Here is a 55,261-nt window from a genome sequence, read left to right as displayed (position 1 = left end):
CGCGTCCGGAATGGTGGACAGGAGCTGCGCCACCTTCATCAGCGGGCCCTTGAGGCCGCCGAGGGCGCGGGCAATGTCGGCGGCATTCTCGTCGTGATCGAGCGAACCGCCGAAGAGGCGCGCCCCCACCATCTTCGCCGCGATGCCCGACATGTTGCCGCCGACGCGGGCGTAGCGGCTCGCGCGGCCGGAGAATCTGTTGCGCTCTCGATCCATCCTCGTCTCCCGTCGATCCTCGATATAGAGCATCGGCGCGCGCTCCACATGCGGCGAATGGGGCGAGGCTCTGGAAAACGAGGATCGTCGGCGCTTCGTTCGTGCAGCGGCGCCCCGCGCCTGATAGGCCAGGAAAAAAGGGGTGGACTGATGGCGGACGGCATTCTGCCGCGGCAGGCGATCGATGGGCTGGTGGCGCGGGGGGCGATCCGCGCCGAGGCGGGGATTCTCGCCGATCAACTCCAGCCGGCGAGCCTCGACCTGCGCCTCGGCACCAAGGCGCATCGCATTCGGGCGAGCTTCCTGCCCGCCGAGGGCGAGGCCATCGCCGACAAGGTGGAGCGGGTGACGCTGCACACCATCGACCTCAGCGAGGGGGCGGTGCTCGAGACGGGGTGCGTCTATCTCGTCCCGCTGATGGAGCGGCTCGACCTGCCGGCGGGCCTCTCCGCCTCGACCAACCCCAAGAGCTCCACCGGCCGGCTCGACGTCTTCACCCGCGTCATCGCCGACGGGGCAGGGGGGTTCGACTTCGCGCCGGCGGGATATCACGGGGCGCTCGCGGTGGAGATCAGCCCGCGCACCTTCCCGGTGCTGGTGCGGGCGGGCTCCCGTCTCAGCCAGATCCGCTTCCGCTCCGGCGATGCGCGGCTCGACGACAAGACCCTCGCCGCGCTCCACGCTGCAACGCCGCTCGCCACCCCGGCGGCCCGGATCCAGGACGGCCTCAACGTCACCATCGATCTCAAGCCCCGCGGCGGTCCCGTCGGCTATCGCGCCAAGCGGCACACCGGGCTGATCGACGTCGACAAGCGCGACGCCCTCGCGATGGCCGACTTCTGGGAGCCGCTCCAGTCCACCGACGGCACCCTCATCCTCGATCCCGACGAGTTCTATATCCTGATGAGCCGTGAGGCGGTGGCGATCCCGCCGGCCTATGCGGCCGAGATGGTGCCGTTCGACCCCCTCGTCGGCGAGTTCCGCGTCCACTATGCGGGCTTCTTCGACCCCGGCTTCGGCCACGGCGAGGGGCAGGCCGCCCGGGCCGTGCTGGAGGTGCGCTCGCGCGAGGTGCCGTTCATTCTCGAACACGGTCAAGTTGTGGCGAAGCTGGCGTATGAACGTATGGCTGAAATTCCGGATGTGCTATATGGTCAAGACATCAAGTCCAATTACCAGGCGCAGACCTTGAAGCTCTCCAAGCACTTCATGGCGGCCCCGTGACCGACTGGTTCGACCCGGAGGACCCCGGTCCGACGCTCGATCTCACGCCCGCCTCCACGCCGGTCGGCGGCGACGGTCGCGGCGCGGAGGAGATCCTGCGCGAGGTGTTCGGCTTCGCCGCCTTTCGGCCGGGTCAGGCGGAGATCGTGGAGGCGGTGACGGGCGGCGAGGAGGTGCTCGCCGTGATGCCGACGGGCGGCGGCAAGTCGCTCTGCTACCAGCTCCCAGCTCTGATGCGGGCGGGCGTCACCATCGTGGTCTCGCCGCTCATCGCGCTGATGCGGGACCAGGTGTCGGCGCTGAAGGCGCTCGGCGTCGCCGCCGAAAGCCTCAACTCCGGCAACGACTACGAGGACAACCGCCGGACCCTGGAGCGGGCGCGCAACGGCCAGCTGAAGCTCCTCTACATCTCGCCGGAGCGGCTCGCGTCGGTGGAGACCATCGAGGCGCTGCGCGACGCGCCGATCTCGTTGCTCGCCGTCGACGAGGCGCACTGCGTGTCCCAATGGGGCCACGACTTCCGCCCCGAATATCGGATGATCGGCCAGGTCCGTGCCGATCTCGCCATCCGCCAGACGGTCGCCTTCACCGCGACCGCCGACGAGATCACCCGCAAGGACATCGCCGAGCGCTTGTTCGAGCGGCCGCCGCAGGTGTTCCTGCGCTCGTTCGACCGCCCTAACATCTCGCTCGCGATGACCGCGCGGCAGGACGGGCGCGCCCAGCTCCTCGCCTTCCTCAAGGCGCACCAGGGCGAGAGCGGCATCGTCTACTGCCAGTCGCGCCGACGGGTGGACGAGACGGCCGCCTTCCTCGCCGCCAAGGGCTACAACGCCGTGCCCTACCATGCCGGGCTGGAGCGGCAGGAGCGCGACCACAACCAGGACGTTTTCCTGCGCGAGGACGGGGTGATCGTGGTCGCGACCATCGCTTTCGGCATGGGGGTGGACAAGCCCGACGTGCGCTTCGTCTTCCACATGGACCTCTCGAAGAACATCGAGAGCTACTATCAGGAGATCGGTCGCGCCGGGCGCGACGGGCTCGCCGCCACCGCCCACGCCCTCTACGGCTTCAACGAGATCCGCCAGTTCCGCCAGTGGATCGAAGCCTCGGAGGCCTCCGAGGAGCAGAAGGAGGTGGAGCGGCAGAAGGTGAACGCGCTCGTCGCGCTCTGCGAGGCGCCCACCTGCCGGCGCCAAGTGCTTCTCGCCTATTTCGGCGAACAGTCCGAGCCCTGCGGCAACTGCGACCTCTGCAACGGCAAGGTCGAGATGTTCGACGCCACCGTCCTCGCCCAGAAGGCGCTGTCGGCGGTGGCGCGCACCCGCGAGCGCTTCGGCGTGGAGCATCTGATCTCGATCCTGCGCGGCGAGGCGAACGACAAGGTCACCTCCCGCGGCCACGACACGCTGCCCACCTTCGGCGTCGGCAAGGATCAGTCGCGCCCCTCCTGGCGCTCCATCTACCGCCAGCTCGGCGCGATCGGCTACGCCTTCCCCGATGCCGACCGCTTCAACGCCTGGCGCCTGACCGAGGCGGGCTGGCGCGTCCTCAAGGGCGAGGAGAAGGTGACGCTGCGCAAGGACGCGCTCTCCCTCAAGGAGAAGGCGTCGAAATCGGCGTCCGCCGAGCTGCCGAGCGATGCCGACCCCGCGCTCCTCGACGCGCTGAAGGCGCTGCGCCGCACCCTCGCCTCTGAGCGGGACGTGCCGGCCTACGTGATCTTCTCCGACCGCACCCTCATCGAGATGACCTCCAAGAAGCCGGAGACGCTCGGCGAGATGCGCGGCATCCACGGGGTGGGCGAGCGCAAGCTCAACGACTTCGCCCCGGCCTTCATCGAGGTGATCCGCGAGGGCGTGGCGCCCTCCTGACCACCAACGCAAAACGCGCCGGACCCGGGGCCCGGCGCGTCGAACGGGCGAGGCTCGAGGGCCTCAGAGGCCGTAGCAGTTGGCGTAGTAGGTGACGGTCGCCGGCCAGTCGGAGAACACGCCGACGACGCCCACGTCCTGGGCGAGGACGTTCAGCACGTTGTAGTAGTCGGCGTCGGTGTCGATGGCGGGGGTGATCGACTGGTAGTACCAGCCGCCGCCCGTGGCGAGCGGGCCGGAGCGCTCCAGCGACCAGGCGATCAGCTTCAGCCCGGCGGCCTTCGCCTCTTCGGCATACTTCGAGGGCACGATGTCGCCGTTCTCGTCGAGCGTCAGCATCATGAAGATCGCGGGGGCGAGGTAGTTGATGCCCATCCCGGCGATCTCGGCGGGGCTGTTCGCCCAGGTCGAGGGGTCCTGCTCGTCCCAATTGTCGTCCTGCGGCTCGACCAGGAACACGGCCTGCTTGCCGAACTCCGGCTCGTTCTCGACCCAGTAGCGCACCACGTCGAGGTTGAAGGACTGGGCGAACACGTCGCTCGCGGGGATGCCGGCGGCCTTGTACTCGTCGATCATCTTCTGGGCGTAGTCGTCCATCGTGAAGCCGTCGAAGGGCATCGTGACGGCCGGGTCCTTCAGCTCAGGCGTGAACTTCGCGCCGAGCTCCTTGAAGAGCGCGATCGACTGGGCGTGCGTCATCAGGTGCGCGCCATCGGCGTAGGACGTGGTGCGGAAGGCCGGCACGCCGCCGAGATAGGCTTCGGCGGTGGTGGCGGTCTTGTCCGCCGCGTCCATCTTCGGCTGCAGCGTCATGAACTCGGCGAGGGTGATGTCGGAGGTGCGGCACTCCGCGCTCGCCGGCTTGCCGTCGGCGGCCGGGCTGAACGGGGTGGTGCACTTCGCGGCGAGATCGCTCGCCACCATGTTGGTGGTGGTGTGGAGGTCGTTCTGCGCGTGGCGGCAGACGAGCTCCTTGTCGGCGGTGAAGGCGACGTCGCACTCGAGGATGCCGGCGCCCTGGCGCGCGGCGGCGAGGTTCGATTCCACCGTGTGCTCGGGGAACTGCAGCGGCGCGCCCCGGTGGCCGATGGAGAAGGTCGTCGTCTTGGGGGTCTGCCCGATGCAGGCCGTCAGCTTCTCCTTGAGCGGACCGTCTTCCATCTTGTCGATGAGGAAGAAGGGGCGATTGCCGTAGGTGAGGGCGATCGGGCCGTGGTCGGCGGCCTGGGCGAGGCTGATGCCGAGGGGGAGCGCGGCCAGAAGGCCGGCAAGGGCGAGGTGTTTCATCGGAGCTCTCCGGTCGAAGGTGCGCACCTTCTCCCTCGGCTCGATGACAGCACGGCGTCGGATGGATGACGCTTTTGCAAAGCCCCGACGAAAGAAGCCGCCCGTCGGGGGCGGCTTCGGGTATCGGGCGGATCGGCGGCGGGTCAGCCGGCGGAGCGCATCCGCGGCATGCCGGCGGCCGCGTCGAGGGCTTGGGTGAGGTCGGCGATGATGTCCGCCGTCTCCTCGAGGCCCACCGAGAGGCGCAGCAGGCCCGGGCCGATGCCCTGCTCGGCGCGCTGCTCGTCGGTGAGGCGCTGATGGGTGGTGGTCGCCGGGTGGGTGATGAGGCTCTTGGCGTCGCCGAGATTGTTGGAGATCTTCACGAGCCGCAGGGCGTTCTCCACCTCGAAGGCGGCCTCGCGCCCGCCGTCCACCTCGAAGGCGACGAGGGTGCTGCCCTTCAGCATCTGCCGGCGGGCGAGCTCCACCTGGGGGTGATCGTCGCGCGTCGGATACAACACGCGCTTCACCGCCTTGTGCCCGGCGACGGCCTCGGCGATCTCCTCGGCGGACGCGGTCTGGGTGCGCAGGCGCAGCGGCAGCGTCTCGAGCGACTTCAGCATCACCCAGGCGTTGAACGGCGACATCGCCGGCCCCGTCTGGCGCAGGATCACGTCGAGCTTCTCGGTGACCCACTCCTTCGACGACAGGATGACGCCGCCGAGACATCGGCCCTGACCGTCGATGTGCTTGGTCGCCGAATAGACCACCACGTTGGCGCCGAGCTCAAGCGGATGCTGCCACATCGCGGTGGCGAACACGTTGTCGACGACGATCACCGCCTCCGGCGCCAGCGCGTCGCGGATCTGGGCGACGCCGGCGATGTCGACGAGGCTCAGCGTGGGGTTGGTGGGCGTCTCCATGAAGAAGGCGCGCGTGTTGGGCCGGACCGCGGCCTTCCAGGCGTCGAGGTCGGTGCCGTCGACGATGGTCGCCTCCACGCCGAAGCGGGGGAGGTAGGTTTCCACCACGTAGCGGCAGCCGCCGAAGAGAGCGCCGGCGGCGACGATGTGGTCGCCCGCCTTCAGCGCCGCGACGAGGGCGGCGGTGACGGCGGCCATGCCGCTCGCCGTGCCGCGGGCGGCTTCGGCGCCCTCGAGCGCGGCCATGCGCTCCTCGAACATCGACACGGTGGGGTTGCCGTAGCGCGAATAGACGTAGCCCTCCGCCTCGCCGGCGAAGCGGGCTTCCGCCTCCTCCGCGCTGTCGTAGACGAAGCCCTGGGTGAGGAACAGCGCCTCCGACGTCTCGCCGAACTGCGAGCGCATCGTGCCGTCGTGGACCATGCGCGTGGCGAGGCCCCAGTCGGACGTGTCCATCAATCCCTCCAAAACACCGGTGTGAACAGGATCAGCACCGTCATGATCTCGAGCCGGCCGAGGATCATGACGAATGACAGAAGCCAGAGCTCGAACTCACCGAGCGGTGCGAAGTTGCCCGCCGGTCCGATCGTCTCTCCGAGCCCCGGTCCCACGTTTGTGAGCGCTGTTTGGGCCCCGGTCAACGCCGTGATGAAATCTTGGCCGGCGAGGGACAAGGCGAGGATGGTCAATCCGTACACCAGAAAGAAGGCGATGAAGAAGATGACGACGCTGTCGTAGACGTCCTGATCGATCACCCGCTCGCCGAACCGCAATGGCTGCACGGCGGATGGATAGACGAGCCGCGTGAACGCCCGACGCAGCGCCTGAAACACGATGATGAAGCGGTAAACCTTGATGCCGCCGGCCGTCGATCCCGACGAGCCGCCGATGAAGGTCAGGATGTAGAAGACGCCGTAGGCGAAGGGGCCCCAGTAGGCGTAGTCGTCGGAGGCGTAGCCGGTGGTGGTCACCACCGAGACGACGTTGAAGGCCGACTGGGTGAAGGCGCTCAGGATGCTGATGTTGCGCGTCGCCTCCAGCCACAGCGCGAGCACGGTGATGACGACGGCGAGGCCGGCGAGGAAGGTGCGCACCTGCCAGTCGCGCCACATCGTGAAGCGGCCGCGCACCAGGATCTCGACGTAGAGCACGAAGGGCATCGCCCCGAGTGCCATGAAGAACACCGCCGCCCACAGGATGCGGGGGTCCTCGAAGAAGCCGAAGGAGCGGTCGTGGTTGGCGAAGCCGCCCGTGGAGAGGGTCGTCATCGCGTGGCAGATCGCGTCGAAGAGGCTCATCCCGAGCGCGGCGTAGACGATGGCGCACAGGAGGGTGAGGAGCACGTAGATCAGGCAGAGGGCGCGGGTGATGGAGACGAGACGGGGCAGCGCCTTCTCCGACCGGTCGGACGACTCGGTGCGGAACACCTGCATGCCGCCGATGCGCAGGAACGGAAACAGGAAGAGCCCGATGGCGATGATGCCGATGCCGCCGAACCACTGCAGCATGGACCGCCACAGGAGGTAGGAGCGGGCCATCGAGTCGAGCTCGGACAGGACCGTCGCCCCGGTGGTGGTGAGCCCGCTGACGGCCTCGAAGAAGGCGGCGGCGCGCGTCATGTCGAGGTCGGACAGCCAGAAGGGCAGGGCGCCGATGACGCCCGACACGAGCCACAGCACGGTGGTGAGGAGGAAGCCGAAGCGCGGGGTGAAGGCCGGCATCGGCTGGCGCAGCGACACCACGCCCAGCACCGAGACGCAGAACACGCCGCCGGACGAGACCGCGAACACGGCCCAGCTCTCGCGGCCGTCGGCCGCATCGAGCAGGGCCGGAACGATCATCGCCACGGCGAGGATCAGTCCGAAATAGCTCGATATGTACAGTGCCGGGCGCAACTGCTGCACGGCGCGGGGGACGTGCCGGTGACGCTCGGGCGTTCGGGTCAGCTCAACCACAAAGGTTCCGCCTTGAGACGCGATCCGAGGGACAAAGTGCGGCGCAAATAGACGAGCCGTCCATCCGGCGGAAGCTCAACCGGGGGCTCGGGGACCAAACGGTCCGCCGCCGTGGCAGGACCGCCACAGGGTGGAGAGGCCTCCCGGCGCGTTCCGTCGGAGCCTAAAATGCGGGTGTGACTAGGATTTCGCCCCTCCCGCAGGCTATGAGAAGGGGCGGATTCCGAGCGGAGTAGCCGATGGAGCATGAAGCCACGCACGCGCTGCCTCACCTCAAGGAGGCACTGATCTTCCTGGTGTCGGCCGGTGTGCTGGTGCCGATCCTGCAGCGCTTCGGCCTCAACCCCATACTCGGCTATCTCGTCGCGGGCGTTCTCGTCGGACCGTTCGGGCTCGGCTCGGTGCGGCTCGAGATCGCCGGCCTGCCGCTTTCCGAGCTCGGCATCCCCGACATCGAGGGGGTGCGACAGATTGCCGAGCTCGGCGTGGTCTTCCTCCTCTTCCTGATCGGGCTCGAGCTTTCCGGGCCGCGGCTCTGGGCCATGCGGCGGCTGGTGTTCGGTCTCGGCGGGCTGCAGGTGTTCGCGACGGCCGCCGCGCTCGCCGCGGCGGGCGTGCTCGCCGGCCTCACCGCCGGCGCGGCGATCGCGATCGGAGCCTCGCTGGCGCTCTCCTCGACGGCCATCGTGGTGCAGCTCCTCATCTCCGGCGGCCGCCTCGCCTCGCCGCCGGGGCAGGTGATGTTCTCCGTGCTCCTGATGCAGGACATCGCGGTGGTGCCCGTCCTCCTCGTCATCGGCTCGATGGCGGGGGGCAGCGAGGAGGCGCTCATCAAGAGCCTCGTCGTGAGCCTTGCGGCGGCGGCGGTGCTGGTGCCGGCGATCCTCTTCCTCGGCCGGCGCGTGGTGGGGCCGGTGTTCCACTTCGTCGGCGCCCGGCGCGACCGAGACATGTTCACCGCCGCGGCGCTCCTCGTCATCATCGGCACGGCGACGGCGACGTCGATGGCCGGGCTCTCCATGGCGCTCGGGGCCTTCCTCGCCGGCCTCGTCTTCGCCGACACCGAGTTCTCCCACCAGCTCGAAGCGGAGATCGCGCCGTTCAAGGGCCTGCTCCTCGGCCTCTTCTTCCTCTCCGTCGGAATGACCATCGACCCGCGCGTGGTGATCGACGCGCCGCTGACGCTGCTCGCCACCATCGGCGGGGTCATCGCGATCAAGGCGGCGGTGCTGCTCGTTCTCTGCCTCGCGATGCGCCAGCCTTTGGCGGTGGCGGTCGAGAGCGCGCTGATGCTCGCGCAGATCGGCGAATTCTCGCTGGTGGGTCTCGCGCTCGCCTCCTCCACCCACGTGGTGCCGCTGGAGGTCGCCCGCATTCTGGTGGTCGCCTCCGGCATCACCATGGCGCTGACCACCGCGCTCGCCGGGCCGATCCACGCCCTCGCCCTGCGCATCGCGGCCCGCAGCTCGGTGGCACCGGTGTCGGCGAGCCTTGCCGGGCAGCACCTGTCGGGTCACGTGGTCATCGCCGGCTTCGGCCGCATCGGCCGGGCGATCGGCGAGCTGCTCGACAAGCGCCGCATCCCCTATATCGCGCTCGACCAGAACGCGACGTCGGTGGCGCGGGCCCGCAAGGCCTCGAAGCCCGTGTTCTTTGGCGACGTGCGGCGCGCCGACGTCCTCACCAACGTTCACGCCGCCGATGCGGTGGCGATCATCCTGACGATGGACGATCCGTCGGCCAACGTGGCGGTGCTGCGCAACCTGCGGCATCTGGAGATCTCCACGCCGGTGGTGGCGCGGGCGCGCGACAAGGTGCACGCCACCGAACTCTATGGGCTCGGCGCCGACGAGGTGGTGCTCGAAGCCTTCGAAGCCTCGCTGCAGATGGGCGAGGAGACGCTGGTCGCCCTCGGCTTCCCCCGCGAGGCGGCTCACGCGATGATCGGCGAGGAGCGGGAGGCCGGCAAGCGCGAGCTCGCGACCGCCCTGCCGCGGCGGAGGGCGTAGGCGATGCGCTGCCTCGTCATCGGCCGGTCCGGCCAGGTCGCGACGGCGCTCGTCGAGCGCGCCGCCGCCCATACCGGTCCGAGCGCGGCGGACGTCGTGGCGCTCGGCCGTCCCGACCTCGATCTCTGCCGGCCGGAGAGCATCGCCGCCGCGATCTCCCGCGTCGAGCCCGACGTGGTGGTGAACGCCGCCGCCTACACCGCCGTCGATCAGGCCGAGAGCGAGCCGGAGGCCGCCGCCGCGCTCAATGCGGCGGGGCCGGCCGCGCTCGCCGGCCTCTGCGCCGCGGCCGATATTCCGCTCGTCCACCTTTCCACCGACTACGTGTTCGACGGCACGCTCGACCGGCCCTATCGCGAGGACGATCCCATCGCCCCGGCGAGCGTCTATGGCCGCACCAAGGCGGAGGGGGAGGCGGCCGTCATGGCGGCCGGCGGCCGCGCCCTCGTGCTGCGGACGGCCTGGGTCTATTCCCCCTTCGGCAAGAATTTCGTGAAGACGATGCTGCGCCTTGGGGCCGAGCGCGATCGTCTGCGCGTGGTGTCCGATCAGGTCGGCAACCCGACGAGCGCCCTCGACATCGCCGACGCCGTCCTGAGGCTTGCCGCCATGCGGGACGGGTGGGGGAGCGGCGGCGAGATCCTGCACCTTGCCGGCACGGGGGAGACGAGCTGGCACGGTCTCGCCGAAGCGATCTTCGCCGGCACCGCCGCGCCGCCCGTCGTGGAGCCCATTCCGACTTCGGCCTATCCGACGCCCGCCCGGCGGCCGGCCAATTCGCGTCTCGACACCACCCGCCTCGCCGAGCGCTACGGCATCGTGCTGCCGCCCTGGCGCGAAAGCCTCGCCGTCACGCTCGACCGTCTTGCCGGCGCCGCCCCGCGCTGAGGACCGCCGCCCAGCCGGGGCCGCTCGGGACAAAAAAAATGGGGCCGCGGGATGCGGCCCCAAAGAGCAGGCTGTCGAAGGTGGATGCGCGGACCGGAAGGGGTGGGTGCGGTCCGTGCCGACGAACAACGGCGGCGCGCCCGATTGGTTCCCGGACGGTGACTATTTTCCTCGGAGCCCGTTCGCCGTTGGCGGCGGCGGGCGTGAGGCGGGCTCGGCGCGGGCCATGCGCGCGGCTGTCGACGGAAGCGGAAGGGAGGGGGTGGAGCGGGCGATGGGGATCGAACCCACGACATCAAGCTTGGGAAGCTTGCGTTCTACCACTGAACTACACCCGCGCGGCGGTGGCAGCCGGTCACTCTGAGTACAGGAGGGCGGGCGCCTTGTCCATCACTTGTCCATCGTCCTCGCGTGCCGGCGACGGCTTGACGGCGCGGGGCGGGGGTCGCACATCTCGCGCCGTGGTGCGGTGCATCACGACTGTGCGTGCGCGAGAGGCGGCGCGGCCGGGAGCGCCGCCCGTGCCCGGGAGGTGTGTGTGCTCGAGCCTGTCCGCCGGCTGGTGGAGTCCCGCGAGTGGGAATATTTCATCGTCGGCATCATCCTCGTGAACGCCGTCATCCTCGGCATGATGACCTCGGGCACCTTGATGGCGAGCGTCGGCCCGCTCCTCAGCGTGATCGACACCGTGATCGTCGGGGTGTTCGTCGCCGAGATCCTGATGCGCATCGCCGTCTACCGGCTGCGCTTCTTCACCGACCCCTGGAGCATCTTCGACTTCCTCGTGGTCGCCATCGCGCTGGTGCCGGCGAGCCGTGAGTTCTCGGTGCTGCGGGCACTGCGCATTTTGCGAGTGCTGCGCCTCATCTCGGTGGTGCCGACGCTGCGCCGCGTCGTCAACGGCCTCATCGCCGCGCTGCCGGGGATGGCCTCCGTGGTGTTCCTGATGGCCATCATCTTCTACGTCTTCGCGGTGATGGCGACGTCGCTCTATGGCGCCTCCTTCCCCGACTGGTTCGGCTCCATCGGCGCGTCGGCCTACTCGCTGTTCCAGATCATGACGCTGGAATCCTGGTCGATGGGCATCGTGCGGCCGGTGATGGAGGTCTATCCCTCCGCCTGGCTCTTCTTCGTGCCGTTCATCATCGTGACGGCCTTCGCGGTGCTGAACCTCTTCATCGGTATCATCGTGTCGGGCATGCAGCTCGAGGTGGAGGAGGAGGCCGCGGCGAGCCGCGACCAGCTCCACGACGACCAGGTGGCGATGGCCGACGAGGTGAGGGCGCTGCGGGCCGACATCGCGCGCCTCACCGAAGAGCTGCGCGGCGCGCTGCCGCCGCGGTCCGGCGCGGGCTGACCCTTTCTCCGAAGCCGTCTTCCCCCAAGCCTTCCCCCGAGGAGCCTTCCCCGAGGAATCATTCCTAGGAGCGCCCATCCGCCGTGACCCCCGACGCCTCATCCGCCGACACGCACCGCATCGTCTGTCTCCACGCCGTCACCCGCGATCGGCACGACTTCGCGGGTCTCGCCGCCGCCCTCGCGCCGCATGAGGTCACGCCGCGCGATCTCAGCGGTCACGGCGACGCGCCGCGGGCGGACGACTACACGGTTGCGGGCCTTGCGGACGCCGTCGACCTCGGCGCGGGGGCACCGCCGATCCTCTACGGCCACTCGCTCGGCGGGGTGGTGGCCCTCGCCCTCGCCGCGCGCCGTCCGGGCAGCGTGGCGGCGCTGGTGCTCGAGGATCCGCCGCTCTTCGAATCCGACATGCCGCGCCTCGGCGAGACGCCTTTCTATCGCGGCTTCGTCAAGCTGAAGGCGTTCATCGACGGCGAGGCGCACGCCTATAGCCTCGCCGACTGGGAAGTGGTGGTCGCGAGCTGGGGGTCGGGTCACGGCCGCCGCACGATGCTCGACGTTTTCGGGCCCGAGGGGGTCGCCCTGCGCGCCCGCCAGCTCGCCGCCTTCGACCCCCATGTCCTCGACGCGCTCATCGAGGGCACCCTCCACGGCGCGTTCGACGTGCTCGCGGCGATCCGCGCCGCGGGGGTGCCGATCCGCATCATCGCCGGCGATCGCGGGAAGGGCAGCGCGCTGTCGGCCGAGGATCTCCGGCTTCTGGCTCGCGAACTCGACGTGTCGATTGATCGGGTCGCCGAGGAAGGGCACTTCATCCACGAAGTTCTTCCCGAACGCTGCGCCGCGGCCGTCCGCGAGGTCAGCGCCACGTTGTGAGCGGCCGCCGCGCGGGCGGATCCGCGCGAGGTCCGTCATGTCTCTTCCACTCCGTATGGATGGCCCGGCGTGGGCCATGCTCGTCGCCTTGTCGGTTCTCTGGGGGGCGTCCTTCATCTTCTCGGAGGTGATGCTCGCGGCGCTGCCGGTGCTCACCCTCGTGACGCTGCGGGTCGCGATCGCCGCCGTCATCTTGTGGGGGCTCGTGCTCGCGAGCGGCACGCCCGTGCCCCGCCGGCCCGGCACGATAGCGGCGCTCGCCGCCATGGGGCTCCTCAACAACGCGCTCCCCTTCTCGCTCATCGTCTGGGGGCAGACGTCGATCACGGCGGGTCTCGCGGCGATCCTCAACGCCACCACGCCGCTCTTCACCGCCGGTCTCGCCGGCATCTTCCTCGCCGACGAGCGGCTGACGCGGCGGCGCGTCGGGGGGCTCCTCCTCGGCCTCGCCGGGGTCGCCGTGATGGTGGGTCCCGACGCCCTCTCGCGCCTCGGCAGCGACCTTCTGGCCCAGGGCGCGGTTCTCGCGGCCGCCTTCTCCTACGGCTGCGCGGTGGTGTTCGGGCGACGCTTCAAGCGGCTCGGCATCGCCCCGATGATGGTGGCGACCGGGCAGACGAGCGCCGCGGCGCTGATCCTCGCCCCGTTCGCGCTGATCCTCGACCGCCCGTTCTCGCTGCCGATGCCGGGGGCGGGGGTCTGGCTCGCCGTGGTCGCCAACGCCGCGTTCGCGACGGCGTTCGCCTACATTCTCTATTTCGCGATCCTCGCCCGCTCGGGCGCGACCAACGTCGTCCTCGTGACCGTCCTCGTCCCCGTGGTCGCCGTGCTCGTCGGCGCGGTCGCGCTCGGTGAGACGGTGAGCACCGGCCAGCTCGCCGGCATGGCGCTGATCTGCGCGGGCCTCGCCGTGATCGACGGGCGCCTTCTCGGCTGGCTGCGGGTCGACCCGAGCGGGGCGAGGCGGAGCCTCTGAGCGCTCTCGCGGAGCCGCGCCGCCGGACTTCCAGCCCTGCGCAATCATCTCACGTTACGTCATCGTCGGGGCGGACGCCGTGCGCCGTCCCGCACACGAGTGGCGTCTCGTCGGACGCGGCGTCGGCCGCGGCCAGGCGGCGCGGGAGAGGCAAACGGGGGCGACGATGCGGCGAGGACGGAGCCTATTGGCGCGAATGGTGCTGGCGGCGAGCCTGTCGGTCGGCGCCGCGGAAGGCATCGAGGCGGCACCTTCGAGCCGGCTCACTGCTCAGCCCTTAAGCGAGCCGACGATCGAGCTGATCGACGCCGAGCTCGTGGAGCGCATCCGCGGGGTGCTCGAGAGCGAGATCGTCGTCCTGGCGGTGGAGAACCAGAACCGGCGGCGGGCCAATCCGCCGCAAAGCGTGATCGACGCGCTCGACGCGCAGTGGCGGGCCGAGCGCGAGCAGACCAAGCAGCCGCTGATCGCCGTGACCCTCGCCAGCCCGACATCGAACTATCTGACCCGCATCCAGGCCCACTCGCTGGGGCTCTTCACCGAGATCATCCTGATGGATGCGAGCGGCCTCAACGTCGCCCAGAGCAACATCACCTCCGACTACTGGCAAGGCGACGAGGCGAAATATCAGCGCACCTATAAAGTGGGTCCGAACGCCGTGTTCATCGACGAAGCCGAGTTCGAGGACACGACCGGCACCTGGCGCGCCCAGGTCAACCTCGCGGTCAAGGATCCGCAGTCGGGATCGGCGATCGGCGCGGCGACCTTCGAGGTCAACCTCACCGAGCTCCAGCGCAGGAAACACGCACGATGATGGCCAATCTCTCGATCTATCGGAAGGTGCTGATCGCCTTCGGCGCCATCCTGAGCGTGACCGTCGTCGCCGCGGGCCTGATCTTCTTCCAGTCGCTGCGGCTGCAGCGCGACGTCGTGACGGCCGACGCGATCACCGGGCGCGCCGCTGCGTTCGAGAAGTATCGCAGCGCCCTGCAGGATGCGCACAAGACCGTGCTGCGTCTCCTGAACTCCAGCGACATCGAGTATCTGGGCGTTCTGAGCGACCATCTCGCCGCGATCGATCGGGAGCGCGACGACGTGCTCGCCCAATCGGAGGACGGCTCGAGCGCACATGCGACGGCGCAGGAGATCGCCGCTCTCGTCGAGCGCTGGCGCCGGCAGGTCGTCGAGCGCCAGATCGCCGACACCGAGGATCCCTACACCGTCGACATCGCGCGGCTGCGCGAGGAATCGGTGCAGAACCGCTCGCTGTGGGACAAGATCGACAGCGCCTTCTCGCGCCAGCGGGCCGCGAACGTCGCGGCCCTGCACAACGCCCAGCAGCGCCAGGCCGGCAATCTCATCCTCCTCGAGGTGATCTCCCTCGGCTCCAGCCTGATGGTGGTGATCTTCTGCGTCATGATGGCGATGATGGTGCGCGGCTCGGTGGTGCTGCCCCTGCGGCGCTTGACCGACGTCACCGAGAAGCTGCGCGACCACGAGTGGTCGGTGGAGATCACCGGCGTGTCGCGCCAGGACGAGATCGGCGACATGTCGCGCGCGCTGGAGGTGTTCCGCGAGGCCGGCATCGAGAACGAGCAGATCTCGGCCCGGCAGGTCGCCGAAGCCGAGGAGAAGGCCCGCCAGGCCCAGCGCGTTTCGGAGGCCGTGGCCGAGTTCCGCGGCCAGTCGAGCGACCTCCTGCGGGCTCTCGCGGACGCCGGCTTCAGCCTCGGCAACGCCGCCCACTCGCTCGAGGGCGTCGCCGGCGACAGCTTCGACTACACCCAGAGCGTGAGCAGCGCCGCCGAGGCGACCGGCTCCAGCGTGCAGAGCGTCGCCGCGGCGATCGAAGAGATGTCCATGTCGATCCGGGACATCTCCACCCAGCTCCAGAATGTCGCGCGTCTCACCCGTCTCGCGACCGAGGCCTCGGCTCAGGCCGACCGGAAGGTGAGCGGTCTGCAGACCCGCTCCGAGCAGATCCACGAGGTGATCGACCTGATCAACGGCATCGCCGGACAGATCAACCTGTTGGCGCTCAATGCCACAATTGAATCCGCGCGCGCGGGTGAGGCGGGCAAGGGGTTCGCGGTGGTCGCCCAGCAGGTGAAGCAGCTCGCCGACCAGACCGGCAAGGCGACCGAGGACATCAGCCGCGTGATCGGCCAGGTGAGCGGCGACGTGTCGGAGGTCGTGCAGGCGATCCGCACCATCGACAACGCGATCGGCGAGGTGAACACCAACTCCGCCGCCGTGTCCGCCTCGGTGGAGGAGCAGAGCACCGCGCTCGACGAGATCTCGCGCAACGTGTCGATCGTCTCCAACCAGACGCGCACCGTCGCCGGCAACGTCAAGGGCGTGGAATCGAAGGTGGGCGAGACGCGATCGGTGGCGGGCAACGTCTCCAGCCTCTCCGATTCCCTCAAGGAATCGAGCGAGCGGCTCGGCGCCACCATCGAGCGCTTCATCGGCACCGTCGCGAACGACAGGCGCCCCACCGTCCGCAGCGCCTGACGCGCCGCTCCTCGCCCGAAGGAGCCTCGCCCGCGCCGGCCGCGTGAGCCGTCGCCCTCCCGCCGCGATCGGCCGCGGGGGGAAGGGGCGGGCCGTCGCGGCAGGCGCATTTTCGTTCGCCCATCGCGCTCTCGTCGTGGGCTTTCGCCCGATCGGCGCCGGGCCGGCGTTGCGCCCTCCGAAACCCTATGCTATCGGCCCGCCGATGATGGCGGCTCGTGTGAGGGCCGCGCCCGACCACGAAAGAGCACGCTCCTTGGCCGATTTCGAAACCTCCGGCGTTGCCCACCGCTATGCCTCCGCGCTGTTCGACCTTGCGCGGGACGACGATGCGCTCGAAGCCGTCGAGGCGAACGTCGCCACGCTGCGCGCTTTGCTCGATGAAAGTGCCGACCTGCGACGCCTGGTCGCAAGCCCGGTCTTCGCCGCCGAAGAGCAGATCAAGGGCCTCTCCGCCGTGATGGAGAAGGCCGGCGTCACCGGCCTCGTCGCCAATTTCATCAAGCTCGTCGCCAAGAATCGCCGCCTGTTCGCCCTGCCGGGCATGCTGAAGACGTTTGATGCGCTCCTCGCCAGCCATCGCGGTGAGACGATCGCCATCGTCACCAGCGCCGAGCCGCTCACCGAGGAGCAGCAGAAGGCACTCGTGGGCGTGCTGGCCGAAAAGGCCGGCGGAACCGTTAAGCTCGAGACCCACGTCGACGCGTCGCTGATCGGCGGCCTCATCGTGCGTCTCGGCAGCCAGATGATCGACACCAGCGTGCGCACCCGCCTCGCGGCCCTGCGCAATGCCATGAAGGAAGCCGCATAAGATGGACGTCCGCGCCGCCGAGATCTCGGCCATCCTCAAGGATCAGATCAAGAATTTCGGCCAAGAGGTCGAGGTTTCCGAAGTCGGTACGGTGCTGTCCATCGGTGACGGCATCGCCCGCGTCTATGGTCTCGACAAGGTGCAGGCCGGCGAGCTGGTGGAGTTCCCGGGCGGCATCCGCGGCATGGCGCTGAACCTCGAAGTCGACAATGTCGGCGTCGTGGTGTTCGGCGACGACCGCGCGATCCGCGAGGGCGACACCGTGAAGCGCACCGGCGCCATCGTCGACGCCCCGGTCGGCATGGGCCTTCTCGGCCGCGTGGTCGACGCGCTCGGCAACCCGATCGACGGCAAGGGCCCGATCGAGTACACCGAGCGCCGCCGCGTGGACGTGAAGGCGCCCGGCATCATCCCGCGCAAGTCGGTGCACGAGCCGATGTCGACCGGCCTCAAGGCGGTGGACGCGCTGATCCCGGTGGGCCGCGGCCAGCGCGAGCTGATCATCGGCGACCGCCAGACCGGCAAGACCGCGATCATCCTCGACACCTTCCTGAACCAGAAGCCGTTGCACGACGCCGGCGCCGAGAGCGAGAAGCTCTACTGCATCTACGTCGCCGTGGGTCAGAAGCGCTCCACGGTCGCCCAGTTCGTGAAGGTGCTCGAAGAGTCGGGCGCGCTGCCGTACTCCATCGTCATCGCCGCCACCGCCTCCGATCCGGCGCCGATGCAGTTCCTGGCGCCCTTCACCGGCTGCGCCATGGGCGAGTTCTTCCGCGACAACGCCATGCACGCGGTGATCGGCTACGACGACCTGTCCAAGCAGGCCGTCGCCTACCGCCAGATGTCGCTGCTCCTGCGCCGTCCGCCGGGCCGCGAAGCTTACCCGGGCGACGTCTTCTACCTCCACTCCCGCCTGCTGGAACGCGCCGCCAAGATGAGCGACGAGCACGGTGCCGGCTCGCTCACCGCGCTGCCGGTCATCGAGACCCAGGGCAACGACGTGTCGGCGTTCATCCCGACCAACGTCATCTCGATCACCGACGGCCAGATCTTCCTCGAGACCGACCTGTTCTACCAGGGCATCCGCCCGGCGGTGAACGTCGGCCTCTCGGTGTCGCGCGTGGGCTCCTCGGCCCAGATCAAGGCGATGAAGCAGGTCGCCGGCAAGATTAAGGGCGAGCTCGCGCAGTATCGCGAGATGGCCGCCTTCGCGCAGTTCGGCTCCGACCTCGATGCGACGACCCAGCGTCTCCTCGCCCGCGGCGCCCGCCTCACCGAGCTTCTGAAGCAGCCGCAGTTCTCGCCGCTGACGACGCCCGAGCAGGTCGCCGTGATCTACGCCGGCGTGAACGGCTACCTCGACGGCATCCCCGTCGGCGACGTCGGCCGCTACGAGGAGGGCCTGCTGATCCTGATGCGCGGTCAGCACAAGGACATCCTCGACGGCATCTTCAAGGAAAAGCAGCTCACCGACGAGCTCGGCGCGAAGCTGAAGGCCGCCGTGGAGAGCTATACGAAGACGTTCGCGTCGCAGGAGACGGCGAAGGCGGCCTAAGGCCCCTTTGCCGCCGGCCAGGAAACACAGATGCCGTCTCTCAAGGATCTCAAAGTCCGCATCGCCTCGGTGAAGGCGACGCAGAAGATCACCAAGGCCATGCAGCTCGTGGCCGCGGCGAAGCTGCGCCGTGCGCAGGAGGCTGCCGAAGCCTCCCGCCCCTATGCCGAGCGCATGGCCGCCGTCCTCGCCAACCTCGCCCAGATGACGGCCGGCGACCCGGACGCTCCGGTCCTGATGACCGGCAACGGCAAGTCGGACACGCACCTGCTCGTCGTCTGCACGGCCGAGCGCGGGCTCTGCGGCGGCTTCAACTCCTCGATCGTGCGCAAGGCGGTGTTCGACGCGCGCGACCTGATGGCCGCCGGCAAGGAGGTCAAGTTCCTCTGCGTCGGCCGCAAGGGCTTCGACATTCTGCGGCGCCTGTTCCGCGAGCAGATCGTCGGCCTGATCGACTTCAAGTCGGTGCGCCGCGTCGGCTTCCAGCAGGCGCACGAGGTCGGCGACAAGCTGGTGGACATGTTCGAGGCCGGCGAGTTCGACGTCGCGACGCTCTACTACGCCGAGTTCCGCTCGGTGATCAGCCAGAAGCCCACCGGTCTCCAGCTCATTCCGGCCGCCGCCGAGGTGCACGCCTCCGAGGAGGACACCCACGCCGGCAACGCCGTCTACGAGTACGAGCCGGACGCGACGGACATCCTCGACGCGCTGGTGCCGCGCAACATCCGCGTGCAGATCTTCCGAGCGCTGCTCGAGAATGCTGCGTCGGAGCAGGGCGCACGCATGTCGGCGATGGACAATGCCACCCGCAATGCCGGCGAGATGATCGACCGGTTGACGCTGCAGTACAACCGAACCCGCCAGGCGCAGATCACCAAGGAGCTGATCGAGATCATCTCCGGCGCCGAGGCGCTCTAGGAAGCCGATCGCGCCGCTTCGGCGGTGCCGTTCGACAGGAGTTCGGATGCTTCGTCTCATCGTCACCCTCGCCGTGTTCGGCCTGCCGGCGCTGTTCCTCGGCGTCGCGCATTCGGCCGCCGACGCCAAGGTGGAGACGATGTGCGAGCGATACGTCGCCGCCGACGCGCACGCCCAGTCGGTGGTCGCGGAGTTCATCCCGCAAGGGGGCGACTATTGCGGCTGCATGGCGCGCTATCTCGCCGACGACCCGGCCCGCGCCGCCAAGGTGGCCGAGGCCTACGACATGCTCGTCTCCCTCGCCAAACAGACCGGCATGGAGATGACCGCGGTTCGCCGTGGTGTGCGGGAGGGGACGCTCGCCGTCGAGCTCTCCCCCGACGAACGTAAGGAACAAGCCGACCTCCTCGCGACCCTTGCCAACGTGGAGCGGGTTGTCGGTCAGAATTATCGCACGAACGGCCGATGTCCGGCATGATGTGCGCAAGATCTCTTGCGCGTTCCGCCGAAGCCGTTCAAAGCATTCATCACGTCAAGATCCCAAGGACCCCGCCCCATGGCTGAGACTGCAACCGGAGAAATCACCCAGGTGATCGGCGCCGTCGTGGACGTGAAGTTCACCGACCACCTGCCGGCGATCCTGAACTCGCTGCATACCGACAACAACGGTCAGCGCCTGGTTCTGGAGGTTGCGCAGCACCTCGGCGAGAACACGGTCCGCACCATCGCCATGGACGCCACCGAGGGCCTCGTGCGCGGCCAGACGGTGACCGACACCGGCACGCCGATCGAGATGCCGGTGGGCGACGGCACGCTCGGGCGCATCATGAACGTCATCGGCGAGCCGATCGACGAGGCGGGCCCGATCACCTACGACACCACCCGCCCGATCCACGCCCCGGCTCCGTCCTACGTCGAGCAGTCGACCGAGGCGGAGATCCTCGTCACCGGCATCAAGGTCGTCGACCTGCTCGCCCCCTACGCCCGCGGCGGTAAGATCGGCCTCTTCGGCGGCGCCGGCGTCGGCAAGACGGTGCTCATCCAGGAGCTCATAAACAACGTCGCCAAGGCGCACGGCGGCTTCTCGGTGTTCGCCGGCGTCGGCGAGCGCACCCGCGAGGGCAACGATCTCTATCACGAGATGATCGAGTCCGGCGTGAACAAGCTGGGCGGCGGCGAGGGCTCCAAGTGCGCCCTGGTCTACGGCCAGATGAACGAGCCGCCGGGCGCGCGTGCCCGCGTCGCCCTCTCCGGCCTCACGATCGCCGAGCACTTCCGCGACCAGGGCCAGGACGTGCTCTTCTTCGTCGACAACATCTTCCGCTTCACCCAGGCGGGCTCCGAGGTGTCGGCGCTGCTCGGCCGCATTCCCTCGGCGGTGGGCTACCAGCCGACGCTCGCGACCGACATGGGCGCGCTGCAGGAGCGGATCACCACCACCACCAAGGGCTCGATCACCTCGGTGCAGGCGATCTACGTGCCGGCCGACGACCTGACCGACCCGGCCCCGGCCACCTCCTTCGCCCACCTCGACGCGACCACCACGCTCAACCGCTCGATCGCGGAAAAGGGCATCTATCCGGCGGTGGACCCGCTCGACTCCACCTCGCGCCTCCTCTCGGCGCAGATCCTCGGCGAGGAGCACTACAAGACCGCCCGCGACGTGCAGCAGGTGCTGCAGCGCTACAAGTCGCTGCAGGACATCATCGCGATCCTGGGCATGGACGAGCTCTCCGAAGAGGACAAGATGACGGTGGCGCGCGCCCGCAAGATCGAGCGCTTCCTGTCGCAGCCCTTCCACGTCGCCGAGGTGTTCACCGGCAAGCCGGGCGTGTTCGTCGAGCTCGCCGACACCATCAAGGGCTTCCGCGGCCTGGTGGACGGCAAGTATGACGACCTTCCGGAGGCGGCCTTCTACATGGTCGGCACCATCGACGAGGCGATCGAGAAGGCTCAGGAGCTCGCCGAAGCCGCCTGATCCACGCCCCGGCGCGGCGTTCCGGCGCCGCGCTCCGCGCATTTGACCTGCCCTTCAAGGACCGACGACCATGGCCGCCACCTTTCCCTTCGAACTCGTCTCGCCGGAGAAGCTCTTGTTCTCCGGTGATGTGGAGGCCGTGCTCCTCCCGGGGGCGGAGGGCGAACTCCAGGTGATGGCCGGCCACGCGCCGCTCCTCGCCCTGCTCGAGCCCGGCATCATGGAAGTGACCGGCGGCCCCGCCGGCAAGCAGCGCGTCTTCATCGACGGCGGGTTCTGCGACATGAACGGCGAGAGCTGCACGGTGCTCGCCGAGGCCGCGACGGCGGTCGAAGACCTCTCCGCCGAGGCGATGGACGAGATCATCGCGGAGGCCGAAGAGGCCGCCGCCGCGCTGGAGGGCGGCGAGCGCGACGAGGCCAACCGCCGCATCGCCACGCTGCGCACCGTGAAGGCCGCCATCTGAGGCGTCCGCGCGGGGAGGGCGGCTCCGCCGTTCTCGACCATCGTCGAAGTTCAATTCGGTTCGGCCGCGTCGTCACGATCGCGGCCGAATTCGTTTGAGGCGATCTCCGACGGCACGGCCGGGGCTCCGACGACGTCGTCGCCATGCGCTGAATGGCCGCCGTGCGGGATGCTCGAGGATGTTGCGCCGGTTCGGGGAACGTGGAAGAGGCAAGCCATAGCCGTTTTGTTCGGCAATGGAGTTTCAAATGACGAAAGCCATGCTGGCGATCGTGGCCATCGCCGCGCTCGGCGCCACAACCGCAGCGGAGGCCGCCGGCCCCAAGCCGCTCCCCGAAAAGAACGCCGCGCATGGCGCGCCGTCGCAGCAGGCCGAAGCGCCGCAGGGCAGCGGCAACGTGCTCGGCGAGACGCTCGGCACCACGCGCCCCGAGGATGCTCGCGGCGACGAGACCAACCCCGTCGTCGAGGCGATGGAAGGCGAGAAGAACGAGCGCCTGCCCGTCGAGCGCGTCAAGCCGAAGTGACGCTGTCGCCGCGCGGCGGTCGACGTCGCGCGGCTCCGCTTCGGCCTATTCGGCCGCCAGCGCCGGCGTCGCCGGTTCGAACGGCAGGGAGGCGATCTTGGCGTCGATCGCCTTCAACACGTCCCGGGAGAACGGCCCCGTGTGGGTATAGGCGGCGAGCGATAGGAACACCGCCTCCAGCGAGCGCGTGTCGCGGCGCGCGGCATGCAGCAGCGTGCCCCAATAGAGCCGCTTGCCCTCCTTGGCGGTAATCCCCATCACCCAGGAGAGGCGCAGGACGAACAGCGCATTCTTCATGAAGCCCGAGCGCAGCACGTCGATATTGGCGTGATCGAAGCGCAGTAGATCGGCGAGGCGCCGCACCCGGCGGTGATAGGCCTTGAGGTCGTAGGTGCGGGCCACCACGGTGCGGAAGTCGCGCAGGATCTCGGCGCGCGGGCGCAGCGTGTCGAAGTTGAGGCCCTGGGTGCACTGGTCGGCGCTGCCTTCGGCGAGAGCCTCTTCCATCGAAAGCGGGGGGTGGAGCCGCCCTTCCTTCGCAAGACGGCGCGTGAGCCCGGTCTCGGGCAGGGCGTAAAGTAGGCCCACCATCGCGATGGGGATCGCCGCTTCCTCGATGAGGTCGGCGATGGCGTCGCCCACCGACCCCTTCTCCTCGTCGAAGCCCACGATGAAGCCCGCCAGCACCGCGAGCCCCGAGGCGTACACCTTGTGCACGCTCTCGGCGATGTTGCGCTTGGTGTTCTGCTTCTTCTTGGTGGCGTTGAGAACGTTGTCGTCCGGGCTTTCGATGCCGATGAACACGCCGAGGAAGCCGGCCTTCGACAGCATCGCCATCAAGTCGTCGTCGTCGGCGAGGTTCAGCGACGCCTCGGTGGAGAAGTCGAACGGGTAGTTGCGCTCTTCCTGCCAGCGGATCAGCTCGGGCAGGAACTGCTTCACCGCCTTCTTGTTGCCGATGAGATTGTCGTCGACGAAGTTGACGTGGCCGCGATAGCCGAGGGCGTGGATCGCGTCGAGCTCGGAGAGGATCTGCGCGTTGGTCTTCGTGCGCGGCTTGCGGCCGAAGAGCTCGATGATGTCGCAGAACTCGCAGGTGAACGGACAGCCGCGCGAATATTGCACGGTCATCTGAAGATATTTCTCGCGCTTCAGCAGCTCGAAGCGCGGGATGGGCGAGTGCGTCACGTCGGCCTTGAACTTCTCGGCGTCGAAGCGGCCGCGCTCGGCGCCGTTCCGCCAGGCTGCGATCACCTCGCCGATGACGCTCTCGGCTTCGCCCACCACGACGAAGTCGACATGGGCGAAGACGTCGGGGCTCGACATGATGTCGGGGCCGCCGATCATCACCTTCTTGCCGAGGCTGTGGGCCCAGTCGATCACGTGCAGCAGGTCGGCCCGCTGCGGCAGCATCCCGCCCGTCATGATGAGGTCGGCCGCCTCGATGTCGGCATCGCTCAAGGTCTCGATGTTGCGGTCGACGATGCGCACGGGCCAGTCGTCCGGTAGCATCGCGGCAACCGTGGCGAGGCCGAGCGGCGGCATCGGATACTCGGCGCCGTACATGCGCGACGTCTTCTCGAACGACCAGAAGGATCCGCCCATGAAGCGCGGGTGGATCATCAGCACACGCGTGGGACCGGGCCGCGGCGGGCCGGTCATCTCGACGAAGGAGGTGGTGGCTTCGTCGGCGTTGGTCGAGGGGAGACTCATGCGCTAATCCTTTGTCGACCGGCAATCGCCCCGCACTATGTCACACGTCCTGCAGGTGGCCCACCCCCCCTCGGTGCGTCGGCACGGTCATCGGCCAGGGGCGGCGAGCGGCCGCACCGCGTTGGAGCGGCAGGGCGAATCCGCCCCGCCGTCGGCATCGGGGCCGCAGGGTGGTCGTCTGCGCACATGAGATATCGGCATAATGATATCTTTATGTCGTTGCATGCGCGCCGGAGGCACCCTATACACCGCCCAACAGACCCAAGGGAAAGATCCATGACGCTTTCGGACGTGAACTACGTCGTCAAAGACATCGAGCTCGCCGACTACGGCCGCACCGAGATCGGAATGGCCGAGGTGGAGATGCCCGGCCTGATGGCGGTTCGCGAAGAGAACGCCGCTGCGCAGCCCCTCAAGGGCGCCCGGATCGCCGGCTCGCTGCACATGACCATTCAGACCGCGGTGCTGATCGAGACGCTCGTCGCTCTCGGCGCCGAGGTGCGCTGGGCGTCCTGCAACGTCTTCTCCACCCAGGACCACGCCGCCGCGGCCATCGCCGCCGCCGGCATCCCGGTGTTCGCCATCAAGGGCGAGACGCTGCAGGAATACTGGCAGTACGCCGACCAGATCCTCGACTGGGGCGACGGCGAGACCTGCAACATGATCCTCGACGACGGCGGCGATGCGACGCTGCTCGTCATGCTGGGCGCGCAAGCCGAGACCGACCCGTCGGTTCTCGAGAGCCCGTCCAACGAGGAGGAGACCTACCTCTTCGAGACCATCAAGGCCCGCCTCGCCACCGACCCGACCTTCTATTCGCGCTGCAAGGCCAACATCCGCGGCGTGTCGGAGGAGACCACCACGGGCGTGCTGCGCCTCTACCAGATGGAAAAGCGCGGCGAGCTCGCCTTCCCGGCGATCAACGTCAACGACTCGGTCACCAAGTCGAAGTTCGACAACAAGTATGGCTGCCGCGAGTCCCTCGTCGACGCGATCCGTCGCGGCACCGACGTGATGATGGCCGGCAAGGTCGCCATCGTCTGCGGCTACGGCGACGTGGGCAAGGGCTCGGCCGCCTCGCTCGCCGGTGCCGGCGCCCGCGTGCTCGTGACCGAGATCGACCCGATCTGCGCGCTTCAAGCTGCGATGGACGGCTTCGAGGTCGTGACCGTGGAAGACGCCGCCCCGCGTGCCGACATCGTCGTCACCGCCACGGGCAACAAGGACGTCCTCACGGTCGACCACATGCGCAAGCTGAAGGACATGGCGATCGTCTGCAACATCGGCCACTTCGACAACGAGATTCAGGTCGCCGGCCTGAAGAACATGAAGTGGAAGAACGTGAAGCCGCAGGTGGACCTCGTCGAGTTCCCCGACGGCAAGCGCATGATCCTTCTGTCCGAAGGCCGCCTCGTGAACCTCGGCAACGCCACGGGGCACCCCTCCTTCGTGATGTCGGCGTCGTTCTCCAACCAGACGCTCGCCCAGATCGAGCTCTGGAACAACGGCGGCGCCTACGAGAACAAGGTCTACGTGCTGCCCAAGCACCTCGACGAGAAGGTGGCCGAGCTGCACCTCGCCAAGCTCGGCGCCAAGCTCACCAAGCTGTCGCAGGAGCAGGCCGCCTACATCGGCGTCGAGCAGGACGGCCCGTACAAGACCGAAGCCTACAGGTACTGAATGACACCGCCGTTCACGCCCCTCGTTGCGCAGCTTCCGGCCTCGGTCCCCTTCGTGGGGCCCGAGGCGCAGGAGCGCGCCCGCGGCGCCGCCTTCACGGTGCGCGCCGGCGCCAACGAAAACGCCTTCGGCCCCTCGCCGAAGGCGATCGCCGCCATGAGCGAGGCGGCGGCCGGGGCGTGGATGTACGGCGATCCTGAGAACTTCGACCTCAAGGCCGCGCTCGCCGCCCATCACGGCGTCGCGGTCGAGCGCATCGCGGTGGGCGAGGGGATCGACGGCCTCCTTCAGAACCTCGTCCGCCTCTTCGTCCGCGAGGGGACGCCCGTCGTCACCTCGGCGGGCGCCTATCCGACCTTCAACTACCACGTGAACGGCTTCGGCGGCCGCCTCGTGACGGTGCCCTATGCCGGCGACCACGAGGACCCGGACGCGATCCTCGCGGCGGTGCGGGCCGAGGCGGCGCCGCTCGCCTATTTCGCCAACCCCGACAACCCGATGGGCTCCTCCCATCCGGCCGGGCGCATCGCGGGGCTGATCGAGGCGATGCCCGAAGGCGCCGTCCTCGCCCTCGACGAGGCCTATGCCGAGTTCGCCGACCCGTCGGCGGTGCCGCCGATCGGGCTGGAGCATCCGGGCCTCATCCGCCTCAGGACCTTCTCGAAGGCCTATGGGCTCGCCGGGATGCGCATCGGCTACGCGATCACGACGCCGGAGCTCGCCAAGGCGTTCGACAAGGTGCGCAACCACTTCGGCGTGAACCGCGTGGCGCAGGCCGGCGCCCTCGCCGCGCTCGGCGACCAGGCCCACCTCGACGCGGTGCTCCACGCCGTCGCCGCCGCCAAGGCCCGCATCGGCGACATCGCCGCCGCCCACGGCATGACGGCGCTGCCGAGCGACACCAACTTCGTCACCATCGACACCGGCTGCGACGGGGCGGTCGCCCGGGCGCTCGTCGCCGCGCTCGCCACCCGCGGGGTGTTCGTGCGCATGCCGTTCGTGGCGCCGCAGGATCGCTGCATCCGCGTGACGGCCGTCTCCGACGCGCTGCTCGACCTCTTCGAGGCCGAGCTCGGCCCGGCTCTCGCCGAGGTCGCGCCGATGGCGAGCGTCGCCGCCGGCTGAGGCGCCGCCTCAGTCCTGGTAGCTGCGCCGCCCGAGCCGGCTCGCCGCCCGGTCGGCGTCCTGATAGATCTGGTTGGAGATGCGCCCGTCGTTGCCGATGAGGTTGGGCGAATCGGTGCGCCGGTAGTCCTGATAGCTGGAGGAGCCGGCCTGCTCCTCCACCAGGAAGGGCGAGTTCATGCCCACGCCGGGCACGAGATCGTCGTCGTAGACGACGCCGTTCTTATAGGCGAGCTGGGTGTCGCCGAAGCCGTTCTGGGCCTGCGCGGCGGCCAGGGGTGCCGCGACGAAAAGTGCCACCATCGCCAGTCTCGCCGTCATCCGATCCTCCTCGATCCGCACCGAGTGTGCGGGGGTTTCGCGCGTGTCGTGCCGCTCTCGATGAACGTCTATCCCGCCGATGCTTTCCACCCGGTTAGCCGGCAAGGGGTTTCAAACGGCGTGCGGTCTGCCACATAGGGAAGCCGAAGATCCTCCCTTGCGACAGGACGACCCCCATGGAAGTCGAGCTCACCGTCTACCTTTCCGGCGAGATCCATACGCAGTGGCGCGAGCAGATCGCCGACGGGGTGGACGAGTTCGATCTGCCGGTGGACCTCACCGGTCCGGTGGAAGACCACTCCGCCTCCGACGACTGTGGTACCACCATTCTCGGGCACGAGGACAACCCGTTCTGGAAGGACCACAAGGGCGCCAAGCTCAACGCCATCCGCAATCGCACCCTGATGGGCGAGGCCGACCTCGTGGTGATCCGGTTCGGCGAGGACTATCGCCAGTGGAACGCGGCGTTCGACGCCGGCTATGCCGCCGCCCTCGGGACCCCCTACGTCGTGATGCACGCCAAGGAGCACACCCACGCCCTCAAGGAGGTGGACGCGGCGGCGCTCGCGGTGTGCGAGACGCCGGAGCAGGTGGTGGCGATCCTGCGCTACGTCACGCGCGGGGAGCTGATGCGTCCCTCGCCCTCCCTGTCGCTGGTGCGCTGAGCCGGGCGGCGCCGGAGCCGCCCCGGATCCGAGCCGCGAGGAGCCGAGCCACGAGGATCGGGGCGAAGAGGGGCCGTGCCACAAAGGGGTGGGCCGCCCGCCACGGGGCTTGCGGTGGGCGCCCGCCCGGCTAGGGTCGGGGCCATGACGAAGATCGTATCCGCCATCGTCCTCATCGCCATGGCCGCCCATCTCATCCGGCCCCTCGGCCTGCCGGGACTGCGCCGCCGCGGCGACGTGTGGAAGCTCGCGGTGGTCGCGTTTCTCGTCATCGTGGCGGTGGTGGCGGTCCGGCCGGAGGGGTGAGCCGGCGCAGTTTGTTTCGCTTTGATGGAACCTTCCTGCCCGGGCAGTGATTTTTCGGTCATCGAACCTGATGGAGCGTGACCGATGGACTTCCTTACCTGGGCGATTATTTTCGCCGTCGTCGCCGTGATTGCGGGCCTCTTCGGCTTTACCGGCATTGCCGCCGGAGCGGCGACCATCGCGCGGATCTTGTTTTTCGTCTTCCTCGTCATCGCGGCGATCTTCATCGTCCTCGTGGTGATCGGCGGGGCTGCCGTTTCCGGATGAGGCGGGCGCCGGCGCGTGGGACGAGTCGCCGCGCGCCGGCGCGATGAAATGGCCGTGAACATCGCGGACGCACGGCCTTCGCCACCGTAGATGGGGGACGGACCCTTGAGGTGGCGCCATGGGACGGCTCGACTCCTTCCTGACCTTCGACAGTTTTGCCGACGTGACCGACGGCCACGTCTATCGCAGCGTGCCGGACGACTGGGTGCTGGGGCTCACCGACGTGGTGAACTCCACCGACGCGGTGGCACGCGGCGATTATAAGGCCGTGAACATCGCCGGGGCTTCGGCGATCAGCGCGATGATCAATCGCCTCGGAACGCGGGACTTTGCCTTCAGCTTCGGCGGGGATGGCTGCGCCTTCGCCCTGCCCGGCGCCGACCGGGAGGCCGCCGCGACGGTGCTCGGCGAGACCGCCGCCTGGGTGCGCGACGATCTCGGCCTCGATCTGCGGGCGGCCCTCGTTCCGGTGGCGGCGGTGCGTGCGGCGGGGCGGGACGTGCGGGTCGCCGTGTTCCGGCCGACGCCGCATGTCGCCTACGCGATGTTCGACGGCGGCGGCCTCGCCTTCGCCGAGGCGCGGATGAAGGCGGGCGACTTCGCCGTGCCGCCGGCGGGGGAGGGGGCGCGGCCCGATCTCAGGGGCTTGTCGTGCCGGTGGAAGCCGATCGCGGCGCGCAACGGGCGGATGCTGTCGATGGTGGCGCGGCCGGGGCCGGCGGGTGACGCGGCGTTTCGTGCCGCGGTCGACGGGGTGCTGGCGCTCGTGGGCGAGGTGTCGAGCCGGCCGCTGCGGGAGGCGCCCGAGATCGCCGCCTTCTCGGCGCGGGGGGCGCGGCTCGAGGCGCTGGCGACGCGGGGCCGGGCGCCGGCGTGGCGGCGGACGCTCCGGGTGATGGCGCACCAGGCGCTCGGCTGGCTGGTGTTCCGCACCGGCATCCGCATCGGCGTGTTCGATCCGGCGGCCTACCGGGCGCTGGTGGCGCTCAACGCCGACTTCCGCAAGTTCGGCGACGGGCTGCAGCTCACCCTCGACGGCGACGCGGCGCTGGAGGCGGCGCTCGTCGACCATCTCGACGCGGCCGAGGCGGCGGGGGCGCTGGTCTACGGCCTCTTCGGCCAGGACGCGGCGCTGATGACCTGCATCGTGCCCGCCCTCGGCGACGACGGGCACTTCCACTTCATCGACGGGGCGGGCGGCGGCTACACGGCGGCGGCGCGGGCGCTGTCGGCGAAGGGGTGAGCCTGCGCGAAGAGCGCCGGCGCGGCGGCCGCGCGGCGGTGTGGTGGGGCGGGACGGGACGCATGGCGCGACCTCGTGATGATAATGGTGGGTCGCTCCATGCGTCCCGCCGTTCGGCAGCTGGCTCGGTCGGGGGCGTACTCGCCGCGCGGGACGAAGCGTCCGCGTGCCCGCTCAGCGGTTGGCATCGGCCGTGCCGCCAGAGGTGCTGCAGCCGTGGCCCGCACTTAGGGTCGGTGCGACGCGCCGCTGAGGGCCCATCCGATCCGCCGGCCTTCCGCGGTGTGCGTTGCTCCGCGAAAAGGCCGACCGCCGAAGCCCTCGATCCTCGCATCGGCCGGTCCGGACACGCCTCCCCTCGGCCGAGGGCAGGGGGAGTATGGCATCGTGGACCGGGGCGGGGATAAGACGGGCGACCCGACCCCTCCGGCATCCGCGGCTCCTCGCCGGCGGGCTTGAGCTACCGGGAGATTGGCGTGGGGAGGGATGCGGGGCGCTCTTGCCGGGCGCCGAGGATTTCGATGCCGACGACCCGGTCGCCCTCGTCATGGTCGAAGACGACGCCCGGTCGGAGCTTCTCGCTCTCGACGAGCGCGCCGTTGGCGAGCGTGAGGGAGGCGGCGTCGTACCGCGCTTCAGTGGTCACAGCGGCCCCTCGCATTTCGGTCGAGGACGCTGGGAGATGCTTCGTAGCGACGAAGCGCGATCAGCTGTCGACCTTCAAGGCGGCGATGAACGCCTCCTGCGGGATCTCCACCTTGCCGAACTGGCGCATCTTCTTCTTGCCCGCCTTCTGCTTTTCCAGAAGCTTGCGCTTGCGGGTGGCGTCGCCGCCGTAGCACTTGGCCGTCACGTCCTTGCGCAGGGCGCGGATCGTTTCGCGGGCGATGATGCGGCCGCCGATCGCCGCCTGGATCGGGATGACGAACATGTGCTGCGGAATCAGCTCCTTGAGCTTCTCGCACATCGCCCGCCCGCGCCGCTCGGCCTGGGAGCGGTGGACGAGCATCGCGAGCGCATCCACCGGCTCGGCGTTGACGAGGATGTTCATGCGCACGAGGTCGCCGGCCCGGTAGTCCGAGATCTGGTAGTCGAACGAGGCGTAGCCCTTCGACACCGACTTCAGCCGGTCGTAGAAATCGAACACCACCTCGTTGAGCGGTAATTCGTAGGTGACCATGGCGCGGCTGCCGACATAGGAAAGCTCGGTCTGGATGCCGCGCCGCTCCTGGCAGAGCTTCAGGATGCCGCCGAGATATTCGTCGGGCGTCAGGATGGTTGCCTTGATCCAGGGCTCGGCGATCTCCTCGATCTCGTTGGGCTCGGGCATGTCGACGGGGTTGTGGAGCTCCCGTTCCTCGCCGCTGGTGAGGAGGAGCTTGTAGACCACCGACGGCGCCGTCGCGATGAGGTCGAGGTTGAACTCGCGCTCGAGCCGCTCCTGGATGATCTCGAGGTGCAGGAGCCCCAGGAACCCGCAGCGGAAGCCGAAGCCGAGCGCGGCGGAGGTCTCCATCTCGAACGAGAACGAGGCGTCGTTGAGGCGCAGCTTGCCCATGGCCGCGCGCAGGTCCTCGAAGTCGTTGGCGTCGATGGGGAAGAGGCCGCAGAACACCACCGGGATCGCCGGCCGGAAGCCCGGCAGGGGGGCGGCGGCGGGGCGCTTGTCCTCGGTGATGGTGTCGCCGACGCGGGTGTCGGCGACCTCCTTGATGCCGGCGATGAGGAAGCCGATCTCGCCGGGGCCGAGGCTGTCCACCTCGAGCATCTTGGGGGTGAAGACGCCCACCTTGTCGACGCCGTACTTGGCGCCGGTGCGCATCATGCGGATGGTCTGGCCCTTTTTCAGGTGCCCGTCGATCATCCGCACCAGCGTCACGACGCCCAGATACGCGTCGTACCAGCTGTCGATCAGCATCGCCTTCAGCGGCGCGTCGGGGTTGCCGTGGGGGGCGGGCAGGCGCTTGACGATCGCTTCGAGCACCGCCGGCACGCCGAGGCCGGTCTTCGCCGAAATCTCCAGCGCGTCCGAGGCGTCGAGGCCGATGACCTCCTCGATCTGGGTGCGGATGCGCTCGGGTTCGGCGGCGGGGAGATCCACCTTGTTGAGGACGGGGATGATCTCGTGGTCGTTGTCGATCGCCTGGTAGACGTTGGCGAGCGTCTGGGCCTCGACGCCCTGGGAGGCGTCCACCACCAGGAGCGAGCCTTCGCAGGCGGCGAGCGAACGGTTCACCTCGTAGGCGAAGTCGACGTGGCCGGGGGTGTCGATCAGGTTGAGCTTATACTCTTTGCCGTCCGAGGCGTGGTAGATCAGGCGCACGGTTTGCGCCTTGATGGTGATGCCGCGCTCGCGCTCGATGTCCATGGAATCGAGGATCTGGTCCTTCATCTCCCGCTCCGTGAGGGAGCCGGTGACCTGGATCAGACGGTCGGCGAGGGTGGACTTGCCGTGGTCGATGTGCGCGACGATCGAGAAGTTGCGCACGTTTTCGATGGGGCGAGCGTCACCCGCGCTGTTGGCGCTGGCGGCGGCGTCGGCATCGGGCAAAGGGGCGAGGTCATCCATCCCCCCTAGATAGCAGCGCCGAGGGGGGATCGGAAGGCGCCGCGAAGGGGTGGGAGGCGAGTTTCGCGCCGCCCTACGCGCCCTCCTAGTGGTGGCAGTGGAAGGCGCCGCGGATGGGTCTGTCGGCGCACAGGATGCCGCCCCACTGGTAGCCTCTGCCGCCGCGCCAGGCGATCAGGAACCAGTCGTAGCCGTTGAGGTGGACGCCGGTGTTTTCCAGGATGCGGATCGGGGTGCCGTCGCCGAGGCCGGCGACGCGGTGCGAGCGGGCCGAGGGGCGGGCGCGCACGTTGCCGCCATAGGAGCGGCCGGAGACGGGCAGGACCTCGCGGCCGGGGCCGCCATAGCCCGGGCGCGGGCCGGGGCCGCCATATCCGGGGCCGCCATGTCCGGGGGTTGGGCGGGGGCCGGGGTCGGGCCGGCCGTAGCCCGGATCGGGATTGGGGCCGGGGCGGGGACCGCCGCCATAGCCGCCGCAGGTGCCGGGGATCGGGGTGAGCGTGATGTAGCCGTCGCCGCAATAGCCGGAGGAGATCGAGCCGCGCAGCTCACGGCTTCCCGGTGCGGCGAACATCGTGCCGGTGATGCCGGAGACGGACGGCGGCGAGACGCGCACCAGGCGGTAGCTGGCGTCGGGGCCGTGGCCGCTCTTCTGCCAGAAGAAGGTGCGGCCGTCGCTTTGGAAGGTGATGCCGCCGGTCGAGGTGCTGGCCTCGAAGCGGTAGGCGGCGCGACATTCGTTGCCGCGAGGCTGATGGTAGCCGCGCACGCCGCTGTACTCGCAGGCGAGCGCGGAGCCGGCGGCGACGAGGCCCGCGCACACGGCGAGGGCGAGACTGATCGGTCGCATGGGCGTCCTCCACGGATGTCGATGCCGGGGAGGATGGAAGGGCGAGACCCGGTCCGCAGGAGCCGGCGCGCCCCGAGCCCTGTCGGCAGCGTTGTTTTGCCGCAACGATAGGTGGCCGAGGCGCGGTGGAAAAGCCTAGATGCAACGCGGGCGCGGAGGGCGGCACCTCAGCCGGTGCGGGCGCGCGACAAGGCGGCGGAGAAGGCGTCGGCGAAGGAGGCGCGATCGTCGGGGTTGAGGAAGGCGCCGATGGTGATCGAGCGGCCGTGCGAGCCGAGGTCGAGCCGGGTGACGCCCTCGTCGTCCACCCGGGTGACGGAAAGGCGGGCCCACATCGTCTGAAACCGATGCTCGGTGACGCGGCCGGCGGGGGTGACCTTGCGCACCAGCACCTCCGCCGGGCTCACCGACACCTCCTCGAAGGCGCGGCCGGAGCGGTAGGAGAGGCGGAAGGCGCCGTAGAGAAGGGCGACGTCGAGAACGGCGAAGCAGGCGACCGGCCAGGCCCCGAAGGCGAGCGCGCGCAGGCCGGCGAAGCCGAGCGCGGCCGTCACGATGCCCATCGTGATCCAGAAGCCGCGACGGCTGAGCGAGCGGTGCGGGAACAACACCGCGTGAAAGGATTGCGCGGACGAATTCGGCATGAAGGAACTATAGACCGCCCCGCCTGCGAAACGAAGACCGATATCGGCATGATTCCTCGCCTCCGCCAGCCGCCGCAAGCACGTGGCAAGACGCCGTCCGCGTCCCCGGTCGCAAGGCTCGGGGCGGCGGACGGGGCGGGTGCGCCGGCCTCGTTCTCTCCGGCCTCGTTCTCTAAGGCGAGGACGTTCCCCGTCGCGCTCCCGCCGGCGTCCGCCGGCGCAAGCTTCGGCCTTGCCGGATCGTCCGACCGCCGGGCGCGACGGTGGGATGGGTCGACGGCGGGTGGGGGTTCCAGACACGCGGTCGCCGTGCGCCCGGCGCTCCTGCAACCTCGCGTCGGCGTCGGCGTCGGCGTGGGCGTGGGCCGGGGGGCGGGCGCGTCACGGCCGGGCCCTTCCGGCGGCGGCGCCGGCCTCGGCCCGCGCGCCTGCCTTCGTTCGGGGCCCCGAACGAGGAGGGGGACGAGGAAGGCGATGGCGACGGCGGCGGCGGCGTGAGCGGGCGGGGATGGCGGGTCGCCGCGGCGATGGTGGCGCTCGCGGCGATGCTGCCGGTGGCGGCGGGGCTCGTCGGCATCCTCGCGCCGGCGTTCGGCCACCTGCCGGCGCTCGGCCATCGCGGCGTGTCGCTGGCGCCGTTCGCCGCGCTCTTCGCGGCGCCGGGGATCGCGACGTCGGTGCTCCTCAGCGCCGCGACGGGACTCGCGGCGACGGCGCTCGGCGTCGGCCTCACGATGCTCCTCCTCGCCGCCTCCTATGGCGGGCGCTCGCTCGTCGTCGCCGAGCGGCTGCTCGCGCCGATCCTCTCGGTGCCGCACGCGGCGGCGGCGGCGGGCTTCGTGTTCCTGTTCGCGCCGACGGGGTTCGTGCTGCGCCTCCTCTCGCCGTGGCCGAGCGGGCTCGAGGCGCCGCCCGATATCGCCCTCGTGGGCGACCCCTACGGCATCGCCCTCGTCCTCGCGCTCGCCATGAAGGAGACGCCCTTTCTCTTCATGATGGCGCTGGTCGCCCTGTCGCAGGTGGAGGCGGCGGGGCGCGTCGGCGTGGCGCGCAGCCTCGGCTACGGGCGGATGGCGGCCTTCCTCCACGCCGCCTGGCCGCTCGTCTATCGCCAGATGCGGCTGCCGGTGCTCGCCGTCCTCGCCTTCGCCGCCTCGGTGGTGGACGTCGTGATGATCCTCGGGCCGCGCCAGCCGGCCCCGCTCGGGGGGCGCATCGTGACCTGGCTGCAGGCGGCCGACCTCGACGGATGGTTCCTCGGCAGCGCCGGGGCGGTGGCGATGATGGGGCTGGTGCTGCTCCTCGTGGGGCTGTGGCGCGCCGGCGAGGCGGTCGCCGGGCGGGCGGCGGCGCGGCTGCGCCTCGGCGGCCGCAGGTGGCGGCGCGACCGCGTGGCGCGGGTCGCCGTGCTCGGCTTCGGCGCCGTCGCGGTGGCGGCGATGGCCGTCTCCTTCGCCGGGCTGATGCTCCAGTCGGTGGCGGGCTACTGGCCGTTTCCCGACGTCCTCCCCGCGACGGTGGGCCTTGCCGTGTGGCAGCGCCGCTTGGCGATGGCGGCGGCGACGCTCGGCGACACGCTGACGATCGCCCTCGCGGCGACGGCGGCGGCGCTTCCCCTCGCCGTCGTCCTGGTGGAGGCGGCGCGGCGGGGCGGCGTCTCCACCCGCCTCGTCTACGTGCCGCTGATCGTGCCGCAGGTGGCGTTCCTCTTCGGCCTCGACGTGCTCGCGATCCGGGCCGGGCTGACGCCGGGGCTCGGGGCGGTGATCCTCGCCCACATGGTGTTCGCCTTGCCCTATCAGGTGATCGCGCTGGCGGGGCCCTGGCAGGCGCTCGACCCGCGCTTCGAGGCGGTGGCGGCGAGCCTCGGGGCGGGGCCGGTGCGCCGCTTCGTGACCGTGCGCCTCGCGATGATGACGGCGTCGCTCCTCGTGACGGCGGCGGTGTCGGTCGCGGTCTCGGTGGGGCTCTATCTGCCCACGCAGATGATCGGGGCGGGCCGCGTCGCCACGGTGACGACGGAGGCGGTGGCCGCCGCGACGGGCGGCGACCGGCGCCTCCTGGGGCTCTATGCGACGCTGCAGCTCGTCATTCCGCTCCTCGCCTTCGCCGTGGCGCGCTGGGTGCCGGCGCTCCTGTGGCGCCGCCGGCGCGGCATGCGGCCGGTGCGGTGGGCGGCCTGATGCTGCGCTTCGATGAATTCGCCGTGGCGCTCGGCGGGCGCACCCTGGTGCGGCTCGACGGGACGGTGGCGGCGGGCAAGGTGCTCGCCGTGATGGGCCCGTCGGGGGCGGGCAAGTCGTCGCTTCTGAAGGCGGTGGCGGGGCTGATCGGGCCGCCCTTCGTCGTCTCGGGGCGGGTGCTCGTCGGCGAGGAGGACATCACGCGTCTGCCCGTCGAGGCGCGCGGCGTGGGGCTGATGTTTCAGGACGCGCTGCTTTTTCCACACATGTCTGTGGTGGGGAACGTGATGTTCGCGGTGCCGCGGCGGGTGGCGCGCTCGCGGGGGGCGCGACGGGAGGTGGCGATGGGCCATCTCGGCCGCGTCGCGATGGCGCACCTTGCCGAGGCCGACCCGGCGACGCTGTCGGGCGGGGAGCGCAGCCGCGTGGCGCTTGCCCGCACGCTCGCCGGGGCGCCGCGGGTGCTGCTCCTCGACGAGCCCTTCGCCGCGCTCGACCAGGCGCTCAAGGCGCGCACCCGCGACATCGTGTTCCGCCTCGCCGCCGAAGACGGGCTGCCGGTGGTGATGGTGAGCCACGATCCGGCCGACGCGGAGGCGGCGCGAGCGCAGGTCGTCGAGATCCGGCCTTGCCAAGAGGGGGAGGGATCCTGATATTGCGGCCTGGGAGGTCGGCGGTGGACGGGCCGCTCGCCAACCGGGTCAGGTCGGGAACGAAGCAGCCCTAACGATTCCGGTCCGGGTCATTTCGCCGGCCTCCTAATTGTTCTTCTTCCCCATGCGCGCCGAGCTCGTCGCGCGCCCGCGCGAGCGAGGAGCGATTGGCGGACGATCTGGCCGACCCCTTGGCGAAGCTGGCAGACCCCTTGGCGAAGAAGGAGGGCGGCGCCGGCTACACGGTGCTGGCGCGCAAGTATCGCCCGACCCATTTTGGCGAGCTGATCGGCCAGGGGCCGATGGTGCGCACCCTGCGCAACGCCTTCGCCCACGACCGCATTCCCCAGGCCTGGATGCTGACCGGCGTGCGCGGCGTCGGCAAGACCACCACCGCCCGCATCCTGGCGCGCGCTCTCAACTACGAGCGCGAGGGTGAGGAACGGCATCCGACGGTGGACTTCACCGCCCCGGGCGTCCACTGCCAGGCGATCATGGAGGGGCGGCACGTCGACGTGATCGAGATGGACGCGGCGAGCCACACCGGCATCGCCGACATCCGCGAGATCACCGACGCGGCGCGCTACAAGCCCGTCTCCGCGCTCTACAAGGTGTACATCATCGACGAGGTGCACATGCTGTCGACGGCGGCCTTCAACGGCCTCCTGAAGACGCTCGAGGAGCCGCCGGCGCACGTGAAGTTCATCTTCGCCACCACCGAGATCCGCAAGGTGCCGGTGACGGTGCTGTCGCGCTGCCAGCGCTTCGACCTGCGCCGCATCGAGACGGAGGAGCTGACGCGCCACCTCTCCGGCATCGCCGCGAAGGAGGGGATCGACGCCGACACCGAGGCGCTGCGGATGGTGGCGCGGGCGGCGGAGGGGTCGGTGCGCGACGCGCTGTCGCTCTTCGACCAGGCGATCTCGCACGGCGGCGGGCGGGTGAGCCCGGAGGACCTGCGCGACATGCTGGGTCTCGCCGACCGGGCGCGCGTGGTCGACCTCTTCGAGCTCGTCATGAAGGGGGAGGCGGCGGGGGCGCTCGCCGAGCTCGCCGCCCAGTACGAGGTGGGGGCGGACCCGGCGGTGGTGCTGTCCGATCTCGCCGCCTTCACCCACCAGGTGACGCGGCTCAAGGTGACGAACGCGGCGCCGGAGGAGGGCGAGACGCAGGAGGTGCGCGAACGGGCGGCCGACTTCGCCGCGCGCCTCGGCATGGCCTCGCTGAGCCGCATGTGGCAGGCGCTGCTCGCCGGCATCGCCGAGGTGCAGGCCGCGCCGAAGCCGGTGATGGCGGCGGAGATGGTGCTGATCCGCCTCTGCTATCTCGCGAACCTTCCCGATCCCTCGGCGCTGCCGCTGACGGCCTCGCCCGACGCGCCGGCGCGCTCCGCCGCGGCCGGCGGCGGCGACGGGCCGCGGGGCGCGGCCGGTCAGGATGGGGTGGCGAGGGGCGAGGCGTCGCGGGATGTGGCGATGCGGGGCGAGGCGTCGCGCGTGGTGGCGGTCGCGGGCGCTCGGGAGGCCGGCGCGACGGTGCCGCGTGCCTCGACGTCCGCGCCGGTGCCGGGGAGTGCGCCGCCGGTCCGCGCGGCCGAGCGCGGGGCGCCGCCGGCCGCGAGCGAGACCGATATGGAGGTGGAGACCGGGGCTGAGGAGCCGCCGCCGATCGACGCCTATCCCGACATGATCGACGACGATGACGGCGCGCCCTACGGCGAGGCCGGCTATGGCGCCGATTCCTATGGCGCGGATCCCTACGGTGCCGACGCCTACGGCGCGTCCTACGACGATCCGTTCGCCGGGCCGTTCGACGACGACGCCGGGGCGCCGGTGGAGAAGGCGCCCAATCCGGAGACGTTCGCCGAGATGGCCGCGCTCATCGGCCGCCATTCGGTGCGGCTGAAGCACGCGGTGGAGCGCTCGATGCGGGTCAAGCGCTTCGAAAAGGGCCGCATCGAGGTGTCGCTGGAGGCCGGCACGCCGACCGACATCGCCGGCGCGCTCGGCGCCAAGCTCACCGAGGTGACGGGCGAGCGCTGGCTCGTGATGGTGTCGGAGGGCAGCACCGCCCCGACGCTGCGCGAGACCTACGAGGCCGAGCAGGCGCGCCTCATCGAGGAGGCGAAGGGGGACCCCCTCGTGCGGGCGCTGCTGGAGCGCTTCGACGACGCCGAGATCACCGCCGTGCGGACCGGTGAGGTTGGCGGCCCCGCTGCCGACGCACCGAACCGGCGGGCGCACGGCGAATCCTGATACACGCCGACAGACACACGCCGACGGGGAAGTCCGATGGACATATTCAAGATGATGGGCAAGGCGCGCGAGATCCAGTCGCGCATGGGCGAGCTTCAGGAGGAGCTGAAGCTTCTCGAAGCGAGCGGCGAATCGGGCGCCGGCGCCGTGACCGCGCGGGTCAACGGCCAGATGGCGCTCGTGGCGCTGACCATCGATCCGGACCTGATGAAGCCGGACGAGAAGGAGATCGTGGAAGATCTCGTGATCGCCGCGGTCGCCGACGCGCGCGCCAAGGTGGAGGCCCTGGTGCAGGAGAAGACGCAGGGGATGATGGGCGATCTCGGATTGCCGCCGGGGCTGAAGCTGCCGTTCGGCGGCTGACCTTGGCGGCGGCCGGGTCCGAGATCGAGCGGCTGATCGCGCTGCTCGCCAGGCTGCCGGGGCTCGGGCCGCGGTCGGCGCGGCGGGCGGCGCTGACGCTCGTCAAGAAGCGCGAGACGCTGCTTCTGCCCCTCGCCGCGGCGATGGCGGAGGTGGGCGAGCGCGTGACGGTCTGCAGCGTCTGCGGCAACGTCGACACCACCGACCCGTGCACGGTGTGCGTCGACGCCTCGCGCGATCCCTCGGTGATCATCGTGGTGGAGGACGTCGCCGACCTCTGGGCGCTGGAGCGGGCCTCGGTGATGCGGGCGCGCTACCACGTCCTCGGCGGCACCATCTCCGCGCTCGACGGGACGGGGCCGGAGGACATCGGCATCGGCCGCCTGGTGGAGCGCGCCTTGGACCCCGCCGTGCGCGAGGTGGTGCTCGCCATGAACGCCACGGTGGAGGGGCAGACGACGGCCCACTACATCACCGAGCGGCTGGAGCCCCTGGCCGTCACCGTGTCGCGCCTCGCCTCGGGCGTGCCGATCGGCGGCGAGCTCGACTATCTCGACGAGGGCACGCTCGCGGCCGCCCTCAACCAGCGCCGGCCGTTCCGCTGAACCCGCCCGCCGCGGAAGGCGAAGGGGCGGCTCACGACTTGCCGTAGAACGCCTTTTCCCACTCGCGGTGCTTCTTCACCGGCTCGGTGACGAAGGGCATGACGCGGGCAACGCGCAGGATGGCGCGGTTGAGCCGGTCGAGCGCCGCCGGCAACGGGCGGTGCACGTCGAGGAGGAGGACGACGCGGACCCCGTCGGTGTCGTTCCACACCTCGTGGCGGAAGGTGTCGTCGAACACGACGCAGGTGCCCTCCTTCCAGTAGATCATCTCGTCGCCGACGCTCATCCGCACGTCTTCCGACGGGGCGGGCACGATGAGGCCGAGATGGGCGCGCAGGAGGCCCTTGTAGACGCCGCGATGGGCGGAGATGTGCGAGCCGGGGGCGAGGATCGAGAAGAAGGCGAGCTCTAGATCGGGGATGCGCTCGAGGAGACGCGCGGTCTCGGGGCAGCGGCGGCAGTTCTCCTCGGCGCGCTGGCCGTAGGCGCGGAAGAAGTAGGTCTTCCAGCCGTCGGTCTTGATGATCTTGCGCTGGGTCTTGGAGATGTACTGCATGGTCGGCAGATCGCCGGTGGTGGGCAGCACGCCTTCGAGCTCGCCGCGGATCGTCTCCCAGTTCTCCTCCAGCATCCTCGCCCAGGGGAAGTCCTTGTTGTCGAACACCGGCTTGTCGCCGACGAGCGAACCCTTGCCCATCCACGCCTCGAGCTGGCGTGTGGCGGCCTTCCCCGGCCAGTTGACGGCTTTCTTGATCCGGCTGCGCACGGTCGGGCGCTTGGGTTTTGCCGGTCCTAAGGTCTGTTGCATGACCCGCATCCTTCGGCAGCTTCCAGCACAAAGGATGGGAAGGAGGCTGGCGACGTCAACGGACGACATGTCACGCCGACGCGAGGTTCGGGGGCGTCAGGTCCGGCGGGAGGCCAGGGCGGCGGCCTCGATTCGGGCGATCCAGGCGGCCTTGCAGTCGCCGTAGGCGTGCGAATCCTGCGGGTGGATGCGCCGGCAGCGCCGCTTCTCGCGCTCGTAGGCGCGGGCGAGGCCCGGATGGGCACGCAGATGATCGCGGAAGGCGAGGTGGCGGTCGATCTCGGGCGAGCCGCGGGCGTAGGCGTGGAGCTGCTCGAGGCGCCGGCCGCCGGTGTCCGCGAGGGTGAAGTAGCGCCGGCCGGGGAGGCCGAGCTCGCCCCAGGCGGCGTAGCCGAGGGCTTCGAGGGCGACTTGCCGGCGGTCGAGGCCGGCAAGGTCGCGCACCACCAGGAAAAGATCGAGGACGGGCTTCGCCGCGATCCCTGGAACGGCGGTCGATCCGATATGATGGACGGCGAGGAGCCTGTCGCCGAGGGCGGCGGCGAGGACGGCGCCGCGTCGCCGGGCACGGGCGGCGAAGGCCGGATCGTGGGAGCGCAGCTCGACGGGAATGGGCGGCGGCATCGGCGTGTCCGGGCGGTGGCGGTGGCGGAAGCGATAGCCCCTTTCGGGGGCGCCGTGCGAGAGGGGTGGTGCGGCCCGCGGCGGGCTATGGTGTTGACCATCGCGCCCCGCCCGTGTTGGTTCGCGCCCGTAAACAGGGGATTTTGATGACCGACGCGCGCTATGACGTTCTGGGGATCGGCAACGCGATCTTCGACATTCTGGGCCATGTCCACGACGACACGCTCGTTGAAAACGGCCTGGTGAAGGGCTCCATGCGGCTCGTCGCGGCCGACGAGATCGACGCGGTGGACAATCTTCTGACCGATTCGGTGCGCGTCTCGGGCGGATCGGCCGGCAACACCATCGCCGGCGTCGCCTCCTTCGGCGGCAAGGGGGCGTTCATCGGCAAGGTGGCCGAGGACGCCTTCGGCGAGGCCTACCGCAGCGACATGCACCACCTCGGCATCGAGTTCCGCACGCCCGCCCTGAAGGGCGGCGCGCCGACGGCCTCCTCGGTGATCCTCGTGACGCCGGACGGCGAGCGGACCATGAATACCTTCCTCGGGGCGAGCCAGCTCCTCACCATCGAGGACGTCGACGCCGAGCTCGTCGACAACGCAGCGATCACCTTTCTCGAGGGCTATCTGTTCGATCCCGCCGAGGCGAAGGAGGCGTTCCGCGTCGCCGCCGAGCGGGCGAACGCGGCCGGGCGCATCGCCGCCCTCACCCTCTCCGACGCGTTCTGCGTGGAGCGCCACCGCGACGACTTCCACGACTGGCTGAAGCGCGGCCAGATCGGCCTGCTCTTCGCCAACAAGGCCGAGGCGCTGTCGATGTTTGAGACCGACGATCTCGACGCCGCCTGCCGCGGGCTCGCCGAGATGGTGCCGCACGTGGTGGTGACGATGAGCGGGGACGGGGCGCGCATCATCGTGAACGGCGAGACGACGGACGTGCCGGCGGTGGGCACCAAGGTGGTGGACCTCACCGGTGCGGGCGACCTCTTCGCCGGTGGCTACATGTTCGGCATGGCGCGCAGCTTCGGCCCGGCCGATTGCGCCCGCCTCGGCGCGCTGGCCGCCTCGGAGGTGATCTCCCACTTCGGCGCTCGGCCCCAGACGACGCTCGCCGAGCTCGCCGTGGACGCCGGCTTCTCGCTCTAGCCTCAAGCGGCGCCGGGCCGTTTCCGATGCGCCTCGATTGACGGTGAGGGCGGGGCGGGCGCAATAGGGAGCATCCACCTCGTTCGGAGAGCGCGTCGCTCATGTCTTCTCTTCCAGGCGGTGCGATCGGCCGCCGGGCTCGACGCTGGGGGCGCGGCGCGATGCTGCTCGCGGCCCTTGCGACCGTGTCGGGAGGGAGCGCCCGGGCCGGCTGCGGGGCGATGCCGGACGATGCGACGCTGCTCGCGACGCCGCGCGCCGAGGCCGCGATCGCCGCCGGCGCCAAGATGGTGAACGCGGACGGTCGGCTCTACCGGATCGAGACGGACCCGCCGTCCTATCTGATCGGCACCTTCCATACGGCGGCCGGGGGGATCGACGAGCCCGGGCCGCTGTTGACGAGGATCGTCGCGGGGGCGCGCCGCCTCTACGTGGAGGTGGTGGAGGCCGAGCTCGCCGCGGCGCTGAAGCGGTGGGCCGCCGACCCGGAGCGGCGCGTGCGCTCCGACGGCCGGCTCCTGTCGGACGGGATGAGCCTTGAGGAGATCGCCGTGGCCGAGTCGGCGCTCGCCGAATATGGGATGCCGCTGGTGGTCGCCGACAACATGGCGCCGATCGCGCTGATGTCGCTGCTGGCGCGGCCGCCGTGCGCGCAGGACACGGTCGAGCGTCCGGGTCTCGACGTGCGCCTCGAGCGCGTCGCGCGCGGCGCCGGCGTGCCGGTGAAGGGGCTCGAGAGCGCCGAGGAGCAGTTCGCCGTGGTCGACGGCGAGCTCGCCGACGCGCTCCTCAAGGTGGGGCTGTTGACCGACCCGGGAGACGTGGAGCGCTGGTTCGTGGGGCTCGCGCTCTATCGCACCCGTCATATCGCCGCGATCTGGGCCGAGAGCTTCGCCGGCGTCGACGACATTCTGGGCGCGCGAGCGGCCGCCGAGCTCGACGCCGCGGCCTGGGCGAGCGTGATCGCGACACGGAATCGGCGCATGCGCGACCGCCTGCTGCCGGCGCTCGCCGAGGGCGGCGTGGTGGTGGCGGTGGGGGCGCTGCACCTGCCGGGCGAGGACGGACTGGTGCAGCTCTTGCGCGAGGCCGGCTTTAACGTGCGTCCGATGAGCGAATAAAGACTTGCGCACTTTGACCTTAGAACGCTTCAACGCTACTGGAGAGCGGGAATTGCAAGGGGAGATCCATGGCGAGCGCTGATCTTGATGCGAACGGCGGGCGTCGCCCGCGACCCCTGTCGCCGCATCTGGGCATCTATCGGCCCATCGTGACGATGGTGATGTCGATCATGCACCGCGTGACGGGCATGATGAACATTGGCGGGCTGCTTCTGGTGGTTGCCTATCTGCTGGCGCTGGCGGCGGGCCCGGAAAGCTTCGCCACGGCGCAGGCCTTCTTCGGCCACTGGCTCGTGCGGGTGGTTCTGGTGGCCTTCACCTGGTCGCTGATCCACCACGCGCTCGGCGGCGTGCGCCATGCGATCTGGGACCTCGGCCACGGCTTCGGCAAGGAGCGCGAAAATCTCGCCTGGATGACGCTCGCCGGCTCGATTCTCATCACCGTGGCGCTGTGGGCGCTGATCGTGGTTCTGGAGGTCATCTGATGCGCGATCCACGCGACAATTCCGACGGGTTCAGCGCACCGCACCGCACCTCGCTGAAGACCATCCGCGGCCTCGGCTCGGCGCGCTCGGGCACCGAGCATTTCATTCAGCAGCGCTTCACCGCGCTCGCCAACTTCGTGCTGGTGATCGTGCTCGCCTTCGTCGCGATCGCGATGTCGGGCCGCTCCTACACGGAGGCGGTGGCGCTCATCGGCAGCCCGTGGGTGGCGGTGCCGCTGGCGCTGGCGATCATCTCGGTCTGCCTCCACATGAAGATCGGGGTGCAGGTGGTCGTGGAAGACTATGTGCACGGGCTGGCGGGGCTGACGCTCCTCATCCTGAACGCCGTGTTCGCGGCGCTCGTCGGTGGAGCGGCCCTGTTTGCGGTGGTGAAGATCTTGCTGGCGGCCCTTTCGGTCCAGGTCGCCGAGTGAACGCGGGAGCGGTGTGATGGCAACGAATGGTTCGAACGGTCACGCGACGGGGCCCGCCTACAACGTGATCGAGCACGAGTACGACGTGGTCGTGGTGGGGGCCGGCGGCTCGGGCCTGCGCGCCGTGGTGGGCTGCGCCGAGGCGGGTCTCAGGACGGCCTGCATCACCAAGGTGTTTCCGACGCGCTCGCACACGGTGGCGGCGCAGGGCGGCATCTCCGCCTCGCTCGGCAACATGGGGCAGGACGACTGGCGCTGGCACATGTACGACACCGTGAAGGGGTCGGACTGGCTGGGCGACCAGGATTCCATCGAGTATCTCGTGCGCAACGCTCCGGCGGCTGTCTATGAGCTGGAGCACTGGGGCGTGCCCTTCTCGCGCACCGAGGAAGGCAAGATCTACCAGCGCCCCTTCGGCGGCATGACCACCCACTTCGGCAAGGGCACCGCCCAGCGCACCTGCGCCGCCGCCGACCGGACCGGCCACGCCATCCTGCACACCCTCTACGGCCAGTCGCTGCGCCACTCGGCGGAGTTCTTCATCGAGTACTTCGCCCTCGACCTCATCATGGAGGACGGCGCCTGCCACGGCGTGATGGCGATGTGCCAGGAAGACGGCACCATCCACCGCTTCCGCGCGCACAAGACGATCCTCGCCACCGGCGGCTACGGCCGCGCCTACTTCTCCTGCACCTCCGCCCACACCTGCACCGGCGACGGCAACGCCATGGTGTTGCGCGCCGGCCTGCCGCTGCAGGACATGGAGTTCGTGCAGTTCCACCCGACGGGCATCTACGGCTCGGGCTGCCTCATCACCGAGGGCTCGCGCGGCGAGGGCGGCTATCTGACGAACTCCGACGGCGAGCGCTTCATGGAGCGCTACGCTCCGTCGGCGAAGGACCTCGCCTCGCGCGACGTGGTGTCCCGCTCGATGACCATCGAGATCCGCGAGGGGCGCGGCGTCGGCAAGCAGTCCGACCACATCCACCTTCACCTCGAGCATCTCGACCCGGCGATCCTGCACGAGCGGCTGCCGGGCATCTCCGAGTCGGCGCGCATCTTCGCCGGCGTCGACGTGACGCGCGAGCCGATCCCGGTGCTGCCGACGGTGCACTACAACATGGGCGGCATCCCGACGAACTTCCACGGCGAGGTGCTGACTAAGGTCGAGGGCGACCCCGACAAGGTGGTGCCGGGGCTGATGGCCGTCGGCGAGGCGGCCTGCGTGTCGGTGCACGGCGCCAACCGTCTCGGCTCCAACTCGCTCATCGACCTCGTGGTGTTCGGCCGCGCCACGGCGCAGCGCTGCGCCGATACGCTGAAGCCCGGCGAGAGCCTGCCGCCGCTCTCCAAGGAGGCGAGCGAGCCCGCTCTCGCCCGCCTCGACCGCTTCCGCTACGCCTCCGGCGGCACCCCCACGGCCGAGCTGCGCGACAAGATGCAGCGCACCATGCAGTCGAACTGCGCGGTGTTCCGCACCGGCGACGTGCTGGCCGAGGGGCATACCCTCATCCACGACGTCGCCAAGGGCCTGCCGGACATCCACGTGACCGACAAGACGATGATCTGGAACACCGATCTCATCGAGACGCTGGAGTTCGACAACCTGATCGGCCAGGCGGTGGTGACGATGGACTCGGCGCTGAACCGCACCGAGAGCCGCGGCGCCCACGCCCGCGAAGACTATCCGGAGCGCGACGACGCCAACTGGATGAAGCACACCCTCGCCTTCCTCGATCCCGCCACCTACGAGGTGCGGATCGACGATCGCCCGGTGCACGCCTACACGATGTCGAACGAGATCGAGTACATCGCGCCGGCGAAGCGGGTGTACTGACGCGACCCCCCGCTGCGCGGCTGGCGATGCTTCGAAGGCTCTCCCGGGGACGGGGGAGCCTTTTTTCGATGTGGCAGGGCGGCAGCGGACGGTGCTGCGCGCCCGGCGGTCCTGCGATCCTCGGCCGGCTCGCGGGATGCGGGCGCGTCGAGGCCAGGCCGCTCCGGGCGGCTGCGCCGGACCTCGCCCCCCGCGTCGCTCGCGCTCTGCGGGGTTCGGTGGGGACGGTTCGGGGCGACGCCCGCGCGCCGAAGCGGGCGGGATGGGTCAGGTGAGCTTGCGCATGAGGCGGATGAGGGTGTCGCGCTCGCGTGCGGTCAGGGGGGAGAGGGTGTCCTCGGTGATCGAGGCACCCATGCGGTGAAGCTCGGGAAGGCGGGCGCGGCCCTTCTCCGACAGCGCGATGACGCGGCGGCGACCGTCCTTCTCGTCGGCGGAGAAGACGATGAGGTCCTTCGCCTTGAGCCGGTCGACGACGCCCTTGACGGTGGCGACGTCCATCGCGACGAGACGGCCGAGCTGGTTCTGCGACGACGGCCCCACCTCTGCGAGGCGGGCGAGGACGGCGAACTGGGTGGGGGTGAGGTCGTCCATGTGCTCGGCGAAGATCGCGGTGTGCCGCTGGCTCGCGAGGCGCATCAGGTAGCCGATCTGGTCGTCGAGAACGTAGGCGTCGGTAGCGGTCATAGGGCGAGGGTCGCCTGGGCGATGTCGGGGTTGGCGTCGAGGTCGGCGAAGGTGCCGGTGAAGCGCACCGCGCCCTTTTCGATGATCACGGCGCGGTCGGACACGATTCGGGCGAAGTGAAGGTTCTGCTCGGAGATGAGCACGGCGAGACCTTCGCGCTTCAGCTCCTTGATGACCATCGCCATCTGCTCGACGATCAGGGGGGCGATGCCCTCCGACGGCTCGTCGAGCAGGACGAGGCGGGGATTGCCCATGAGGGTGCGGGCGATGGTGAGCATCTGCTGCTCGCCGCCCGACATGCGGCCGGCGGGATGGCGGCGGCGCTCGGCGAGGTTGGGGAAGAGGGCGTAGAGGCGCTCCGGCGTCCACTCCGACGCGTCGGCGCGCGGCGGCCGGCGGCCGACCTCGAGATTTTCCTCCACCGTCAGCTCGGAGAACACGCGGCGCTCCTCCGGCACGTAGCCGATGCCGCGGCGGCAGACGCGGTAGGGCTCGTCGCCGGCGATCTCCTCGCCCTGGTAGACGACCGAGCCGGAGCGGGGGCGCACCAGCCCCATCACCGACTTGATGGTGGTGGACTTGCCGGCGCCGTTGCGCCCGAGCAGGGCGACCACCTCGTTGCCGCCGATCGCGAAGGCGACGTCGGAGAGGATGTGGGCGCCGCCGTAGTAGGTGTTGAGGCCGCTGACGGCGAGGAGATCGTCAGCCATGCGCGCCTCCCGCCTCGCCGTGGAACACCGAGCCGCCGCCGAGATAGACCGCCTGCACCTCGGCGTTGGCGCGGATCTCGGCGCCGGTGCCTTCGGCGATGAGGCGGCCGCGGTTGAGGACGAGGATGCGGTGGGCGTGGGTGAAGACGACGTCCATGTCGTGCTCGGTGAAGAGGACGGAGACGCCCTCGGCCTTGATGATGTCGCCGGTGAGGGCCATCAGCGCGATGCGCTCCGAGGGGGCCATGCCGGCGGTGGGTTCGTCCATCAGGAGCACCTTGGGGCGGTGGGCGAGGGCGACGGCGAGCTCCAGGCGCTTCAGGTCGCCGTAGGCGAGCTCGGAGGTGGCGCGGTCGGCGTCCGCCGCCATGCCGACGCGGGCGAGGAGGGCGTCGGCCTCCGCGACGTGGAGGGCGCGGGCGCGGTGGGTGATGTCGAGCGTCTGCCGATGGTGCGAGATCAGCGCCATCTGGACGTTCTCGCGCACCGTCATCGAGGCGAAGGTCTCGGTGATCTGGAAGGTGCGGCCGACGCCCATGCGCCAGACCTTGCGCGGGCGGATGCCGACGAGCTCGGTGCCGTCGAGCTTCACCGACCCGGCGTCGGGGCGCAGGTAGCCGTTCAGCATGTTGAAGCAGGTGGTCTTGCCGGCGCCGTTGGGGCCGATGAGGGCGAGGAACTCGGCCTTCTCGAGGTCGAACGAGACGTCGGAGACCGCCTTGATGCCGCCGAAGGTCTTCGTCAGGCCGCGGACGGAGAGGACGCTCATGCCGGCCTCCCGGAGCGCGGCGTGCCTGGCCGCACCAGGCGCCAGAGGCGGGAGAGGCCGCCGGCGATGCCGTCGGGCGCGGCGATGCAGATGAGGAGGATGATGGCGCCGAAGATGAAGCGCCAGTAGTCGAGCCGGGTCACCCAGTCCTCGATGAGGACGAAGGCGGTGGCGCCGAAGAGCGGCCCGAGGAGGGACTGGACGCCGCCGAGGAGCACCATGATGAGGGCGTCGATGGAGTGGCCGATGGCGAGCGTCTCGGGGAACACCGAGCCCTTGGCGAAGGCGAAGAGGACGCCGGCGACCCCGGCGAGGGCGCCGGCGATGATGAAGCCGAGCCACTGGTGGGCCTTGAGGTCGATGCCGATCGCCTCGGCGCGGGTGGGCGAATCGCGGCCGCCGCGCAGCGTGTAGCCGAACGGGGAGTTGGCGATGCGGCGGATGAGGGCGAGGCCGACGACGGTGACGGCGAGGGCGAGGTAGAAATAGACCTCGCGGCTCGCCCAGCTCGCCGGCCAGACGCCGAGGATGCCGTCGTCGCCCCCCGTCACCGACTGCCACTGGAAGGTGACGCCCCACAGGATCTGCGCCGCGGCGAGGGTGAGCATCGCGAGATAGACGCCGGAGAGGCGCACGCAGAACCAGCCGAACACCGCCGCGCCCAGCGCCGCCGCGAGCGGGCCGAAGAGCATCGCCGGCAGCATCGGCAGGCCGAGCGTTTTGACGGCGAGCGCCGCGGCGTAGGCGCCGAGGCCGAAATAGGCGGCGTGGCCGAACGAGACCATGCCGCCCACCCCCATGATGAGGTGAAGGCTCGCGGCGAAGAGCACGGCGACGAAGAGGTCGACGGCGAGGACGAGGATGAAGCCGTCGTCGACCACCGGCAGAGCGGCGAAGGCGACGACCACCAGCGTCATGGCGACGATGCCGGCTTGGTTGAGGGGGCGCATCGGGGCTTCGGGCACCGGCGGCGCGCCGTGGGCGGAGGCGGGGCTGCCGAAGAGGCCGTAGGGTCGCACGACGAGCACGATGGCCATGACGAGGAAGGGCAGGATCAGCGAGATCTGCGGGAAGACGAGGACGCCGAAGGCGTTGAGCACGGAGATGATGATCGCCGCGACGAAGGCGCCGCCGACCGAGCCCATGCCGCCGATGACGACGACGACGAACGCTTCGCCGATGACGGAGAGGTCCATCAGGAGGCTGACCGACTCGCGCGGCACCTGGAGGGCGCCGCCGAGCCCGGCGAGGAAGGCACCGAGCATGAAGGCGGAGGTGAAGAGCCAGCGCTGGTTGACGCCGAGGGCGCCGACCATCTCGCGGTCCTGGGTGGCGGCGCGCACGAGGACGCCCCAGCGCGTCTTGCGGAAGACGAGGGTGATGAGGCCGAGCACCACCGGGCCGATGACGATGAGGGCGAGGTCGTATTCGGGGATCGGCTCGCCGAAGATGCGCACCGCCCGGTCGAGGCCGGGGGCGCGGGGGCCGAGGAGGTCCTCCGCGCCCCAGATGGCGAGGGTGGCGTCCTGGATGATGAGGAGGACGCCGAAGGTCGCGACGAGCTGGAAGAGCTCGGGCGCGCGGTAGATGCGGCGCAGGATGAGGATCTCGATGACCGCGCCGACGAGGGCGACGGCGGCGGCCGACAACAGGACGCTCGCCCAGAAGCCGAACGGCCCAGCGTGGATCGTGGTGACGAGCGTGTAGGCGATGTAGGCGCCGAGCATATAGAGCGAGCCGTGGGCGAAGTTCACGATGCGCGTGACGCCGAAGATGATCGACAGGCCACAGGCGATCAGGAACAGCGAGGAGGCGTTGGCGAGACCGGTGAGGAGCTGCGCGAAATAAAAGCCCATGGATGCTCCGGGGTTGGCGGGGCGCGCCGGCGTGGATGCGGTGTGGGTTCGGACGGCGCTGCGCGCCGGCATTGCTTTCTAAGAAAGACGAGGGGCGTTCCTCCCCTCGTGCTCCCCTCCATCTCGCCGATGGGCAGGGTTCCAGGAAAGATGACCGCGGTGCGGTCCTCTTGCCTGGGACCCTTTTCAAGGCTGGGGAGGGCTTCGGCCGCGTCAAGGACAAGCCCTGCGGGCGCCTGCGGCGTCCTTGACGCGGCCGAAGCCCTCCCGTGCCCCGCTCCGACGCCTCGGCCGGAGCGGGGGGTGGGAAGGGGACGGCTACTCGGCCGGGCGCAGCTTGGCGGCTTCCTCCTCGCTCGGCAGGAAGTCCTCGCCGGGGGCGTAGAACCAGTCGACCATACCGGGCTTGCCGTCGACGAGGGCGGTCTTGCCGACATAGGCGCCCATCGTCGACTGGTGGTCGGCGGCCCGGTAGAAGAACGGGCCCGTCGGGCTCGTCGGGACCTTGAGGCCCGCCATGGTGGCGACGAGGTCCTCGGTCTCGAGCGAGGGGGAGGCCTCGAGCAGCGCCTTGACCGTCAGCATCGAGTTGTAGCCGACGAGGGAGCCGGTCTTCGGCGCCTCGCCCCACTTGTCGACATAGGCCTTCTCGAACGCCTCGTGGGCGGGGGTGTCGACGGCGAGGCCGGGGTAGCCGGTGACGATCCAGCCGTCGGGGGTCTCGTCGCCGAGGGGATCGAGATATTCGGGCTCACCCGTCAACAGGCCGACCACCACGCGATCGTCGAAGAGGTAGCGCAGCGAGCCTTCGCGGACGAACTTCGCGAGGTCGCCGCCGAAGGTGACGTTGTAGATGCCGTCGGGCTTGGCGCCTTCGAGGGCGCGCACGGCCGAGCCGGCGTCGATCTTGAAGAGGGTCGGCCACTGCTCCTCGACGAACTCCACCTCCGGCTTCAGCTTCTTGAGGTTCGCCTTGAAGGCCTCCACCGCGTCGGTGCCGTAGGCGTAGTTGGGGGCGATGGTCGCCCACTTGACGGCGTCGGTCTTGGCGGCCTCGGCGGCGAGCATCGCGGCCTGCATGTAGGTGGAGGGGCGCAGGCGGTAGGTGTACTTGTTGCCGGCCGACCAGACGATGGCGTCGGTGAGCGGCTCGGAGGCGATGAACAGCACCTCGTTCTGCTTGGCGAAGTCGGACACGGCGAGGCCGATGTTCGACAGGAAGGTGCCGAAGATCAGCGCGACGTGGTCGCGGTTGACGAGCTCGTCGGCGATGCGGATGGCGGTGGCGGGATCGCCGGTGTCGTCGCGGCTGATGACCTCGAGCGGGCGGCCGCCGACGCCGCCGGCGGCGTTGATCTCCTCGAGCGCCAGCTCCCACCCCTTTTTGTAGGGGTCGGTGAAGGCGGTCATGCGGGTGTAGGAGTTGATCTCGCCGATCTTGATGGGGTCCTGGGCGAGCGCCGCCGAGGCGGCGAACGGCGTGGCGACGAGAACGGCGGCGAGCGCCTTGTGAAGTCCGCGACGTGTCAGCATGGCTACTCCTCTTCGAGGGCCAGGGGTTGGGGCCGGGGTGGGGTCAGCGAAGGCCATCTTCGCCCTTGATCTCATCGTGCTTCAGGCCGCCGACGCGCGGCAGCGGGCGGCCGCTGTCGGTGACGGCGACGGCGACCATGATCTCGCCGGCGCGGGGGGCGTCGTTGAGGCGCACCTCCATGCCGTCGAAGTGGGAGCGGACGTAGGCGGCGTCCTTGTGGCCGAGGGGGATGTCGAGGACCTGGCCGGGGCTGCCCATCTTCTTGGAGGAGGGGACGAGGGCGGCGCCGCCGCCGACCTCGGCGCGCAGCGGGGCGCCGAGCTTGGGGTGGAGGATGGCGGCGGCGTGCTCGAGCTCGCCCGCCTCGCCCACCATCGCCGCCTTGCCGTAGGACTGGGCGGCTTCGGGGGCGATGCCGAGGGCGGCGACGCAGCGCCGGCCGAGCATCGCGCCGAGCTCGGCACCGATCTCGATCAGCTCGGAGAGGTCGTGCTGGTAGCGGCCGGCGAACGGGTTGGCGATGACCGCGATGGCCGCCGCGCGCCGCGTGGGCGGGGCGATGATGCGGCCCATCTCCTTGTGGGTCTCGTCGAGGATGACGGTGATCTTACGGATATCGGCGGGCATCGTCGGTCCTATTCTTCGGGGCGCTCGCGGACGATCTGGCGACCGCCGCCAAGGATGCGGGAGCGGCCCTGCAGGAAGAGGGCCGCGCCGCGGATGAGGCCGGCCGCCATCATGCGGCGGGCGGTGGCGGCGCCGTCGGCGAGGGCGAGGCGCTTCTCGTCGTCGCGCAGCGGGCCGCAGTGGGTGGTGACGAGGCGGCTGCCGAGGTCGGAGTCGGGATCGAGCGTGTCGGCGGGAGCGCGGGTGACGGCGGGGTGGTCGGCAAGGTCGACGGCGTTGGCGATGAGGGTGGCGGCGGCGTCGGCCTCGGCGGCGCTCGCGGCGAGCACGGTGACGGCGTCGGCGATGCCGAGGGAGAAGGAGCGGCCGTCGCGGCCGGAGGTGGCGATGCCGCCGACCCCGTCGCCCGACACGATGGCGGCGCGGCCGATTTCGGTGCCGTCGTGGGCGGCGAGGCGGGCATGAGCGCGCTGGCCGCCGGAGAGATGGATGGCGATGTCGCCGCCGTTGTTCACGAACACGCGGGTGAGCGGCGCGGCGGCGGTCATCACGTCGAGGATCTCGTCGGCGACGGCGCCGGCGACGGCGGCCATCGGGGTGATGAAGGTCGCTTCGGCGTGGGGCACGACGGCGGCGACCATGCGGCTCGCGACGAGGCCGGTGGCGTGGGTGTCGGCGCGGGCGGGCCAGCGCAGCAGGGGCAGCTCGTCGACGAGCTCCACCAGGATGGTGGCGAAGCGGCCGGCGGCGGCTTCGAAGGCGAGCTCCACCGCCTCGGGGGCTCCGTCGGCGCTGATCACGAGGTCGATGGGGCCGTGATTGAGATGGAGGCGCCCATCGGGAAGCAGCGAGGCGGTGGGTTCGGTCATGGGGAGACCTCTCCGGGCTGGCGGGTTGGTTCGCCCGCGCAGCATCCTCGCAGGCGCCGACGCGGACCGTCGGGCGCGATGATGAGGGTGGAGCCGGCCGCGTCAAGCCGTCGGCCGGCCGAAGGGGGTCGGAAGGACGTGATGCGACGGCCGGCGGGCGAGCGCATCAGGCCGCTTTTCCGGGGTGGCTCGGGGTGTGGGCGGCGGCGGGCTCGTCGCCCGTCGAGGGGGCCGCGACGTCCTGCGGCGCTTCGCCCGGGGCGGCGCGGCGGGTGACGCGCAGGCCGCGGCGGCGCTCGCTGGCGAGGACGTCGTCGAGCGGCTGGATCTCGCCGACGTGGCCGCCGAGCGCGGCGTAGTCGTCGCGCGCCATGGTGAACTCGATGGGGGCGACGAGGGCGGGGGTGGGCACGTAGCCGAACGAGTTGGTGGGCATGTCGAGGACATCGACCATCACGGTGATGCCGCCGCCCGGCCAGACATAGGTGTCGGCGCCGCCGCAGGTGACCTTGGTGAGGGCGGCCTTGACGGAGCGGGTGAGGCCCACCGGGTTCTCGGTGACGCCGGCGCGCAGCGAGCCGCCGGCGCCGCCCATGAAGAGGACGGAGCAGGTGGCGGGCTCGCAGTTCTCCGCGATGCGCTCGGCGACGGCCTGGAGCGCCGGCGTGAGCGGTGCGGGCTGCGGGACGAGGGCGTCGTCGAGCACGTAGTAGGCGGCGTGCTCGCCGGTGGTGGAGACCATGAAGAGGGTGAGGCCCGGCCAGGCGACCTTAGGGTCGAAGGGTCCGAGGATCGCGAGCGGGTCCTCGATGTCGGTGCCGCCCCAGGAGGTGCCGGGGTTCGCCACCTGGAAGTAGCGTCCGGGGGTAGAGCGGCGGCCCTTCATCTTGATGCCGGTGGGCGGGATGCCGAGGAGCTTGCCCGACTGGTGCTCGGAGAGGACGCCGGTGATGTGGTCGTCGACCACCACCACCTCGTCGACGAGGCCGAGCCACTGGCGGGCGAACATGCCGATGGTGGCCGAGCCGCAGCCGACGCGCATGCGCGCCTCGGTCACGCCATCGATGATCGGCGGCTTGCCGGCCTGGACGACGAGGCTGGCGCCGTCGTCGATGGTCATCTCGACCGGCTCGCGGTTGCAGAGGGCGAGGAGGGCGGCGCAGGTGACGCGGCCTTCCTTCTTGGAGCCGCCGGTGAGGTGGTCGACGCCGCCGAGCGAGAGCATGCGCGAGCCGTATTCGGAGGTCATGACGTGGCCGATGGGCTCGCCGTCGACGCGCACGACGGCGCGCTCCTCGCCGATGTGGCGGTCGGTGTCGATCTTCACCTTGACGCCGCAGTAGCTGAAGATGCCTTCGGTGACGACGGTCACCATGTCGGCGTCGTCCGTCGGCTGGGAGATGATGAAGGGGGCGGGCTTATAGTCCGGGTAGGTGGTGCCGGCGCCGACGGCGGTGACGAAGGGGCGGGAGGCGTGCACGAGGTCGCCGTCCCACTCGCCGCCGGCGTCGAGGAAGGGGACCATCTTGGCGCCCTTGTCCGCGGTCTCCTCGATCACGGTGAGGAGATCGAGGCGGACGAGCTCGCCGCCGTGATTGGCGTAGCGGTCGCAGGCGCCGGTGCGGCCCTCGGCGATGTAGCAGAGGACGGGGCAGGCGTCGCAGCGGATCTTGTCGGGCTTTGCGGGGGTGTCGGGGGTGCTCATTGGGCCTCCTCGGCCGCGCGGATGGCGGCGCGGACCGCCGACGGAGTGGCCGGCACCGTGGTGAGGCGCGCGCCGCTCGCGTGGCGGATGGCGTTGAGGATCGCGGGAGCCGTGGGGATGAGGCAATGCTCGCCGAGGCCCTTGGCGCCGTGCGGGCCGTGGGCGTCCGGCTCCTCGATGATGAGGGTCTCGACCGGCGGCATGTCGCCGATCGTCGGGATCAGATAGTTGTGGAGGTCCTCGGTTTGGCCGGGGATATAGGCCTCCATGA

53 protein-coding genes, 1 tRNA gene and 1 other RNA gene (2 of these 55 only partly in view) are annotated in these 55,261 nt (G+C 70.1%); 33 read left to right on the top strand and 22 right to left on the bottom strand.

Going from position 1 to position 55,261, the window contains the following annotated elements:
• On the bottom strand, positions 1-216 hold the 5' portion of the coding sequence (locus tag JCR33_RS06325) for an ABC1 kinase family protein (RefSeq protein ID WP_198881168.1). 1,140 nt of this gene lie to the left of the window's left edge; the window shows 216 of its 1,356 coding nt (coding positions 1-216); the start codon lies at positions 214-216; its stop codon lies off the left edge, out of view.
• Between the two features lie 150 nt (positions 217-366).
• On the opposite strand from JCR33_RS06325, the gene JCR33_RS06320 reads away from it, so the two are divergent.
• Together JCR33_RS06320 and recQ are read left to right on the top strand one after the other, a co-directional pair.
• Positions 367-1,440, top strand: a complete 1,074-nt coding sequence (locus JCR33_RS06320) for a 2'-deoxycytidine 5'-triphosphate deaminase (RefSeq protein ID WP_198881167.1) — start codon at positions 367-369, stop codon at positions 1,438-1,440.
• On the top strand, positions 1,437-3,314 hold the full coding sequence (gene recQ / locus JCR33_RS06315) for a DNA helicase RecQ (protein ID WP_198881166.1): 1,878 nt from the start codon (positions 1,437-1,439) through the stop codon (positions 3,312-3,314). Before JCR33_RS06320 ends, recQ begins: the two co-directional genes overlap by 4 nt.
• A gap of 63 nt (positions 3,315-3,377) precedes the next feature.
• Here the strand turns inward: recQ and JCR33_RS06310 are convergent, their stop codons facing one another.
• The 3 genes from JCR33_RS06310 to JCR33_RS06300 form a co-directional block, all read right to left on the bottom strand.
• Positions 3,378-4,601 (bottom strand): glycerophosphodiester phosphodiesterase family protein, encoded by a 1,224-nt coding sequence (locus JCR33_RS06310; RefSeq protein ID WP_198881165.1) that lies wholly within the window; start codon positions 4,599-4,601, stop codon positions 3,378-3,380.
• 143 nt (positions 4,602-4,744) lie between these two features.
• On the bottom strand, positions 4,745-5,962 hold the full coding sequence (gene metZ / locus JCR33_RS06305; protein WP_198881164.1) for an O-succinylhomoserine sulfhydrylase: 1,218 nt from the start codon (positions 5,960-5,962) through the stop codon (positions 4,745-4,747).
• Entirely contained in the window at positions 5,962-7,461 is a 1,500-nt protein-coding gene (locus JCR33_RS06300; protein ID WP_198881163.1) for a TrkH family potassium uptake protein, read from the bottom strand. Before JCR33_RS06300 ends, metZ begins: the two co-directional genes overlap by 1 nt.
• 239 nt (positions 7,462-7,700) lie before the next feature.
• Here JCR33_RS06300 and JCR33_RS06295 point away from each other — a divergent pair, with 239 nt between their 5' ends.
• Together JCR33_RS06295 and rfbD are read left to right on the top strand one after the other, a co-directional pair.
• Positions 7,701-9,470, top strand: a complete 1,770-nt coding sequence (locus tag JCR33_RS06295) for a cation:proton antiporter domain-containing protein (protein ID WP_198881162.1) — start codon at positions 7,701-7,703, stop codon at positions 9,468-9,470.
• A gap of 3 nt (positions 9,471-9,473) precedes the next feature.
• Positions 9,474-10,358: a dTDP-4-dehydrorhamnose reductase gene (rfbD, locus tag JCR33_RS06290; protein WP_198881161.1), complete on the top strand. Its 885-nt coding sequence runs from the start codon at positions 9,474-9,476 to the stop codon at positions 10,356-10,358.
• A 263-nt stretch (positions 10,359-10,621) separates the two neighbouring features.
• Here rfbD and JCR33_RS06285 read toward each other — a convergent pair.
• Positions 10,622-10,696, bottom strand: a tRNA-Gly gene (locus JCR33_RS06285).
• Between the two features lie 200 nt (positions 10,697-10,896).
• Between JCR33_RS06285 and JCR33_RS06280 the strand changes: the two genes are divergently transcribed.
• The 12 genes from JCR33_RS06280 (at position 10,897) to JCR33_RS06225 (ending at position 22,337) form a co-directional block, all read left to right on the top strand.
• Positions 10,897-11,715, top strand: a complete 819-nt coding sequence (locus tag JCR33_RS06280) for an ion transporter (RefSeq protein WP_198881160.1) — start codon at positions 10,897-10,899, stop codon at positions 11,713-11,715.
• An 83-nt stretch (positions 11,716-11,798) separates the two neighbouring features.
• Positions 11,799-12,593, top strand: a complete 795-nt coding sequence (locus JCR33_RS06275) for an alpha/beta fold hydrolase (protein WP_198881159.1) — start codon at positions 11,799-11,801, stop codon at positions 12,591-12,593.
• A gap of 76 nt (positions 12,594-12,669) precedes the next feature.
• A complete protein-coding gene (locus JCR33_RS06270; protein WP_198881158.1) occupies positions 12,670-13,569 on the top strand; it encodes a DMT family transporter in 900 nt (299 codons plus the stop codon).
• A gap of 79 nt (positions 13,570-13,648) precedes the next feature.
• Positions 13,649-14,383, top strand: a complete 735-nt coding sequence (locus JCR33_RS06265; protein WP_211110089.1) for a hypothetical protein — start codon at positions 13,649-13,651, stop codon at positions 14,381-14,383.
• On the top strand, positions 14,380-16,083 hold the full coding sequence (locus JCR33_RS06260; RefSeq protein WP_198881157.1) for a methyl-accepting chemotaxis protein: 1,704 nt from the start codon (positions 14,380-14,382) through the stop codon (positions 16,081-16,083). Before JCR33_RS06265 ends, JCR33_RS06260 begins: the two co-directional genes overlap by 4 nt.
• Before the next feature lie 256 nt (positions 16,084-16,339).
• Positions 16,340-16,894 carry a F0F1 ATP synthase subunit delta gene (locus JCR33_RS06255; RefSeq protein WP_232372311.1) on the top strand — a complete coding sequence of 185 codons (555 nt, stop codon included), beginning with the start codon at positions 16,340-16,342 and terminating at the stop codon, positions 16,892-16,894.
• 1 nt (position 16,895) lies between these two features.
• Positions 16,896-18,449 carry a F0F1 ATP synthase subunit alpha gene (gene atpA / locus JCR33_RS06250; protein WP_198881156.1) on the top strand — a complete coding sequence of 518 codons (1,554 nt, stop codon included), beginning with the start codon at positions 16,896-16,898 and terminating at the stop codon, positions 18,447-18,449.
• 30 nt (positions 18,450-18,479) lie between these two features.
• Positions 18,480-19,367, top strand: a complete 888-nt coding sequence (locus tag JCR33_RS06245) for a F0F1 ATP synthase subunit gamma (RefSeq protein WP_198881155.1) — start codon at positions 18,480-18,482, stop codon at positions 19,365-19,367.
• Positions 19,368-19,413: 46 nt separating this feature from the next.
• On the top strand, positions 19,414-19,845 hold the full coding sequence (locus tag JCR33_RS06240) for a hypothetical protein (RefSeq protein WP_198881154.1): 432 nt from the start codon (positions 19,414-19,416) through the stop codon (positions 19,843-19,845).
• Between the two features lie 78 nt (positions 19,846-19,923).
• Positions 19,924-21,345 carry a F0F1 ATP synthase subunit beta gene (gene atpD, locus JCR33_RS06235; RefSeq protein WP_198881153.1) on the top strand — a complete coding sequence of 474 codons (1,422 nt, stop codon included), beginning with the start codon at positions 19,924-19,926 and terminating at the stop codon, positions 21,343-21,345.
• A gap of 70 nt (positions 21,346-21,415) precedes the next feature.
• Positions 21,416-21,811: a F0F1 ATP synthase subunit epsilon gene (locus tag JCR33_RS06230; protein WP_198881152.1), complete on the top strand. Its 396-nt coding sequence runs from the start codon at positions 21,416-21,418 to the stop codon at positions 21,809-21,811.
• Between the two features lie 247 nt (positions 21,812-22,058).
• On the top strand, positions 22,059-22,337 hold the full coding sequence (locus tag JCR33_RS06225; protein ID WP_198881151.1) for a hypothetical protein: 279 nt from the start codon (positions 22,059-22,061) through the stop codon (positions 22,335-22,337).
• A gap of 45 nt (positions 22,338-22,382) precedes the next feature.
• Here the strand turns inward: JCR33_RS06225 and JCR33_RS06220 are convergent, their stop codons facing one another.
• Positions 22,383-24,050 (bottom strand): B12-binding domain-containing radical SAM protein, encoded by a 1,668-nt coding sequence (locus JCR33_RS06220; protein WP_232372309.1) that lies wholly within the window; start codon positions 24,048-24,050, stop codon positions 22,383-22,385.
• A gap of 276 nt (positions 24,051-24,326) precedes the next feature.
• Between JCR33_RS06220 and ahcY the strand changes: the two genes are divergently transcribed.
• Positions 24,327-25,730 carry an adenosylhomocysteinase gene (gene ahcY / locus JCR33_RS06215; protein WP_198881150.1) on the top strand — a complete coding sequence of 468 codons (1,404 nt, stop codon included), beginning with the start codon at positions 24,327-24,329 and terminating at the stop codon, positions 25,728-25,730.
• A complete protein-coding gene (locus JCR33_RS06210; RefSeq protein ID WP_198881149.1) occupies positions 25,731-26,855 on the top strand; it encodes a pyridoxal phosphate-dependent aminotransferase in 1,125 nt (374 codons plus the stop codon).
• A gap of 9 nt (positions 26,856-26,864) precedes the next feature.
• On the opposite strand, the gene JCR33_RS06205 is transcribed toward JCR33_RS06210, so the two are convergent.
• Positions 26,865-27,176 (bottom strand): hypothetical protein, encoded by a 312-nt coding sequence (locus tag JCR33_RS06205; protein ID WP_198881148.1) that lies wholly within the window; start codon positions 27,174-27,176, stop codon positions 26,865-26,867.
• A 176-nt stretch (positions 27,177-27,352) separates the two neighbouring features.
• Here JCR33_RS06205 and JCR33_RS06200 point away from each other — a divergent pair, with 176 nt between their 5' ends.
• From JCR33_RS06200 to JCR33_RS06185, 4 genes are all read left to right on the top strand, one after another.
• Entirely contained in the window at positions 27,353-27,841 is a 489-nt protein-coding gene (locus JCR33_RS06200; protein ID WP_198881147.1) for a YtoQ family protein, read from the top strand.
• 144 nt (positions 27,842-27,985) lie between these two features.
• Complete coding sequence (locus JCR33_RS06195; protein WP_198881146.1) at positions 27,986-28,147, top strand: hypothetical protein; 162 nt, start codon at positions 27,986-27,988, stop codon at positions 28,145-28,147.
• 84 nt (positions 28,148-28,231) lie between these two features.
• Positions 28,232-28,414: a DUF1328 domain-containing protein gene (locus tag JCR33_RS06190; RefSeq protein ID WP_198881145.1), complete on the top strand. Its 183-nt coding sequence runs from the start codon at positions 28,232-28,234 to the stop codon at positions 28,412-28,414.
• Positions 28,415-28,532: 118 nt separating this feature from the next.
• A complete protein-coding gene (locus JCR33_RS06185) occupies positions 28,533-29,657 on the top strand; it encodes a DUF3095 domain-containing protein (protein WP_198881144.1) in 1,125 nt (374 codons plus the stop codon).
• Positions 29,658-30,117: 460 nt separating this feature from the next.
• Here JCR33_RS06185 and JCR33_RS06180 read toward each other — a convergent pair whose 3' ends face one another.
• From JCR33_RS06180 to JCR33_RS06165, 4 genes are all read right to left on the bottom strand, one after another.
• On the bottom strand, positions 30,118-30,303 hold the full coding sequence (locus JCR33_RS06180; RefSeq protein WP_198881143.1) for a DUF2283 domain-containing protein: 186 nt from the start codon (positions 30,301-30,303) through the stop codon (positions 30,118-30,120).
• Positions 30,304-30,363: 60 nt separating this feature from the next.
• The gene (lepA, locus tag JCR33_RS06175) at positions 30,364-32,226 is read right to left on the bottom strand and encodes a translation elongation factor 4 (RefSeq protein ID WP_198881142.1); all 1,863 of its coding nucleotides are present in this window, start codon (positions 32,224-32,226) and stop codon (positions 30,364-30,366) included.
• Between the two features lie 85 nt (positions 32,227-32,311).
• Positions 32,312-33,076 carry an SH3 domain-containing protein gene (locus JCR33_RS06170; protein WP_198881141.1) on the bottom strand — a complete coding sequence of 255 codons (765 nt, stop codon included), beginning with the start codon at positions 33,074-33,076 and terminating at the stop codon, positions 32,312-32,314.
• 167 nt (positions 33,077-33,243) lie between these two features.
• Entirely contained in the window at positions 33,244-33,720 is a 477-nt protein-coding gene (locus JCR33_RS06165) for a DUF2244 domain-containing protein (RefSeq protein ID WP_198881140.1), read from the bottom strand.
• A gap of 494 nt (positions 33,721-34,214) precedes the next feature.
• On the opposite strand from JCR33_RS06165, the gene JCR33_RS06160 reads away from it, so the two are divergent.
• The 6 genes from JCR33_RS06160 (at position 34,215) to recR (ending at position 39,779) form a co-directional block, all read left to right on the top strand.
• Positions 34,215-35,903: an ABC transporter permease gene (locus JCR33_RS06160; protein WP_198881139.1), complete on the top strand. Its 1,689-nt coding sequence runs from the start codon at positions 34,215-34,217 to the stop codon at positions 35,901-35,903.
• A complete protein-coding gene (locus JCR33_RS06155; RefSeq protein ID WP_198881138.1) occupies positions 35,903-36,556 on the top strand; it encodes an ATP-binding cassette domain-containing protein in 654 nt (217 codons plus the stop codon). The genes JCR33_RS06160 and JCR33_RS06155 overlap by 1 nt, the downstream gene beginning before the upstream one ends.
• 12 nt (positions 36,557-36,568) lie before the next feature.
• Positions 36,569-36,665: signal recognition particle sRNA small type (ffs, locus tag JCR33_RS06150), an RNA gene on the top strand.
• Positions 36,666-36,723: 58 nt separating this feature from the next.
• Positions 36,724-38,811 (top strand): DNA polymerase III subunit gamma/tau, encoded by a 2,088-nt coding sequence (locus JCR33_RS06145; protein WP_198881137.1) that lies wholly within the window; start codon positions 36,724-36,726, stop codon positions 38,809-38,811.
• A 36-nt stretch (positions 38,812-38,847) separates the two neighbouring features.
• Positions 38,848-39,174 (top strand): YbaB/EbfC family nucleoid-associated protein, encoded by a 327-nt coding sequence (locus JCR33_RS06140; protein ID WP_198881136.1) that lies wholly within the window; start codon positions 38,848-38,850, stop codon positions 39,172-39,174.
• Positions 39,171-39,779, top strand: coding sequence for a recombination mediator RecR (recR, locus tag JCR33_RS06135; RefSeq protein WP_198881251.1), 609 nt, complete (start codon positions 39,171-39,173; stop codon positions 39,777-39,779). Before JCR33_RS06140 ends, recR begins: the two co-directional genes overlap by 4 nt.
• A gap of 31 nt (positions 39,780-39,810) precedes the next feature.
• On the opposite strand, the gene JCR33_RS06130 is transcribed toward recR, so the two are convergent.
• Positions 39,811-40,587: an aspartyl/asparaginyl beta-hydroxylase domain-containing protein gene (locus tag JCR33_RS06130; protein WP_198881135.1), complete on the bottom strand. Its 777-nt coding sequence runs from the start codon at positions 40,585-40,587 to the stop codon at positions 39,811-39,813.
• Between the two features lie 96 nt (positions 40,588-40,683).
• Entirely contained in the window at positions 40,684-41,211 is a 528-nt protein-coding gene (locus JCR33_RS06125; RefSeq protein WP_198881134.1) for a GrpB family protein, read from the bottom strand.
• A 146-nt stretch (positions 41,212-41,357) separates the two neighbouring features.
• On the opposite strand from JCR33_RS06125, the gene JCR33_RS06120 reads away from it, so the two are divergent.
• From JCR33_RS06120 to sdhA, 5 genes are all read left to right on the top strand, one after another.
• Positions 41,358-42,356 carry an adenosine kinase gene (locus JCR33_RS06120; protein ID WP_198881133.1) on the top strand — a complete coding sequence of 333 codons (999 nt, stop codon included), beginning with the start codon at positions 41,358-41,360 and terminating at the stop codon, positions 42,354-42,356.
• Positions 42,357-42,517: 161 nt separating this feature from the next.
• A complete protein-coding gene (locus tag JCR33_RS06115; protein ID WP_211110087.1) occupies positions 42,518-43,477 on the top strand; it encodes a TraB/GumN family protein in 960 nt (319 codons plus the stop codon).
• 68 nt (positions 43,478-43,545) lie between these two features.
• Positions 43,546-43,962: a succinate dehydrogenase, cytochrome b556 subunit gene (gene sdhC, locus JCR33_RS06110; protein ID WP_198881131.1), complete on the top strand. Its 417-nt coding sequence runs from the start codon at positions 43,546-43,548 to the stop codon at positions 43,960-43,962.
• Entirely contained in the window at positions 43,962-44,396 is a 435-nt protein-coding gene (gene sdhD / locus JCR33_RS06105) for a succinate dehydrogenase, hydrophobic membrane anchor protein (protein ID WP_198881130.1), read from the top strand. The genes sdhC and sdhD overlap by 1 nt, the downstream gene beginning before the upstream one ends.
• Positions 44,397-44,412: 16 nt before the next feature.
• Entirely contained in the window at positions 44,413-46,233 is a 1,821-nt protein-coding gene (gene sdhA / locus JCR33_RS06100; RefSeq protein ID WP_198881129.1) for a succinate dehydrogenase flavoprotein subunit, read from the top strand.
• Positions 46,234-46,500: 267 nt separating this feature from the next.
• On the opposite strand, the gene JCR33_RS06095 is transcribed toward sdhA, so the two are convergent.
• The 9 genes from JCR33_RS06095 to JCR33_RS06055 all read right to left on the bottom strand — a co-directional run.
• A complete protein-coding gene (locus tag JCR33_RS06095) occupies positions 46,501-46,920 on the bottom strand; it encodes a MarR family winged helix-turn-helix transcriptional regulator (protein WP_198881128.1) in 420 nt (139 codons plus the stop codon).
• A complete protein-coding gene (locus tag JCR33_RS06090) occupies positions 46,917-47,630 on the bottom strand; it encodes an ABC transporter ATP-binding protein (protein WP_198881127.1) in 714 nt (237 codons plus the stop codon). Before JCR33_RS06090 ends, JCR33_RS06095 begins: the two co-directional genes overlap by 4 nt.
• On the bottom strand, positions 47,623-48,399 hold the full coding sequence (locus JCR33_RS06085) for an ABC transporter ATP-binding protein (RefSeq protein ID WP_198881126.1): 777 nt from the start codon (positions 48,397-48,399) through the stop codon (positions 47,623-47,625). The genes JCR33_RS06090 and JCR33_RS06085 overlap by 8 nt, the downstream gene beginning before the upstream one ends.
• Positions 48,396-50,255 carry an ABC transporter permease gene (locus tag JCR33_RS06080; protein WP_198881125.1) on the bottom strand — a complete coding sequence of 620 codons (1,860 nt, stop codon included), beginning with the start codon at positions 50,253-50,255 and terminating at the stop codon, positions 48,396-48,398. Before JCR33_RS06080 ends, JCR33_RS06085 begins: the two co-directional genes overlap by 4 nt.
• Before the next feature lie 318 nt (positions 50,256-50,573).
• Positions 50,574-51,788 (bottom strand): ABC transporter substrate-binding protein, encoded by a 1,215-nt coding sequence (locus JCR33_RS06075; protein ID WP_198881124.1) that lies wholly within the window; start codon positions 51,786-51,788, stop codon positions 50,574-50,576.
• A 43-nt stretch (positions 51,789-51,831) separates the two neighbouring features.
• On the bottom strand, positions 51,832-52,416 hold the full coding sequence (locus JCR33_RS06070) for an amino acid synthesis family protein (RefSeq protein ID WP_198881123.1): 585 nt from the start codon (positions 52,414-52,416) through the stop codon (positions 51,832-51,834).
• 8 nt (positions 52,417-52,424) lie between these two features.
• Complete coding sequence (locus tag JCR33_RS06065; protein WP_198881122.1) at positions 52,425-53,285, bottom strand: UPF0280 family protein; 861 nt, start codon at positions 53,283-53,285, stop codon at positions 52,425-52,427.
• Positions 53,286-53,451: 166 nt separating this feature from the next.
• Positions 53,452-54,990: a 6-hydroxynicotinate reductase gene (locus tag JCR33_RS06060; protein WP_211110085.1), complete on the bottom strand. Its 1,539-nt coding sequence runs from the start codon at positions 54,988-54,990 to the stop codon at positions 53,452-53,454.
• Positions 54,987-55,261, bottom strand: the 3' portion of a protein-coding gene (locus JCR33_RS06055; protein WP_198881121.1) for a molybdopterin-dependent oxidoreductase. 2,509 nt of this gene lie beyond the right edge of the window; 275 of the gene's 2,784 nt are visible here — the last part of the coding sequence; its start codon lies beyond the right edge, outside the window; the stop codon is at positions 54,987-54,989. The genes JCR33_RS06060 and JCR33_RS06055 overlap by 4 nt, the downstream gene beginning before the upstream one ends.

The organism is Acuticoccus mangrovi (assembly GCF_016411865.1).
GTDB lineage: Bacteria > Pseudomonadota > Alphaproteobacteria > Rhizobiales > Amorphaceae > Acuticoccus > Acuticoccus mangrovi.
This window is presented reverse-complemented; position numbering and strand designations above follow the sequence as displayed.

Excerpts from the sequence above, each read along its gene's own strand:
- JCR33_RS06320 (WP_198881167.1), top strand. The coding sequence starts at position 367 with ATGGCGGACGGCATTCTGCCGCGGCAGGCGATCGATGGGCTGGTGGCG.
- JCR33_RS06200 (WP_198881147.1), top strand. The coding sequence starts at position 27,353 with ATGGAAGTCGAGCTCACCGTCTACCTTTCCGGCGAGATCCATACGCAG.
- JCR33_RS06115 (WP_211110087.1), top strand. The coding sequence starts at position 42,518 with ATGCTGCTCGCGGCCCTTGCGACCGTGTCGGGAGGGAGCGCCCGGGCC.
- JCR33_RS06295 (WP_198881162.1), top strand. The coding sequence starts at position 7,701 with ATGGAGCATGAAGCCACGCACGCGCTGCCTCACCTCAAGGAGGCACTG.
- JCR33_RS06125 (WP_198881134.1), bottom strand. The coding sequence starts at position 41,211 with ATGCCGCCGCCCATTCCCGTCGAGCTGCGCTCCCACGATCCGGCCTTC.
- JCR33_RS06080 (WP_198881125.1), bottom strand. The coding sequence starts at position 50,255 with ATGGGCTTTTATTTCGCGCAGCTCCTCACCGGTCTCGCCAACGCCTCC.
- sdhD (WP_198881130.1), top strand. The coding sequence starts at position 43,962 with ATGCGCGATCCACGCGACAATTCCGACGGGTTCAGCGCACCGCACCGC.
- JCR33_RS06130 (WP_198881135.1), bottom strand. The coding sequence starts at position 40,587 with ATGCAACAGACCTTAGGACCGGCAAAACCCAAGCGCCCGACCGTGCGC.
- JCR33_RS06195 (WP_198881146.1), top strand. The coding sequence starts at position 27,986 with ATGACGAAGATCGTATCCGCCATCGTCCTCATCGCCATGGCCGCCCAT.
- JCR33_RS06210 (WP_198881149.1), top strand. The coding sequence starts at position 25,731 with ATGACACCGCCGTTCACGCCCCTCGTTGCGCAGCTTCCGGCCTCGGTC.
- JCR33_RS06165 (WP_198881140.1), bottom strand. The coding sequence starts at position 33,720 with ATGCCGAATTCGTCCGCGCAATCCTTTCACGCGGTGTTGTTCCCGCAC.
- atpA (WP_198881156.1), top strand. The coding sequence starts at position 16,896 with ATGGACGTCCGCGCCGCCGAGATCTCGGCCATCCTCAAGGATCAGATC.
- JCR33_RS06240 (WP_198881154.1), top strand. The coding sequence starts at position 19,414 with ATGCTTCGTCTCATCGTCACCCTCGCCGTGTTCGGCCTGCCGGCGCTG.
- JCR33_RS06220 (WP_232372309.1), bottom strand. The coding sequence starts at position 24,050 with ATGAGTCTCCCCTCGACCAACGCCGACGAAGCCACCACCTCCTTCGTC.
- JCR33_RS06225 (WP_198881151.1), top strand. The coding sequence starts at position 22,059 with ATGACGAAAGCCATGCTGGCGATCGTGGCCATCGCCGCGCTCGGCGCC.
- JCR33_RS06070 (WP_198881123.1), bottom strand. The coding sequence starts at position 52,416 with ATGCCCGCCGATATCCGTAAGATCACCGTCATCCTCGACGAGACCCAC.
- JCR33_RS06095 (WP_198881128.1), bottom strand. The coding sequence starts at position 46,920 with ATGACCGCTACCGACGCCTACGTTCTCGACGACCAGATCGGCTACCTG.
- JCR33_RS06075 (WP_198881124.1), bottom strand. The coding sequence starts at position 51,788 with ATGCTGACACGTCGCGGACTTCACAAGGCGCTCGCCGCCGTTCTCGTC.
- JCR33_RS06245 (WP_198881155.1), top strand. The coding sequence starts at position 18,480 with ATGCCGTCTCTCAAGGATCTCAAAGTCCGCATCGCCTCGGTGAAGGCG.
- JCR33_RS06065 (WP_198881122.1), bottom strand. The coding sequence starts at position 53,285 with ATGACCGAACCCACCGCCTCGCTGCTTCCCGATGGGCGCCTCCATCTC.
- JCR33_RS06060 (WP_211110085.1), bottom strand. The coding sequence starts at position 54,990 with ATGAGCACCCCCGACACCCCCGCAAAGCCCGACAAGATCCGCTGCGAC.
- JCR33_RS06270 (WP_198881158.1), top strand. The coding sequence starts at position 12,670 with ATGCTCGTCGCCTTGTCGGTTCTCTGGGGGGCGTCCTTCATCTTCTCG.
- ahcY (WP_198881150.1), top strand. The coding sequence starts at position 24,327 with ATGACGCTTTCGGACGTGAACTACGTCGTCAAAGACATCGAGCTCGCC.
- JCR33_RS06230 (WP_198881152.1), top strand. The coding sequence starts at position 21,416 with ATGGCCGCCACCTTTCCCTTCGAACTCGTCTCGCCGGAGAAGCTCTTG.
- JCR33_RS06090 (WP_198881127.1), bottom strand. The coding sequence starts at position 47,630 with ATGGCTGACGATCTCCTCGCCGTCAGCGGCCTCAACACCTACTACGGC.
- JCR33_RS06140 (WP_198881136.1), top strand. The coding sequence starts at position 38,848 with ATGGACATATTCAAGATGATGGGCAAGGCGCGCGAGATCCAGTCGCGC.
- metZ (WP_198881164.1), bottom strand. The coding sequence starts at position 5,962 with ATGGACACGTCCGACTGGGGCCTCGCCACGCGCATGGTCCACGACGGC.
- sdhC (WP_198881131.1), top strand. The coding sequence starts at position 43,546 with ATGGCGAGCGCTGATCTTGATGCGAACGGCGGGCGTCGCCCGCGACCC.
- JCR33_RS06085 (WP_198881126.1), bottom strand. The coding sequence starts at position 48,399 with ATGAGCGTCCTCTCCGTCCGCGGCCTGACGAAGACCTTCGGCGGCATC.
- JCR33_RS06155 (WP_198881138.1), top strand. The coding sequence starts at position 35,903 with ATGCTGCGCTTCGATGAATTCGCCGTGGCGCTCGGCGGGCGCACCCTG.
- sdhA (WP_198881129.1), top strand. The coding sequence starts at position 44,413 with ATGGCAACGAATGGTTCGAACGGTCACGCGACGGGGCCCGCCTACAAC.
- JCR33_RS06190 (WP_198881145.1), top strand. The coding sequence starts at position 28,232 with ATGGACTTCCTTACCTGGGCGATTATTTTCGCCGTCGTCGCCGTGATT.
- JCR33_RS06185 (WP_198881144.1), top strand. The coding sequence starts at position 28,533 with ATGGGACGGCTCGACTCCTTCCTGACCTTCGACAGTTTTGCCGACGTG.
- JCR33_RS06120 (WP_198881133.1), top strand. The coding sequence starts at position 41,358 with ATGACCGACGCGCGCTATGACGTTCTGGGGATCGGCAACGCGATCTTC.
- JCR33_RS06310 (WP_198881165.1), bottom strand. The coding sequence starts at position 4,601 with ATGAAACACCTCGCCCTTGCCGGCCTTCTGGCCGCGCTCCCCCTCGGC.
- JCR33_RS06205 (WP_198881148.1), bottom strand. The coding sequence starts at position 27,176 with ATGACGGCGAGACTGGCGATGGTGGCACTTTTCGTCGCGGCACCCCTG.
- lepA (WP_198881142.1), bottom strand. The coding sequence starts at position 32,226 with ATGGATGACCTCGCCCCTTTGCCCGATGCCGACGCCGCCGCCAGCGCC.
- JCR33_RS06260 (WP_198881157.1), top strand. The coding sequence starts at position 14,380 with ATGATGGCCAATCTCTCGATCTATCGGAAGGTGCTGATCGCCTTCGGC.
- atpD (WP_198881153.1), top strand. The coding sequence starts at position 19,924 with ATGGCTGAGACTGCAACCGGAGAAATCACCCAGGTGATCGGCGCCGTC.
- rfbD (WP_198881161.1), top strand. The coding sequence starts at position 9,474 with ATGCGCTGCCTCGTCATCGGCCGGTCCGGCCAGGTCGCGACGGCGCTC.
- JCR33_RS06170 (WP_198881141.1), bottom strand. The coding sequence starts at position 33,076 with ATGCGACCGATCAGTCTCGCCCTCGCCGTGTGCGCGGGCCTCGTCGCC.